At 39.5% G+C, this 57,671-nt stretch carries 44 protein-coding genes and 10 pseudogenes (1 of these 54 only partly in view); 10 read left to right on the top strand and 44 right to left on the bottom strand.

The genetic code is table 11. The features are described from left to right. The first annotated feature begins 108 nt into the window (after window positions 1–108). The 4 genes from tnpA to K1T76_RS05470 all read left to right on the top strand — a co-directional run bounded on the left by tnpA (window position 109) and on the right by K1T76_RS05470 (window position 5,373). Window positions 109–492 carry an IS66-like element accessory protein TnpA gene (tnpA, locus tag K1T76_RS05485; RefSeq protein WP_004691518.1) on the top strand — a complete coding sequence of 128 codons (384 nt, stop codon included), beginning with the start codon at window positions 109–111 and terminating at the stop codon, window positions 490–492. Then, window positions 489–824, top strand: coding sequence for an IS66 family insertion sequence element accessory protein TnpB (tnpB, locus tag K1T76_RS05480; RefSeq protein ID WP_171489061.1), 336 nt, complete (start codon window positions 489–491; stop codon window positions 822–824). The genes tnpA and tnpB overlap by 4 nt, the downstream gene beginning before the upstream one ends. 74 nt (window positions 825–898) lie before the next feature. Further along, window positions 899–2,548 (top strand): IS66 family transposase, encoded by a 1,650-nt coding sequence (gene tnpC, locus K1T76_RS05475; RefSeq protein WP_230244487.1) that lies wholly within the window; start codon window positions 899–901, stop codon window positions 2,546–2,548. After that, window positions 2,512–5,373: a tyrosine-type recombinase/integrase gene (locus tag K1T76_RS05470; RefSeq protein ID WP_442780694.1), complete on the top strand. Its 2,862-nt coding sequence runs from the start codon at window positions 2,512–2,514 to the stop codon at window positions 5,371–5,373. The genes tnpC and K1T76_RS05470 overlap by 37 nt, the downstream gene beginning before the upstream one ends. Before the next feature lie 7 nt (window positions 5,374–5,380). Here the strand turns inward: K1T76_RS05470 and K1T76_RS05465 are convergent, their stop codons facing one another. The 3 genes and pseudogenes from K1T76_RS05465 to K1T76_RS05455 form a co-directional block, all read right to left on the bottom strand. After that, the gene (locus K1T76_RS05465; protein WP_230245628.1) at window positions 5,381–5,920 is read right to left on the bottom strand and encodes an IS630 family transposase; all 540 of its coding nucleotides are present in this window, start codon (window positions 5,918–5,920) and stop codon (window positions 5,381–5,383) included. Window positions 5,921–5,936: 16 nt separating this feature from the next. Continuing rightward, window positions 5,937–6,393, bottom strand: a pseudogene (locus tag K1T76_RS05460) (helix-turn-helix domain-containing protein). 52 nt (window positions 6,394–6,445) lie between these two features. Then, on the bottom strand, window positions 6,446–6,772 hold the full coding sequence (locus K1T76_RS05455) for a WbqC family protein (protein WP_230244476.1): 327 nt from the start codon (window positions 6,770–6,772) through the stop codon (window positions 6,446–6,448). A 147-nt stretch (window positions 6,773–6,919) separates the two neighbouring features. Between K1T76_RS05455 and K1T76_RS05450 the strand changes: the two genes are divergently transcribed. Then, on the top strand, window positions 6,920–7,246 hold the full coding sequence (locus K1T76_RS05450; protein WP_043972788.1) for a helix-turn-helix domain-containing protein: 327 nt from the start codon (window positions 6,920–6,922) through the stop codon (window positions 7,244–7,246). 197 nt (window positions 7,247–7,443) lie between these two features. Here the strand turns inward: K1T76_RS05450 and K1T76_RS05445 are convergent, their stop codons facing one another. Continuing rightward, window positions 7,444–7,755: a helix-turn-helix transcriptional regulator gene (locus K1T76_RS05445; protein WP_230244475.1), complete on the bottom strand. Its 312-nt coding sequence runs from the start codon at window positions 7,753–7,755 to the stop codon at window positions 7,444–7,446. 410 nt (window positions 7,756–8,165) lie between these two features. Beyond that, complete coding sequence (locus K1T76_RS05440; RefSeq protein ID WP_043972784.1) at window positions 8,166–9,365, bottom strand: tyrosine-type recombinase/integrase; 1,200 nt, start codon at window positions 9,363–9,365, stop codon at window positions 8,166–8,168. A 391-nt stretch (window positions 9,366–9,756) separates the two neighbouring features. Between K1T76_RS05440 and K1T76_RS05435 the strand changes: the two genes are divergently transcribed. After that, window positions 9,757–11,025, top strand: coding sequence for a tyrosine-type recombinase/integrase (locus K1T76_RS05435; protein ID WP_208011794.1), 1,269 nt, complete (start codon window positions 9,757–9,759; stop codon window positions 11,023–11,025). 130 nt (window positions 11,026–11,155) lie between these two features. Further along, the gene (locus K1T76_RS05430) at window positions 11,156–12,364 is read left to right on the top strand and encodes an IS256 family transposase (protein WP_042090285.1); all 1,209 of its coding nucleotides are present in this window, start codon (window positions 11,156–11,158) and stop codon (window positions 12,362–12,364) included. 62 nt (window positions 12,365–12,426) lie between these two features. On the opposite strand, the pseudogene K1T76_RS05425 reads toward K1T76_RS05430, so the two are convergent. Together K1T76_RS05425 and K1T76_RS05420 are read right to left on the bottom strand one after the other, a co-directional pair. Beyond that, window positions 12,427–12,779 (bottom strand): annotated as a pseudogene (locus K1T76_RS05425) (transposase); the annotation flags it as partial. 30 nt (window positions 12,780–12,809) lie between these two features. Next, window positions 12,810–13,088, bottom strand: a pseudogene (locus K1T76_RS05420) (metallophosphoesterase); the annotation flags it as partial. Between K1T76_RS05420 and K1T76_RS05415 the strand changes: the two are divergent. Both K1T76_RS05415 and K1T76_RS05410 read left to right on the top strand, forming a co-directional pair. After that, window positions 13,086–13,481 (top strand): annotated as a pseudogene (locus K1T76_RS05415) (IS66 family transposase); the annotation flags it as partial. The pseudogenes K1T76_RS05420 and K1T76_RS05415 overlap by 3 nt on opposite strands. A gap of 29 nt (window positions 13,482–13,510) precedes the next feature. Further along, a pseudogene (locus K1T76_RS05410) lies at window positions 13,511–13,649 on the top strand (IS256 family transposase); the annotation flags it as partial. 148 nt (window positions 13,650–13,797) lie between these two features. Here K1T76_RS05410 and K1T76_RS05405 read toward each other — a convergent pair. The 36 genes and pseudogenes from K1T76_RS05405 to K1T76_RS05230 form a co-directional block, all read right to left on the bottom strand. Continuing rightward, window positions 13,798–16,092: a dynamin family protein gene (locus K1T76_RS05405; RefSeq protein WP_230244473.1), complete on the bottom strand. Its 2,295-nt coding sequence runs from the start codon at window positions 16,090–16,092 to the stop codon at window positions 13,798–13,800. Between the two features lie 14 nt (window positions 16,093–16,106). Beyond that, a complete protein-coding gene (locus K1T76_RS05400) occupies window positions 16,107–20,186 on the bottom strand; it encodes a dynamin family protein (protein ID WP_230244471.1) in 4,080 nt (1,359 codons plus the stop codon). 15 nt (window positions 20,187–20,201) lie between these two features. After that, a complete protein-coding gene (locus K1T76_RS05395) occupies window positions 20,202–23,255 on the bottom strand; it encodes a tetratricopeptide repeat protein (protein WP_230244469.1) in 3,054 nt (1,017 codons plus the stop codon). Window positions 23,256–23,264: 9 nt separating this feature from the next. Continuing rightward, on the bottom strand, window positions 23,265–27,287 hold the full coding sequence (locus K1T76_RS05390; RefSeq protein ID WP_230244467.1) for a dynamin family protein: 4,023 nt from the start codon (window positions 27,285–27,287) through the stop codon (window positions 23,265–23,267). A 69-nt stretch (window positions 27,288–27,356) separates the two neighbouring features. After that, window positions 27,357–27,692, bottom strand: a complete 336-nt coding sequence (locus tag K1T76_RS05385) for a hypothetical protein (RefSeq protein WP_230244465.1) — start codon at window positions 27,690–27,692, stop codon at window positions 27,357–27,359. Between the two features lie 154 nt (window positions 27,693–27,846). Beyond that, window positions 27,847–28,041: pseudogene (locus K1T76_RS05380) on the bottom strand (HAD hydrolase-like protein); the annotation flags it as partial. Window positions 28,042–28,237: 196 nt separating this feature from the next. Further along, complete coding sequence (locus K1T76_RS05375) at window positions 28,238–29,497, bottom strand: MFS transporter (protein WP_326845734.1); 1,260 nt, start codon at window positions 29,495–29,497, stop codon at window positions 28,238–28,240. Window positions 29,498–29,522: 25 nt separating this feature from the next. Beyond that, window positions 29,523–31,760, bottom strand: coding sequence for a TonB-dependent receptor (locus tag K1T76_RS05370; protein WP_230244464.1), 2,238 nt, complete (start codon window positions 31,758–31,760; stop codon window positions 29,523–29,525). Between the two features lie 9 nt (window positions 31,761–31,769). After that, the gene (locus K1T76_RS05365) at window positions 31,770–33,005 is read right to left on the bottom strand and encodes an MFS transporter (protein WP_230244462.1); all 1,236 of its coding nucleotides are present in this window, start codon (window positions 33,003–33,005) and stop codon (window positions 31,770–31,772) included. Continuing rightward, entirely contained in the window at window positions 33,002–33,373 is a 372-nt protein-coding gene (locus K1T76_RS05360; RefSeq protein ID WP_230244460.1) for a hypothetical protein, read from the bottom strand. Before K1T76_RS05360 ends, K1T76_RS05365 begins: the two co-directional genes overlap by 4 nt. Beyond that, window positions 33,370–34,008 (bottom strand): acinetoferrin biosynthesis acetyltransferase AcbD, encoded by a 639-nt coding sequence (gene acbD / locus K1T76_RS05355; RefSeq protein ID WP_230244458.1) that lies wholly within the window; start codon window positions 34,006–34,008, stop codon window positions 33,370–33,372. Before acbD ends, K1T76_RS05360 begins: the two co-directional genes overlap by 4 nt. A 27-nt stretch (window positions 34,009–34,035) precedes the next feature. Continuing rightward, the gene (acbC, locus tag K1T76_RS05350; RefSeq protein WP_230244456.1) at window positions 34,036–35,853 is read right to left on the bottom strand and encodes an IucA/IucC family protein; all 1,818 of its coding nucleotides are present in this window, start codon (window positions 35,851–35,853) and stop codon (window positions 34,036–34,038) included. Continuing rightward, the gene (locus K1T76_RS05345; RefSeq protein ID WP_230244454.1) at window positions 35,850–37,331 is read right to left on the bottom strand and encodes a lysine N(6)-hydroxylase/L-ornithine N(5)-oxygenase family protein; all 1,482 of its coding nucleotides are present in this window, start codon (window positions 37,329–37,331) and stop codon (window positions 35,850–35,852) included. The genes acbC and K1T76_RS05345 overlap by 4 nt, the downstream gene beginning before the upstream one ends. Then, window positions 37,324–39,108 carry an IucA/IucC family protein gene (locus tag K1T76_RS05340; protein WP_230244452.1) on the bottom strand — a complete coding sequence of 595 codons (1,785 nt, stop codon included), beginning with the start codon at window positions 39,106–39,108 and terminating at the stop codon, window positions 37,324–37,326. The genes K1T76_RS05345 and K1T76_RS05340 overlap by 8 nt, the downstream gene beginning before the upstream one ends. A 321-nt stretch (window positions 39,109–39,429) precedes the next feature. Then, window positions 39,430–39,753 (bottom strand): annotated as a pseudogene (locus K1T76_RS05335) (transposase); the annotation flags it as partial. Beyond that, window positions 39,752–39,874, bottom strand: a pseudogene (locus tag K1T76_RS05330) (IS66 family transposase); the annotation flags it as partial. The pseudogenes K1T76_RS05335 and K1T76_RS05330, both read right to left, overlap by 2 nt. A 34-nt stretch (window positions 39,875–39,908) precedes the next feature. Continuing rightward, window positions 39,909–40,343 (bottom strand): excinuclease, encoded by a 435-nt coding sequence (locus K1T76_RS05325; protein WP_230244450.1) that lies wholly within the window; start codon window positions 40,341–40,343, stop codon window positions 39,909–39,911. A gap of 17 nt (window positions 40,344–40,360) precedes the next feature. Continuing rightward, window positions 40,361–40,723, bottom strand: coding sequence for a hypothetical protein (locus K1T76_RS05320; protein ID WP_227515218.1), 363 nt, complete (start codon window positions 40,721–40,723; stop codon window positions 40,361–40,363). A 57-nt stretch (window positions 40,724–40,780) separates the two neighbouring features. Further along, complete coding sequence (locus K1T76_RS05315) at window positions 40,781–42,013, bottom strand: beta-ketoacyl-ACP synthase (RefSeq protein WP_127799697.1); 1,233 nt, start codon at window positions 42,011–42,013, stop codon at window positions 40,781–40,783. After that, window positions 42,013–42,738, bottom strand: coding sequence for a 3-ketoacyl-ACP reductase FabG2 (locus K1T76_RS05310; protein WP_005090831.1), 726 nt, complete (start codon window positions 42,736–42,738; stop codon window positions 42,013–42,015). Before K1T76_RS05310 ends, K1T76_RS05315 begins: the two co-directional genes overlap by 1 nt. Then, window positions 42,735–43,172, bottom strand: a complete 438-nt coding sequence (locus K1T76_RS05305; protein WP_230244448.1) for an ApeP family dehydratase — start codon at window positions 43,170–43,172, stop codon at window positions 42,735–42,737. The genes K1T76_RS05310 and K1T76_RS05305 overlap by 4 nt, the downstream gene beginning before the upstream one ends. Then, the gene (locus tag K1T76_RS05300) at window positions 43,169–44,365 is read right to left on the bottom strand and encodes a beta-ketoacyl-[acyl-carrier-protein] synthase family protein (protein ID WP_104221728.1); all 1,197 of its coding nucleotides are present in this window, start codon (window positions 44,363–44,365) and stop codon (window positions 43,169–43,171) included. Before K1T76_RS05300 ends, K1T76_RS05305 begins: the two co-directional genes overlap by 4 nt. Further along, complete coding sequence (locus K1T76_RS05295) at window positions 44,358–44,915, bottom strand: DUF3261 domain-containing protein (protein ID WP_114392602.1); 558 nt, start codon at window positions 44,913–44,915, stop codon at window positions 44,358–44,360. The genes K1T76_RS05300 and K1T76_RS05295 overlap by 8 nt, the downstream gene beginning before the upstream one ends. Next, complete coding sequence (locus K1T76_RS05290; protein ID WP_230244446.1) at window positions 44,905–46,206, bottom strand: NAD(P)/FAD-dependent oxidoreductase; 1,302 nt, start codon at window positions 46,204–46,206, stop codon at window positions 44,905–44,907. Before K1T76_RS05290 ends, K1T76_RS05295 begins: the two co-directional genes overlap by 11 nt. Window positions 46,207–46,224: 18 nt before the next feature. Further along, entirely contained in the window at window positions 46,225–48,549 is a 2,325-nt protein-coding gene (locus K1T76_RS05285) for an MMPL family transporter (RefSeq protein ID WP_230244437.1), read from the bottom strand. Next, window positions 48,524–49,165, bottom strand: coding sequence for a LolA family protein (locus K1T76_RS05280; RefSeq protein WP_442780671.1), 642 nt, complete (start codon window positions 49,163–49,165; stop codon window positions 48,524–48,526). Before K1T76_RS05280 ends, K1T76_RS05285 begins: the two co-directional genes overlap by 26 nt. Window positions 49,166–49,172: 7 nt before the next feature. Further along, window positions 49,173–49,592: an acyl-CoA thioesterase gene (locus tag K1T76_RS05275; protein ID WP_230244436.1), complete on the bottom strand. Its 420-nt coding sequence runs from the start codon at window positions 49,590–49,592 to the stop codon at window positions 49,173–49,175. 9 nt (window positions 49,593–49,601) lie between these two features. Further along, a complete protein-coding gene (locus tag K1T76_RS05270) occupies window positions 49,602–51,134 on the bottom strand; it encodes an HAL/PAL/TAL family ammonia-lyase (RefSeq protein WP_230244434.1) in 1,533 nt (510 codons plus the stop codon). 5 nt (window positions 51,135–51,139) lie between these two features. Continuing rightward, on the bottom strand, window positions 51,140–52,054 hold the full coding sequence (locus K1T76_RS05265; RefSeq protein WP_230244432.1) for an LpxL/LpxP family acyltransferase: 915 nt from the start codon (window positions 52,052–52,054) through the stop codon (window positions 51,140–51,142). 17 nt (window positions 52,055–52,071) lie between these two features. After that, window positions 52,072–52,806, bottom strand: a complete 735-nt coding sequence (locus K1T76_RS05260) for a glycosyltransferase family 2 protein (protein ID WP_230244431.1) — start codon at window positions 52,804–52,806, stop codon at window positions 52,072–52,074. 14 nt (window positions 52,807–52,820) lie between these two features. After that, a complete protein-coding gene (locus K1T76_RS05255; protein ID WP_230244429.1) occupies window positions 52,821–54,482 on the bottom strand; it encodes an AMP-binding protein in 1,662 nt (553 codons plus the stop codon). Window positions 54,483–54,560: 78 nt separating this feature from the next. Further along, entirely contained in the window at window positions 54,561–55,115 is a 555-nt protein-coding gene (locus K1T76_RS05250) for a septation protein IspZ (protein ID WP_208011806.1), read from the bottom strand. Next, on the bottom strand, window positions 55,112–55,360 hold the full coding sequence (locus K1T76_RS05245; RefSeq protein ID WP_070153992.1) for an acyl carrier protein: 249 nt from the start codon (window positions 55,358–55,360) through the stop codon (window positions 55,112–55,114). Before K1T76_RS05245 ends, K1T76_RS05250 begins: the two co-directional genes overlap by 4 nt. Window positions 55,361–55,369: 9 nt before the next feature. Beyond that, entirely contained in the window at window positions 55,370–55,630 is a 261-nt protein-coding gene (locus tag K1T76_RS05240) for a phosphopantetheine-binding protein (protein ID WP_208011807.1), read from the bottom strand. Continuing rightward, window positions 55,623–56,426: a lysophospholipid acyltransferase family protein gene (locus K1T76_RS05235; RefSeq protein ID WP_230244427.1), complete on the bottom strand. Its 804-nt coding sequence runs from the start codon at window positions 56,424–56,426 to the stop codon at window positions 55,623–55,625. Before K1T76_RS05235 ends, K1T76_RS05240 begins: the two co-directional genes overlap by 8 nt. Next, window positions 56,420–57,040, bottom strand: coding sequence for a beta-ketoacyl synthase chain length factor (locus tag K1T76_RS05230; protein ID WP_230245625.1), 621 nt, complete (start codon window positions 57,038–57,040; stop codon window positions 56,420–56,422). The genes K1T76_RS05235 and K1T76_RS05230 overlap by 7 nt, the downstream gene beginning before the upstream one ends. A gap of 196 nt (window positions 57,041–57,236) precedes the next feature. Between K1T76_RS05230 and K1T76_RS15110 the strand changes: the two are divergent. After that, a pseudogene (locus tag K1T76_RS15110) lies at window positions 57,237–57,363 on the top strand (transposase); the annotation flags it as partial. A gap of 27 nt (window positions 57,364–57,390) precedes the next feature. Here the strand turns inward: K1T76_RS15110 and K1T76_RS05225 are convergent. Next, window positions 57,391–57,671, bottom strand: a pseudogene (locus tag K1T76_RS05225) (IS3 family transposase) (its annotated part continues 429 nt past the right edge of the window); the annotation flags it as partial.

Here is a 57,671-nt window from a genome sequence, read left to right as displayed (position 1 = left end):
CAGCGGACGCTTACAAAGAGCGGTAAGCGTCCGCTGAACACACCTTATGAATTCATCCTATAAGCCTTAATTTAGTCCCCACTTAAAAACAAGTGGGGACTAAAATTTATGACTACAAATCACCAGACATCCATCGCATCTCTTGCGAAAAAACGAAGAACATACAGTGCTGAATTTAAACAGCAGATCGTTCAGGCTTGTAAAGCACCGGACGTTTCAATTGCTTCAGTCGCTTTGCAACATGGATTGAATACAAATCTTGTATCCAAATGGATTCGCTTAATTGATGCTAAGCCAGGGAATGATCGCTCACCACTACCGAATAAACCTGCATTTATTGCCTTATCTTGCTCTGCACCATTAGATCCTACTCCTACTGACATGTTAACGGTTCAAATTACTTTACCCCACTCAAAAGCAGAAATTGGCTTGAAATGGCAAGTATCAGAAATATCTGCTTTAGCAGAATTACTCAAGGCACTTGCAACATGATCCGCATTGATGAAATCTGGCTTTCTACCCAACCTCTGGATATGCGAGCAGGGATGGATACGGTCATGGCGCAGATTATGAAAGCCTTTGGCTACATTAAACCGCATTGCGCCTACCTGTTCTGTAATAAACGTGGCCATCGCATGAAAGTGCTGGTACATGATGGACTGGGCATCTGGCTGTGTGCCCGGCGGTTGGAACAGGGCAAATTTCACTGGGCTAAAGTTCACCAGGGTGAAAGCGTAGCCCTCAGCCCGGAACAGTTACAGGCACTGATCCAGGGTTTGCCTTGGCAGCGCATTGGACGACAGCAGGTGGTGACGATGCTTTAAACCAGGCTGTTCCATTCTGCTATTCTCCAAACGTTCTATTTCATTCTTCTCATGACCTCAGGCATACTGCGGTCATGAATACGCTGCCTGACTTAAGCCAACTGACCCATGAACAACTGCTGGAATTCACCAGGCAGTTGGCGATGCAGCATCAGTCTCTGGCACAATCAAATCAAGAATTAGAAAAATCAAACCAGCAATTAGATGCCAGAGTTCAACATCTTGAAGTCACCAATCAGCAATTAGATTCTAAAGTTCAACATCTTTCTATTCTCAATCAAAAATACGAGCATGAACTCGCACTATTTAAACAGCACAAATTCGGCAGTAAAAACGAACATCTCACTGCAAAACAAATCCACCTGTGGGATGAAGCGGTTGAAGAAGATATTGCCGCGGTTGATCTAGAACTGGAACGGCTAAATGCAGATAAAACCGATGCAGTGACACAGAAAGCCAAAACCAATAAACCTAAACGTCGACCACTGCCAGATCATCTACACACCATCCGTATTGAGCATGAACCTGCATCAACCCAATGTTGTGCTTGTGGCTGCCAACTCCGTCGTATCGGCGAAGATGTCAGTGAAAAACTGCATTTCAGACCGGCACAGTTCTATAAGGAACAGCATGTGCGTGGTAAATGGGTCTGTGATCAGTGTGACACTCTGACTCAGCAAGCGATGCCCGCCTATGTGATTGATAAAGGCATTGCTTCACCTGAACTGCTCAGCCATGTTTTGGTATCGAAATATGCCGATCATTTGCCGCTGTACCGTCAACGTCTGATCTATCAGCGGGCGGGAATCGAACTTTCTAGATCAACTTTATCTGACTGGATAGGTCGCTGCGGTGTAGAACTGGAACCTCTGGCCAATGCCTTAAAAGAGGTGGTACTACAACAGCAGGTGCTGCATGCAGATGAAACACCGGTCACCATCATGCGGATGGGTGAGAATGATAAAAAACCGAAGAAAGGTTATGTCTGGGCCTATGCCACTACACAGTACAATCCAGTTCAGGCGGTGATCTATGACTTTCAGGATAGTCGTTCAGGCCAGCATGCTGAAGAGTTCTTGAAAGGCTGGCAGGGCCATCTGGTCTGTGATGATTACAGTGGTTATAAAGCACGCTTTAAATCAGGCCAGGTCATAGAGGTGGGCTGCATGGCCCATGCACGTCGTAAATTCCATGAACTGCATGTGACCGGGAAAAGTCAGGTCGCTGAACAGGCCTTAGTGCTGATTCAGAAACTGTATGCGATAGAAGCAGAACTCAGGAAAAAGACCGATGGTACAGCGGAAGACCGCCGCGAATACCGACAACAGCATAGTCAACCGGTGATGCAACAACTGTATGAATGGCTTAACCAACATCAACTGACTGTGCCATCGAGTTCTCCAACCGCCAAGGCCATCAATTACACTCTGAAGCGTTGGCCAGCTTTAAGCCGCTATCTGGATGATGGCAATCTACCTATAGATAATAATTGGGTGGAAAACCAGATGCGACCTTGGGCGTTGGGACGTAAGAATTGGCTATTTGCAGGTTCGCTGCGCAGCGGTCAGCGAGCAGCCAATATCATGACATTAATCCAGTCAGCAAAGCTGAATGGGCTGGATCCGTATGCCTATTTAAGTGATGTTCTGAAAAGGTTGCCGACACATAAAGTGACCCAAATAGAAGAATTACTGCCACACCGCTGGAAATCCGACCAAAATTAAAAAATAGGTATGGGATTCAGCGGACGCTTACTACAGACTTACCATTACCCACACAGCATCTCGTTTCTATTCAACGCACACCATTATTATTCAATGAATCGTGGCTAGATGGTTCAAAATTCGTAGTACAGCTCAAAGAAAAGCTTTTAAGATATTGGTACACGGCAGATGATTTTACAGCGGATGAAAGTATAGGAAATATCCTGATCTGCGCAATCCTGTATGGCGGAATCTCTAATCTTTCCAGCCTAGAAGCTTTGTTAGAACATTTAAAAGAACAAGGCCCGATTTATCAAATTCAACAAATACAAATACCCCTCATCTTTCTAGAACCTCAATCGCCGCAATATGGTGATTTATATGATCCTAAACAAACCTTAAGGAAATCTCGAAATTTTGTACCAGACCGGCTAACACAGCTCTGGATTACTCGATTTAAGACACAATTAATAGATATTCAATACGATTGCTATACTTATATCCGTTACATTTTTAATGCCTTAGAGCTTTCTTTTAACCAGAAGAAATTTAATCAGCTTTTACAAACCTCCAGTCATTCATTTATGCAACTAGACAAGGTCAAATTAAGCCCTGCGCTTGCACAGTGTTTAACTGAAGAAATAGAAAGCTGTGGCTTAAGTCCAAGTGCTTTTAAACGCTATCTCTCACCTCAGCTAATACTTGACCACTCCGATCAAACTGAAGAACCACAGCCCCAAAATATCAACAACAGAGTAAAAGAGGAAAAATTACACACTGAAGATCCTCTTGAGGCACTTACTGCTTTGCATAAACAAATTTTGACGTTCTTTAAAAATAGGCATAAGACTACCTCGGATCTATGTAACCTGCTGCACAGCCAACATGCCTATCTTCCAGAAAATGCGAAACGGCTTGGGCTTTGGCTATTTAGCTTATTTCGTCCGACTACAGAAGATATTAAGCAAATCACAGAGCTTTATCAGCTCGATCAAAACAAGTACTTGCACTATATCGCTCAACAACAAAAAATTCGCCATTCCTCAATTTATAGCTATTACACCAAGTTAGCAGAGACATGGTTACTACATAGCACTGACTTTATAGAAGAATCCAATCTCAACGACCATCTAGACGTGATCTACAACCGCATGTTAAACGGCGTCGGTAAATCTAAATCACAGAAATTCGCCCTCTTAAAACGATTCCATCAATTTCAAGAAATGCTATTCAATGCTGAATCATTTCCACTGCAGACCGAAGGTCAAGATTTCAGCTCACCAAAAGCTGAAATCATCTCAGGAAAAACCTTCAAACATCTACTCGTTCAGCTTGCACACTATCAAAACTCACGTTATACGGTACATGATTTAGAAATGTTAAGTATCGTATATACGATAGCTTTTCGCACAGGGATGCGCATTAATGAAATACTCGGCATGCGAATCAAGGATGTTGAAGGTATTCAAGCCAGTTCAATGTGGATACGTCCATATCGTGCAAAGCATCAACAACATTTACTTAAAACAGATAGTGCTGAACGCAATCTCAACGTTCAAATTCTACTAACTCAAGAGGAGCATCTTAAATTTCAACATTACTGTCAAGTACGGCGCCGTGCTTATAGGCCCAGTCAATACTTGTTCACGATGTGGAACAGTACTGAACGCCTTAAACCTAATATGGTGACACTTCCTTTTCAACGCATCCTAGATGCAATATTGCCTGGTCATCGTTATTCTTTTCATTCTTTACGGCATACTGCAGCGAATAACCTCGCTATAATTTTGACTATGGACTACGAGTTTGTAGTTGCATTCACGGACTATTCAAACGATCATTACAACCTCATCAGAAGTCATCTATTACGCTCTAAAGCACCACAAGACAGCTGGTATTTAATTGCGCACCTGCTCGGTCATATTGAACCAAACGAGACCTTCCGAAGCTATATCCATCTCAGCTATGTGATGGCAGGTTTTCAATTACGTCAATTTGATCTGATGCTTTCCACCCAAATTATTCAAAAAATCTGTCCAACTTTAATAACGCCGTTGAAACATGCTCAAGAGATCCACCTCAGTAGTTTTGACACTCAAATGCTTCAAGCGACTCATGTAATACCATTAGGCATAGATAAACAATCAAGTATGCCAATCAATAAAAAAGAAATTCAGCAAAAACCTACTGATGATTGCATCTATGGTACTGCTCGATCAGAATATCCGTCTGCACTGATCATAAAAATACTCAAAGCATTAGATCAATCTTATACACCTGAGCTTCTGTCTCAAAAGTATGACTTTCCAATTAAGACACTCATGCTGTGGCAACAAAATATACTTAAGCTCAAACAACTCAAAAATCGCAAGAACCGGCCTCGCTTCATTATTGATGCTGATAAATCACAACGCATACTTCCACATATTGAAACAATGGAAGAAAAAATAGTCTTAGAATATTTTTTTAAACAGCTCAACCAGCATAGTTATAATGATATCCATATATTAAATGCACTAGCTATTTTTGAAATGAAGGCTAACATTTCACACGCGGGATTAATCTTTAACAGTGCTGAAGTAAGACTAGCAAATCGATTTTTGACAGGTATTTATTCTTTATTTCCAGCAAAATATTGGCAGATCGCTCTACCCCTTAAAATCTCACAAGATAAGCTTACTGAAAAACTGCAGATTAAATCAATACCTTACCGAATGAACAGCAGTTTAAGTAATGCTTTTAAGCTTGAGCTAGTATCCCAAAACAATGGAAAGGCACTAACCGTCTTACGCTATTGCATGTTGGTTTTACTGATCCTATGTACGCCGTCGCAACCTAGATCATAAGCTGTCATTAAAAAGTAAACATGTATTCTTTTCCGAATTGGTTTGATACTCTCTCCACCCATTGCTCTATTTTATCAGCTGTCATGACTTGAAAATCTCGCCAATAATATTTCATCTGCTTCCATACCATCTCGATTCGATTTAACTCAGGGCTATAAGCTGGAATAAAATACAAATTCGTCGAAAAGTTACTTTTAAGTAGCTCTCTGTAATCAGCCATCTTTTTACTTCTATGAATCGAGGCATTATCAACAATAAGAACCAATCGAAGGTTATAAGTCTGTTTTACTTGTTGAGCTATTCCAGTTAAATAGGCATAAAACCAAGTGCTTGTAACTGACTCTTGTAAACAACTTGTCACCAGTTTCCCCGTTGAAAGCAAACACCCCATGACATTAACTCGTTTTAATCTTATTGCATCAACCGCATGAACATCACCTATCTTTGTCCATGCATAGCGGTTATCAGGTGTAGATGAAAACCCTGTTTCATCAACATAACCTAATATAATTTCACCACGTGCCGCTTGCTCTCGTAATTTTTCAATCTGCTGTGTTGCTTGTTCAAATGCAATCGGATCTCTTTTTTTTCAAGCTATGACGGGTACGCTTGAAGACCATACCTGAATCACGTAAAAACTTACGAATGGTTTCAACAGACACGGACACTTCGTATTCTTCATGTAGTTTGACTCGGATTTGTTCTGCATTGAGTGGACTTGTATTGACCCAATCTAGGATTTTCGCCTGATAGTCTGAGATCAATGTATTGGTACCGACCTGAGCGATGACCTTCTTTAATCGATTCAAACTCATACAATTCCCAACGTCGGCGTTGTAGCCTTATGGTTTCTGGGATACGTTCTTGTAGAGTGGCAACTTCCGCAACACTTTTACCTTCAGAAAGCCAGAGAATAGTTTGGGCACGTTGTCTTTCACGCCAATGTTTTGCATGCTTGGCCAGAAAAATGAGTCGTTCTCGCTGTTCTAAACTAAGTGGTACAGAAACAATTCGAGGCATGTGTGAACATCTGTTAACTAAAAAAACTTTTTCGCATGATTAGTTATTTTTGTCAACTTAGCTGATCTGGCTGATAACCTGAAAACTCATAAAAGTCATGCAACAATTGAGCATAGACATCTGAAAAATTTATTAAGCTTTCTGGTTGTAAACCATAATGGTCAAAATAGCGATCATCAATGAAATAAGCTAATCCTATGTGCGTGTTGAGATAAGTTGATACGCCCAGTTGCCGACAAAAGTCAGGATTATATTGCAACTGTAATTGCGTATTACAAATAATTTTTGAGGCTACAATTTTAGCTACATTGCGAATATTGAGATGGCGAATACTAGGATGCATCGATGTCAAAATTCGACTCGAAGAATAATCCATCATGATCGTTTGGCCTTCAATTGATTTAGATTTTTATCAAGTAATGATTTAGTTGCTTCTCGTTTTACAATTAAGCATCTAAACTATGTCTATATTTATATAAAAACATGACCAAAACGTCAAGTTTTTATTGTCTATTTGGCGGTAATAATGACACTTGAATTAGACTCGAATGAATTTAAGATTCGATTGAAAGAAGTCAGAAAGATACGAAAGCTGACACAGCAAGAACTTGCTGAAAAAACGGGAATACCCGTAACCTCTATTGCGCATTTTGAGTCGGGCTCACGTAAACCCTCATTAGAAAATTTTTATAAACTCATTGTCGCACTTAATGTATCAGCCGATTACATCTTGGGACGCCGTGAAAAAATGAGTACCTCAGAGATTGATCCTATTACTAATGCTTTACAGGAATTACCAGAGTTGGAACGCAAAATGATTGAGAAATTTATTATTTCTTTAGGCTCTGACTAGAGACAACCATGCATATATGAATCAGACAAAAAAAAGACCTAAAAATTAAAAAACCACCTAACGTGGTTTTTTTTTTCAAGGATCAAAATAGCTTTTTCCTCGTGAAATATTTTTTTAAAAGTAAATTCACATCATGGTTTTATAAAATTACCCCTTGAGCCTTTCTCCTTTATCCAAACGTTCCCATATAAGCCAATTTATTGTTTCCTACTAACAGAAGACCTATTCTTTTTCTGTATTTCATACCAATTCAACACCTCCGTATAATCAAAGTAGTTATGCGCTTTTTCACCATCTGCAAGCTTAAAAGGTCGTGGAAAATCGGGATTCTTTGCGATCAAAAAGTTTAGTCCCGTCCTCGACAAGCCTAATTTTTTTGCTACATCATTAAACTTTAAAGCTAACGCTTTATTTTCCTGAATCATAGTTGATTGTGGTGTATTCATTTCCAACATAAATATTTTTTCAAAAAAAGAAAAAATCATATCAGAAAAAAAATATTTTTCCAATAGTGTCAATTCGTTAAATTTAGTTCAAAAATCAGAATGAAATTCATTCATGTACCAATTGAAAATCTCATCAACATCAAAATACATCACTGCTTGTCGAGTATCTCGATCTCTCATGGGTTTTGGAAAGTTAGGAACAGCATTTTGAATTTTGATAAGTTGCTGACGATTAATCTGTAAAATTTTGCACAATATGCTACTTGAACATCGCCACACATTTTCTTCACGGAGTTTCATTAAAATCGGATTTATTTGACTATGAGGGTTTAGTAAAGTTTTCATCAATTTATTAAAACAGTTAAAACCCATTAATCTACACATATTAGAAAAATCACATCTTCAATAATCCCGTTTCGCAAAAAAAAAGCCGAAAATAAAATTTCAGCTTTTAAAATTATAACAAGAACACTTTAATCAAACATTCTTACTCCGCAGATCGAATCCAAGTGGTCAGCCCAAAATTGCATAACATCCACCCTTTCTCTTAAGTGAGCACCTTTATCATATGCACCTTTCACACCTGCTTTTTGATGAGACAATGCTGATTCAATCACTTGTTCTTTATCGCTAAAAATATCATTTAAAAAAGTACTCGCAATGTGGCGAAATCCATGAGGATTCTGCTTCCCAGTATACCCCATTCTTTTCAATGCTGAAGTGAAGGTCACGTCAGATATAAATTTTTCATTTGAATTACTTCTTGATGGAAACAAATATTCATTGCCATCCCCTGAAATCTCTTTTAATCGAAGCAATAATTTAATTGCTTGCTTCGGTAACGGTATCGCATGAGCTACTCTTCTTTTCATCAGATCAGCAGGTCTAAGCCATACTCTTGTTTCAAAATTAAATTGATCCCAACGTGCAGCTCTCAACTCACCAGGTCTAGGAAACAACACCAAGAGCAATTCGAGTCCAATGCTAGTAGTTTCAGAGCGATAATTACGGATTGCATTAACAAGATCGGGAAGTTCATCCATTACGACATGTTTCATTGAGCCTGAAGTATGATTTACTAGCCCTTTTCGTACTCTTGCGAGAGGGTTATAGCTAATTAAATTATCATCAATTGCATAATCATAAGCATTACGACAATACGAAATTAATTTTTCAAGTCTATTGAATATCCCTTCATTTAATTGTTTTTCTCTGAAAAATTCTTTCCATTCAGATGCGGAAATTTCTTTAAATAAACGGTGACCAAATACTGGCAATATATGCTTTTCTATCGACTGATACTCTTTCTTATAGGTTTTATCAGTCCATACACCTTTTTTCGTATTCATCCATTTAATCAGTAAATTACCAAACAATAGGTTCTCTTGTTGTTTAGCTTCCAATAATTTCTCATTTTTAGTTTTTAAAATGAGTTCACCATTTTGATACTTAATAGCCAACGAGCGTGCTTCTTTGACTGAGATTGCTGGGTAGCTTCCCAACCCAAGCCATGTCCACTTACCAACCGTACTCTTAAATCTTAACTGCCATGACTTTTTGCCTGTTACACCAACTTTTAAATACAGACCTGAAATATCTGAAACTCTGTACTCAGATTCTTTTGCTTTTAATGCTGCATATTGTGTATCTGTAAGTAATTTAGATTTAGCCATAAAATTTTGATTTTCCTAGATTAAACTAGGCTCCTGTATCCTGAGTTCTATTTTTTATACAGGATACAAGCCAGGATACAAATAGGGTGTTTTTATACGAGTACACCTGAGTATTCTTAAGACATAAAAAAACCCTTAACTCTTTTAGAATTAAGGGTTTAAGTATGTATTTTACAATATAAACACATGAATTTGGTGGGCCCAGACAGACTTGAACTGTCGACCAACGGATTATGAGTCCGTTAATATAAAGATTAAAAATCAAAAAGATATAACTATTAAATTAATATTATCATATACTTATTTAATTTACAAAGTTTACTATTCACTCTTTTTGTTGATTAATATATATTGATTTTGCTTACTACTTGCTTACCAGACGCTTACTAGAATGAAACTAACAAAACCCACAATTGATAAAATTGATTGCTCAGACCAAACTAAACCAACTTTCTTTTGGGATGAGAAAACACCTGGATTTGGTGTTAAAGTTACACCTAAAAATAATAAAAGCTACATTTTCCAAGGTCGTATTGGTCTTCAAAACCGTCGTATCAAAATTGGTGACGTTGATATATGGAAATTAGATGATGCTCGTAAATATGCACAAGAATTGGCGATTATGTGCCACAAAGGGATTGACCCATTAATCGAGCGTAAGAAAGCTTTAGCTGATAATAAAGAACTGCTAAAACAAGAAAAGCGTAAAACTATTAAATTTAAAGATGTATGGTTTGAATATTTAAAAGCAAGACAACCTAATTGGCGACCAAGAAGCTATCAGGATCATATCGAATTATCTAGAGGTGGTTACGATCCTGAAAAAAATAGTGTTTACGCTAATCAACCCATTTTTCAACTGTTTGAGTACAAACTTTCTGAATTAACTGCAGATGTATTATGCGATTGGCTTGATCACAATGACTTCCGTCCAACAACATCAGCTAAAGCATACAGACTTACACGAGCTTTCCTGAATTGGTGTGAGGAACACGAGGATTATGAAAACTTAGTGCCTCCAAAATCATACAACTCAAAAAAAGTTAAAGATAAAGTCCCTTCCCCAAAAGCCAAGAATGATTGTTTGATGAAACAGCATCTAAAACCATGGTTTGAAGAGGTAAATAAGTTAACTAATAGAAAAATAGCGATTTTTTTGATATGTAGTTTAATCACTGGTTGCAGAAAGAATGAGCTGCTTTCATTAAAATGGACAGATGTCGATTTTCGTTGGAAAACAGCAAAAGTCAGAGATAAAATTGAAGATGAAGGTCGCCTAATCCCTTTGACGGCATATGTTGAAAGCCTATTTTTAGAACTAAGGAAAAATTCTGATTCTAAATTCATATTTAGCAGTAAGGGTGCTGAATGTGGTCATATTGTCAATCCTTACGATAGCTTAGAGAAAATATGTAAAAAACTAAATATTGAACTTACACCCCATGGATTGAGAAGGTCATATAAAACATTAGCTATATGGGCAAAAATCAATGAAGGATCTTTAGCACAGATATCAGGTCATAAACCAAGTGCATTAGTTGAAAGACACTATATCGTACGACCTATGGATATGCTACGAGAAACACTGCAAGAATATGAGGACTGGATTTTGCAACAAGTGCGAAATGGCATTAATGAGAGTGTAAATAATTCTGTGTAAATACAGTTTTAAAGATACTTGGTTACACGCTATTCAAACGAGGGCGTTCAAAATTCTGGAGACTGTAAATTAAATTGTGTAATTGCCTGAATTTGCTATGTTCATATTCACAACGGAGTCAGGCAACATGATGAACGAACAAAAACTAAAAGACCTTGCAGCAGAATTTGCTAAAGGAATCAAAACAGAAGACGATCTCAATCAATTCACCCGATTGTTGACTAAACTCACTGTTGAAACGGCTCTCAATGTCGAACTTACCGAACATCTCGGACATGAAAAGAATGCTCGTAAGAACGGTTCAAATGCTCGTAACGGTTATTCCAGTAAGACCGTGCTGAGCGATGATGGTGAGATTGAGATCACCACACCACGAGATCGTGATGGCACATTTGAGCCACAGCTAATTAAAAAGAATCAGACTCGTATCACGCAAATGGATAGCCAAATTCTATCCCTTTATGCCAAAGGCATGACTACCCGTGAAATCGTGGCTACTTTCAAAGAAATGTACGATGCTGATGTATCGCCAACGCTTATTTCCAAGGTGACTGATGCTGTTAAGGAGCAAGTCGCTGAATGGCAAAACCGTCCGCTGGATGCACTCTATCCCATCGTCTATATGGACTGTATTGTAGTTAAAGTCCGTCATAATGGCAGTGTTATCAACAAGGCTGTATTCCTTGCCTTAGGCATTAATCTTGATGGACAGAAAGAACTGCTCGGCATGTGGATGGCTGAGAATGAAGGTGCAAAGTTCTGGCTGAATGTCCTGACTGAGCTTAAAAACCGAGGGTTGCAGGATATTCTGATCGCCTGTGTGGATGGACTAAAAGGCTTTCCTGATGCCATTAACAGCGTATACCCGCAAACCCATATCCAGCTGTGCATTATCCATATGCTGCGTAACAGCTTGAAATATGTATCATGGAAAGATTACAAGGCGGTCACTCAGGATTTAAAAGCCGTTTATCAGTCACCTACTGAAGAGGCAGCCTTGATGGCCTTGGATCAATTCGCCCAAACATGGGATGACAAGTACCCACAGATCAGCAAAAGCTGGCGTACACACTGGGAGAATCTAAATACCTTCTTTGCTTATCCAGCCGAGATACGCAAAGCCATCTATACCACCAATGCGATCGAATCATTAAACAGCGTAATACGTCAGGCGATCAAAAAGCGTAAAGTCTTTCCAACGGATGATTCTGTACGTAAAGTGATTTACCTGGCAATTGATGCAGCGTCTAAAAAGTGGAATATGCCTATTCGCGACTGGCGTTTAGCCATGAGCCGCTTTATTATTGAATTCGGTGACCGCTTAAGCAATCGCCTTTAAATTTATGAAAAGCAATTACACAAAATTATTTACAGACTCAAATTCTGTGTCACTAAATTTGACTAGATTTTAATTATATCATCTAATCGACCTTCAAAGTAAATGGATAATTGAGTAATCGTTTGCCCCCATTCCAGAATAGGCTTTGTCCATTTTTCTGATGCCTGTTGGGTACCAATATACAGTAATTTTATCAGACTATCCTCATTGGGGAAAGCTCCTTTAGTTTTGGTTAGTTTGCGGAATTGACGATGTACGGCTTCAACGGCATTGGTGGTGTAAATCGGCTTCCTAATCGCTTAAGGGTATTTGAAATAGGGGGAAAGAAGATGCCATTTGGTACGCCATGACTGAATGAACACACCATATTTTCGCCCCATTTTGCTTCTAGTTCATCCAGTGCTACTTCTGCCACCCCTTTACTCCCCCACTACACCTTCTTTTATTAGACTTTAACAATACATAGCTTCTTAGTAAAATATGAGCCTACATCAATATAGTGACAATTGTCGATTTGTGTCTGCTCTTTGACAATTGTATGACCAATATAAATTTCATCAATATTTTCGACAATATCATATTTATCTGAGTAATTACGTATTCTCCCACGCCCCCACAAAGCATTTGTATAAGCCGATGTGATTCCAGAAATTTTATAATCGCCTTTAACAAGATCTTCCTTAAAAGCATTCCAATCGTGAATATCAATGTCGGCATGAACCATAGTCAACCAGTGATGCAACAACTGTATGAATGGCTCAACCAACATTATCTGACGGTGCCATCGAGTTCTCCAACCGCCAAGGCCATCAATTACAGTCTGAAGCGTTGGCCAGCCTTAAGCCGCTATCTGGATGATGGCAATCTACCCATTGACAATAACTGGGCAGAGAACTCAATGCGTCCCTGGGCATTGGGCCGTAAGAACTGGTTGTTTGCAGGTTCGCTGCGCAGCGGCCAGCGAGCGGCGAATATCATGACTTTAATCCAGTCAGCAAAGCTGAATGGCTTGGATCCGTATGCCTATTTAAGTGATGTGCTGAAAAGGCTGCCGACGCATAAAGCGACCCAAATAGAAGAATTACTGCCACATCGCTGGAAATCCAACTCAAATTAAAAAATAGGCATGGGGTTCAGCGGACGCTTACGAAAAGAAAAATCTTCCCAACTGATGATTCCGTGAAAAAAGGTGGTATATTTAGCAATTATGGCAGCAAGCAAAAAATGGACGATGCCCATTCAGAATTGGAAAGCTGCCATGAATCGCTTTAGTATCATGTTTTAAGAGCGTGTAACAAAGTATTTTTAAAACTGTATTTACACAGAATTATTTACAACCTCCTACTATTCATATTTTTTAATAGTGGAGTTAATAAAAATAAATCAACAAGCACAATAATTATATAAATATAGATTAGTAACTTATATAGGAACTAGCCAAATTCAAATAATTGTGATTTAAATAAATTAAGACCCTTTATGCTTGCTTCTTTTTGCTGAATATCGAACATCATACTATCTAAATTTTGCTGAATTTCATTAATAATACGATTCACTAAGATTTGTTGAAGATCATCAAAATACTCCTGAATATCCTGCTGTATTCCCTCAGCAAGCTGCATGATATGCTCAGAAAGTTGCTGAACAGCATTTTTATGTGCTTTTTTGAGTAAATGGATTTGCTCATTTGTTACATGGCCTAGACCAAAATTTGACACTAAACGATCAGTAATTTTATCTATATCGATTTCTAATTTTGGTGGAGTAAACTGTGAAAGACATTCACTGACTTGAACTTTAAAAAAATCTAGATCAAAATCGGGATCACTGGTATCAAACAAATTGATTGCTGCTAACGTTACATTTTTACGTATTGTCGATATATCAACAATTTCTGTTAATTGCATTTGTAATGCAGCAACTGAGTTTTGTGCAAATAGTTCCAGTTGTTCAATACTGTCTTGAACACGAGCATAAGGTGTAACGATGATTTTTTCACGATGACCATATCCACCTAAGCCAAACTCCCTTGCAATCTCAGCCCAAAATCCTTCTTTTTTAAACTTTTCAAACTCAACTCTTTTTTCTTCCAAAGTCTCAATATTCAAAAACTGATATTGCTCAACCTTTAATTGTTGAATGAGTACATTGAGTTTATTTTTTATATTTAAGGATTCATCATTAATCACCAAATCAATTTTCGACTTACCACGTTGAAGATGATATTCCGTCGCTTGTTTTTGCTTCAATAAGCTTTCGATACTATTTTTTTCTAACAACTCTATCTTTTGTTCAATATGTTTACCTAATTCTACGCGAATTGCTCCCACCCTTTGAATAAGTGCATTTTCTAAATTTTCTAATTTAGCCTGTAATAATTCATGTTTTCTTAGCTTTTGTTGGCCAAGTAACACATGAAGCTTTTGCAAATTAGAAAATTCTCTCAACTGCTTCGCTTCGAATGTAAACTGCGTATCCTGACATAGTGCATCATACTGTTCCTGTAACTCAAGATTCAGTTCTGGCAATCCTTCTGCAATACGCCATGATAATGCTGAGATTAACTCTGGCTTAGTTTGATTGATGACATTCAGTAAAGCTTTTGATGCAGGATCTAAATCGGGATTATTCAAATGTTGGGAAATTTGTGCCTCTGCCATTTGCTGAACTTTTAAGTCAAGCAATTGCATCATTGCAGCAATCGTTGCTTGTGAACGTACTTCAATAGGATATTTTTGTGCCATTAACTGTGCTTTGATTAAAATATCTCGATCCATACGAAAGACTAAGTCACGTTGTGAACCAATCAAATAGACTGCTTTGTTATCAATCCCTGCTGAAGTTAATTGTTCTCGTAACAATTTTAAATCAGCAACCGTCAGAAACTGATTAATAATGGACAATAAAAAGACAACATCACATTGCCCTAAGAATTCACGGGTTTGTTGCCCACGAGAAATCACAGGGTCATTGAAGCCTGGGGTATCGTAGACCTCAATTCCTTGCAAACGCTTATCATCAATGTATATAGAAAACATTTTAGTGATAGCCGTATACTCTCCTTGGCTACCTACATAATTTTTAAGTTGCTGAGCCAGATCTTCTAAACTTTCAGCATAAATCCGCTTTTTAGTACCTAAATATTCACGCAGGTTTAGATTATTTGCCATCTGTACCAATTCATGGCTTGAACGAAGTTCAGGACTAATCTTACTTTCTATGAGTAGTGAAGATGCTTGTACTTGTGGCTTTAAAGATGAACTTAACTTACGCATTTGACCAAATAAGCTCTTTGGTGCTTGCTCTTGCTGCTCAGTAATTAGTTCCTGTTCGATTTTTTCATATTGTGCTTGATATGCGTGTGCTGATTGTTCTATACCATTCCAATCTTGAATACTATAAAACTCAATTTCAGCATACGGCTGTTCTGCATATGCTAATCGTGTTAAAGCTGCAGTCATGGGTGTTGCTGCTTTAGGTAGTACATCAATTGGAAATAATAAAGCATTCAAAAATGAAGATTTTCCAGCCTTCATTTGACCAACAACCGCAATTTTTAAATTACGGCCTTCTTGCTGAGCTGCTTCGATATTTATTTGATAATTTTTCTTTAAAAGTCTTAACTCAGATAAATAACGCTCTACATCATTAGAAAATAAAAGATTTTGATGCTTTTCAAGAATAGTTTTTAAATGGTTAATTGAGGATTCAATATTTGGTACGTGCACGATATTATTCAATTTTAAAACTCTTCTCTTTTAATAAACTTATCAATACTACTTTGCAAAAAAACCTTATAACTTTCATCCATATTTACTTTCGCCTCTTTACTTACATAAATATGTTGACATGAATATATCACCTCATTAGAAGAAGACTTCTTAAGATTTAGTAGATAAGCAGACAAACTATCTTTACTCTTTGTAAAAGTATATATTTCATCATCAGCTGAATCGTGCGTATGCCAGACTAGTGTTTGATTAAAATAATGATTAATATTACTTTTCACAACATTTATATTTTCACTTAACTCCACAATATCAGAATCAACCATTACTTCACTAAAGCCTTGTGCGGCAGTCCATGATTTAACTTTTGCACCAAATAATGATATTTCTTCTAATGGCTTATAAATACTTTCGTAATAATCACCTGAATAATCATCAGGATTATTTACTAATTTAAAATATTGCTTAATCTGAATGTTATTATTCAAATCCTGTTTTCCAGTACCATCTTTCAAACCTAAGCATTTGAGAAAATCTAAATCATCCTCTTGATTCGAGATACTTGCTAATAAATTTTCATCGCTAAATAGTTCAAATTGGGTATCCGTATAACGATAAGTGAGTTTACGATGATGTGGAATCACTTCACGATTATCATTTAATGCTGTACCTTCTTGCTCGATAATAAAATCAAAAATTCCTTGATGTTCTGATGATTCATCAAATTGATACTTAGAAGTAAATTTACTTCCAATATAACCCTCACCTTCTTCAAGTTTCATTGAATCATGTGCAATATTTCGAATTTGCCCTTCTTGTTCATCAATCAAAATTAAAAATGGCTCTTCTAAACTTATCCCTGATCCTACAAGTCGACTTGTTAATAACAGCCCTTGTTTATTCGTACCAAATGAGATGACATTACCCGATAATTGATCAACCATTGAATTATCTGTTCCATGACCAATAGTCAAAATGGTATTTTCCTCATTTCGTGCAACTAATTTATAGCCTTCTCCTTGCTTTTTAAATACAAAGAAATCTATAGGAGCTTGACAGCCGTTACATACGTTTTTTCCTTGATCATAATCACTGAGTACTGGTACTAGATATCGAGTTTCGTTATCTAAATTTTTATACTCATAAGTACCTTGTATATGAATATCTTTGTCAGAATGTGGATAAAATTTAGAAATTAACTCCGCATGATTATAGATATCCCAAATATCCACAAACGTATCCTCTGCAATATAAGTTTCTCCACCATCTATGTCTTCGCTCACCCATAAACTGACAATACTATTTTTAATATTTTGTAAAATTTCTGGATGTTTATACGCTGTATATCCAGCACCTGAAATAATAGCAATATAGATAGACAAAATTAGCCACTGAATTCTTAAACCCTTGGTTGGATTTAAATAAAAGTCAGTCGGTTTTGGTCTTAACACTCCAAATAAATAAAATAAATTATAAGGCAATGATGTGATTTTTTGAGCAGGTACAATATTATGGCGAGCTACATTTTTTAATATACTGTAAGGCTTTTTATTGCTTTGAGATGGAATAGCGGCAAAGTTATAACTAGCAACATCCAATCCATCACGATGCCCTTTTTCAAAGTAATAGCTTGCTTCTTTTAAGTTTTTCTTTACTGAGTATCCGAAGCTATATATCAACCCCAAAACGTAACTTGCTTCACCTCCGTGAGTTTCAGCGATAGGATACAAACGTGAAACAGCTTTTTCATCCCCTTTAACAGCAAATGTATAGCAATATTGTGCAATTAGATTTCGATCTTCCTCAGATTTTACCAACTTATGTTGATAAAAATCGATAAAGTACCACCGAGCTTGCTCATTACCCTTCTCAGCACATACTCGAATCCACTCATATGCTTTTCTATTATTAAAATTCACCGCTTCTAGACTAATTGCTTGTGCCGGATCATCAACTGTAGCTGTCTTTTCTAGATATTGAATATACGCTGATTGTAGGTCTTGACGATTGCTTCCTCGAGATAAATTCCGTAATGCTAAAACTGCTTGAGGTAATTCCTCTTTTGCTTTCATAATCAGCCAATTTAAAGCATCTGCTCTCTTCAGCTGAATTGCTTCTAAATAGTACTCAATTGCATGGTCTATATCTTGTAATTGATTTTCATAAAGCTGTGCGACACAGATAAAACCTTCAGCAAACTTATTTTCTAACGCTAATTGTATTAACGCATCTAAGGCTGGAAGATAATCATCTTCAACTAAAGCTTTATACTTATTTAATGCTAAATCAATATTTTTTGGATAACACAAACCTATCGCGTGTAATTTAGCAAGTTGGAACCTAATTTGTGGACAAGAGGATTCATGCTTTTCTAGCCACTTACGTACGGATACTTCCCCCACATACTTGCTCATGATTCCAATAGATTCGTCTATTTCCCCGCGAGCAAAAAGAATTTTTGCATAGGTAAATTGGATTTCTAACTGGCGAGATTGCAATGCAAAATGTTTTCTAAAAGATTGAAAAATCTCTATTGGACCGCTTAAAGACTGTTGGTAATACCACTCAATTGAAGGTTGACATAGAAACTGTTGTACTAAAATTTGGTGATACTGTTCTGCTTGTAACAGATCATGTTTATAATCTTCATAATAGTTTGCAAGCTTTTCTATTGCATATTGATAACCTTGATCTACCCAATGATTTAGAGCCTTCAGACTCGACTCATTCCCTGCAATTAAAGCCTGGATATATTGATCAATTGCATAATCTAAATCTTTTTCAACCCCCTCACCCCGTTCATACATACCTGCCAATTTATATTGAATATACGATGAATTATTTTTTTCATTTTCCAACCAATTTAAAGCATCTGCCAGACCCAAACATGCAGCTTCAACCATAAAATTAATTGCATCGTGTTGTTTATGCTGATCCAGTTGAAGCTTTGCATAATCAAAATATAAACTACTTTGACTTTCTACAAGCTGTTTAATATGACGCTTATATAACGATCGCTTTATACGTTTCTCATCTAAATTTTTTTCAAGTTCTTGAGATAAATCTAACGGTAATTTTTTTTGTAGCTTTTGCTGATGTTGAATGAATTGCTTTAGATCTTCAGATTTACTATCTAATCCTCTAATCAAGTCTTCAATAAATGTAATGAGCTTTTCAAAGCTACTTTCATTTTGGATAGGTGTATTAATTTTTTCTAGCCATACATGAATATCATCACCTAAAAGCATCCGACCTTTTACCGAATGAATCGGAGCAGCCCAAGCCATAATCCCTTCGATATGAATATTTTCACGCTTAAGATTAGCTTTTATTGATTCTAAAATTGATGGAAGCTCTTTGCTGGTTACTAAATCAGACTGTGTGACAACTATAAATATTGGTTTGTGGACCCCAATCTGTGATAAAAACTGTAAATCATCCTCTCTGATCGTGCCATTTTTAGCACTCACTAGCCAAACAAGATGATCGACTTGCTTCAATTGCTCTAATGCAATTTTCTCATCTGTTCTGCTTTGATGTTGGCTGTCTGCTTTGCTATAACCGGGCGTATCTAAAAATGTGAGATGCTGCCATTTGAATCTCTCTAACCCTACGTATATATGTGCTAATAATTGGGCTAACTGCAGGGGCTGTTCTTTTGAGTTAGAATCAAATAGATGACTTAATTGCTGTATCTGTTCTAGCGATAACTCTAAATTCTGCTGAAAGAAATTCTTTGCTAAATAAGTAGTTGTTTCACTATATCCCAGATAAGTTGGTACAGCAGTACAAGGTTCCAAAGCTTCTGGTAAATAATCTATATTTAAAAACGTATTTAAAAATCTAGATTTTCCAGCGCTAAAACCTCCACCAAAACCAATAACTTTTTTCTCCTCAAGATAATAATTAGAAAGCGACTCGTTTAAACAAATAACTAATTCCTTAAACTTTTGCTCTTTCTTCAATAGACTTTGAGCATCAGTAATCCCGATAGTTTTGTTTATTTGTTGCTGTAAATCATTACGTATAAAACCAGTTCTGAATTCAGAATTTAAAATCGTTGATAGAGTATTTAGTATAAGAGGTTGATTCATTGTAAAAATCCAGATTTATAAACTTTGTAAATATTGAAGCGCTTCTTTATGACCTTGATCTGCTGCTTCTCTAAGCCACTTTTTAGCCAAATTTAGATCTTTACTAGTACCCCAACCCTCTATATAACAACCTGCTAAATTATATTGTGCTTCTATGTGTCCATTTTTTGATGCTTTTACAAAATACCGAAAAGCTTGATTTCTATTTTCTTCAACCCCCATACCATGTAAATACGCACAGCCCAAATTAAAATAAGCATCAATATGCTCTTGCTGACGTGCTAATTCAAACCAATGAGCTGCCTGATACTCATCTTTTGGAGTACCAAGTGCATGGATATAACATAATCCCAGCATATTCTGAGCATCACTATTTCCCTGTTCTGCAGCTTGTACAAAGTATTGATAAGCTTCCCTTTTATTTTCTTTAACACCTACTCCATTTAATAAACAAATACCGACGTTATACTGTGCCCCAGCATATCCTTTATTTGCTGCACGCTCATAACACTCAAATGCTTTAGTCGGATTTTTCTGCACCCCCCAACCATAGGAGTAACATCGGCCTAAATTATTTTCAGCATCAAAAAATCCAAGACTTGCTGACTTTTCATACCAACCAAATGCTATTTTTTCGTCTTCTAAAGTTCCCCAACCATTTAAATAACAGTTCCCTAGTTGATTTTGACTACTTGGATGGTCTTGCATAGCCGCCTTTTTGTACCACTGAAAAGCTAAATTTAAGTCCTTTGTTACTCCACTTCCATATTGGTAACAAAAAGCTAGGTTACTCTGCGCTTCAGAGTAATTTTGATCTGCCGATTTTTGGAACCAATGAAATGCATAATCATTATTTTTTTCTACACCCCAACCATAAAAGTAACAATCACCTAAACTATTTTGGGCTTTGGCATGACCTTGTGTAGCCGAATTTAAAAAATAATCAAACGCTTTTTTATGATTTTTTTCAGTGCCGCACTCATTTAAATAACACAAACCCACAGAGTATTGTGCAGCAGCATGATTTTGCTCAGCCGCTTTTAAATAGTAATTAAAAGCTTGATGATCATTTTGAGTTACACCCCAGCCATTTAAGAAACAATCACCTAATAAATTTTGACTATCACTATTATTAAATTCTGCTGCCTTTAAAAGCCATTCGACAGCAATTCCATCATTAATCGATGTGCCATGTCCATAGAGATAACACCACCCTACTGAATATTGTGCAGGTACAAAACCTTGCTCTGCTGCTTTCATATACCAAAGGAATGCCTGCTCATCATTTTGCGCTATACCCCAACCATACAAATAACAATCCGCCAACAAATTTTGTGCATTTACATTATTTTGCTCAGCAGCTTCTTTTAAATAGTTAAAACCTTGTCTTTCATTTTCAGCTATTCCCCAACCATATAAATAACAGCAACCTAGATTAAATTTAGCATCGCTATTTTTTTCAGATGCCTCTTTGAAGCATTCAAATGCTTTTTCCTCATTCGCCGCTATACCTTGACCTCTTAAGTAGAATTCTCCTAATTTGTTCATTGCATATTCAGAATCACTTTTTGATGCAAGTTGATACTCTTGAAATGCCAAAACAAAGTCTTGTACACAGCCAAGACCCTGTTCATAACAGATCCCTAATAAGTTATGAAAGTAACTGTTATTAGGAGAAAACTTACTTGCGGCTTGGATCCACTCAAAACGCTCCTCTAAACTCACATTTTTAAGCTCATCAAAATGGTTAGCGAGGATTATAATAATATCTTGAATGACATCCATGCCTTGTTGATTTAGATCTTTCAGATACTGTAATGCTTCAGAATAAAATCCATTCTCTAAAAGCATTTGCGCTTTTTGATAGTCAAATTCTTGCTTCTGTGCTTCATTCTCAAAATAATCTTCTGGCAATATATTCTTAAATAAATGAGATATTGCATCTACATTTTCTATAAATTGTTCAATTAAAATTTTACTGGTTTGAAAATCGCTACGTAGTTCTTTTAAAGTTTCTTGAGCTAAGTTTTTTTCGTATGTTGAAAATTCATCCTCATGAAGACAAACTTTAGTATATAACTGGATTTCACTTTGTAATTGCTCAATTTTTTTTCGCAATTTCTCTTTTAATTGCAGCAAAATAAATTTTAATTTTTCAACACTATGATTGATAACAGGACGATTGTGTGTATTTAACCAATCACATAAATTTTTTCCATATAGTGTTTTCAGGTTTTTCTGGAAAATACTTATACCATCTAATTTTGCTACATGACTATTTAAAACCTTCATCATTAAATCTTGTTGTTCAAGATTAAATTGTTCACCCACCCAAAGCACAATATATGTCTCGCTAAACAAATTATCTTTAACAAGAGTACAGAGGTCAGAGAAGTCATCCATCGACTGACAAGGCAACAGGATAATTTGAGCTTGTTTCACTTGTTTATATTGCTCTAAATCACTCTGATGCTGGACTGTTAGGCTCAAATCATTCCATGGCCAAGCAGAAGACCCAACAAAGCTTTCTGAAATCAATTTATTATAATCATCATAAATATCAACTAGCTGTAGTTCATATATGTCTTTCTGAACAAACTTTATTTTGTGTCCCAAGTAATTTACGAACGTAAGTTGATTTTCCGAATGATAAAAGTAATGTTGTGTAAAGTTGGTTGAAATATGTGTGCCTAGCTCACTAAGATCAATATTGATCTGTTTGAGAAAGTTTTTAAAATCTCTCGTGTCAAAAGTAGTCGGTATCTTTAGTAATATTTCGTTTTTATTCACTAATTCAGTATGCAAAATATTTCGTATAATTTGATTAATTAAACTATCAATTCTTCCTGAACTTTCATCCCAAATTTCATAATCAATTTGAACTAATAAGGACAATATCGATTCTTCGATAGAGGTTTTAATTACCTTAATCGTATGTTCTTGCTCTGAAGGTATTTGAGGTTGTACCAATAACTTCTTCACTAAATTAATTTTTGGCTGTAAGGTCGAATCAACTTCTGTCTCGATTTCATTGGGAATATCAAAACTAAAACTCGCAAAATCTTGCATGGTAATTCCTTATTGCTCCAACAAATATTGAGATGAAATTTCTTTCGACTGGTTAAGTAGGTTTTGCATATTTTGACAAGCTACTGCAACACGCTGTTTTAGTAAGTTACGCTGTTCTAAATCAGTAGATAACTGGGCTTCTATTTTTTCAATATTTTCATTTTGATCAGCAAGATACTGTTCAAGATCAAGATAAATTTGCTCAAAGCAATGTTTGGTTTGCTGTTTTAATTGCTCTTGGATAGAGCTTAGAAGCTGAATCGCAATGCTATTTAAGTGCTGATCAACCACTTGACGTGCTTTTTCTAATTGCTGTTTTTCAGCAAATAGAAATCCACCTATTAATCCTGGTAAAACTAAGAAAGGTATTGTTACACCTAAAGCCAATGCCGCAATTCCACCTGCAACACCGCCAAGTACGGCTGCTTCCTTTGCTCGACTTTGTTCAAGTGTTAAATGTGCAATATGATTTTTTTCATTTAATTCATGTAGCTGTGTCAAATCGACTGCTGTATTTAATTTCGTAGCCGATCGATGTATCACTGGGTGTAAAAACTGCTGTGTCGCAAGTTGAAAAGCATTTTGTATATCGGCCTGGATACTAGCCTGTAATTGTTGTGATTGTTCAACGACGAGGTCGTAATAATACAAGCGACGGCTATTGAGTACCTGCTCAATCGTATTCATTACATCTTGGCTAATACGAGTATCAACCAATCTTAATAACATATTTTTTTCTTTCTCATACTGTGATCTTAACTCTGTTTGAGCATTTATAATCTGTTGTTTCTTATACTCTAATTGCTCTCTAGATTGATCCAAATCAAGCTGTTGTTGCAAACTCTTATGAGCAACACTAATAAGACTTTCTATTTGCTGTTTGAAACATTCTGAAAATATTTCTGATTTATTTTCCTCAATATAATTCAAGATTTCTGCAAAACCTTTTAAATCACCTTGATGTGCTGAACATCCTCTTACTAAGGAATAATCCAAATCAATCCCTGCTTGTTGTGCAACTGTTTGCCGTACTGACTCACGTTCTGCTTGCGCGATCAGATCCTCTTGGCAAATGAGTAACGATAGTGGTTTACCAAACATATATTGGCGCGCTACAAATTGTTGTTCTGCTTCACCTAAATGGGTTTTGGATACACACAAAATAAAACTACTATGTGCTGTTCCTGAATACCGAATGAGTGCTTGTTCATGTGAACCGATATTAGATTCAAGTCCTGGGGTATCAACTAAGACTAAATCTGGATGTTGTGCTAATACAGCATTGTGTAAATACATTTCTACATGATGAATCTTATCAATGTCTAAAATATGCTGTGCTCTCAATGTTTGGTAATGTGCCAACTCATATTCAGTTGATATAGATTCTTGCTCAGTTCCACTGACCACAATGACCTTTTGTTCACTATATTCAGCATAATGAAATTCTGTTGGATATGAAGTACATGCTCCTAAATCTGTGCTTTGAATATTTTGCCCTAACCATGAATTCAATAACGTGGACTTACCAACACTGAATTTCCCGATCAATGGCACCGACAATTTAAAGCTAGTAATTTGTTTTTTAAGCTGTTCAATTTGCTTTTTTAGGGATTGGGATATAATTTTTTCATCAACTAAGCTTTCCATCTCTGCCAATGCATCTAACCAACTCTGGCGTTGTTGATCGATTGTTGTGATTCGATAAGGTGTAAATACTGCAGATTTTAATTGCCAAAGTAAAAATAATGTTAAATCCCAAATCGATATCCCTTTAATAGACTCGACATGCTTTAGATATAGATCATTTACTTGATGACTATTTTGATCAAAATTATCACTCTTTAAATGATTAAAAATCATTAAGGATGACTCTTGACCCTCTTCTACCTGCTTAATTTGTTTTAATTGATATAATAAATTTTTCTGTAAATCAGGTTGATCTCTAAAGGAGAGCAAGAATATTGATGGGTCTAAATCTTCAATACCTACTTTTTCTAAAAATGCCTGCAAGTAAAGTAAATCTCTACCTTTCCACATGCCTTCCGTTTGATGAATAAAGTTATTTACCGCATTACATAGTCTAAGTTCTTTTGACATTTCACTGAAACGCATTCCATGTATTGTTTGTACATGACTCAAATTCAACCAATCTTGCAATAAGGAGTGTTTTTCAAGCTTAGAAATACGTTTTTCATGTCGATTAATCTCTTGGCGTAATGTTTGATAGCCTATAGACATTGAAACATAGATCTTTTGGAAAGCATCTTGATATTCTTGTTGCAAATAAGTGAGGTTATACTGAATTAATTTTAGCTGAGTTTGTACAATAGCAATGAATTCAATTGAAAGGCGCTGTTCAGATTGCAGTCCTTGTAGCATCCGCAATGCTGCCATCTGTGCAGTGAGAAGTGCACGCGTCTGTTCATTCGATTCATTCTGTAACTGCGCTGGGTCAAGAATTGCTAATTTAATTTTCTTTAAGAAATGAATCGAAGATTTTTTTACATTGTCCTGAGGCCCCAAAACATTTAATGCATCAAGAGCTGCGCTTTCTATAATTTGTCGATTATTTTGATTTTCAATTAAGAAATGATCAACACTTTGTTGAACTTCGAATGGGCTCTGTTGGGTAATTAATAATTTAAGGTTTTTTTCACTTAATTGAGAAATCATCATTTGACCCTCTACATCCGGAATATTAATTTCATCAAGTTGGTGATTTTCTCTAATGACATCATTAAAATTATTCATATAATCTTGATTAGCCTGATTGTCTTCCCCTTTTTGGGGTCTCAGATTTTTTTCATTCATTACTGCTTGATAACTCGTGCATGCCAATTGCCATTGCTGAGTCGAAATCTGTGCAGCTTCATTAACTGTACGCATCCAGCCACTTGCCATCTGTTCAAATCCATGTTCAAACCATCGGCTCTGTTGCATGTTCTGAAATAAAAATTGTGCTAGTACAGGAGCAAGCAAACCTATTGGCCCTGCTATCGAAACTGCAGCAGTCACCAGTAAGCTTTGTAGGCCACGATTTGCGGCAGCTTGCTGAATTGCCTGCCAGAATGTTTTTTCATTAATTAATCCATTCTGATAAGCTGTATAGATCTCTTTTACATCCCAACAAAATGTGACTAAAAATGCTGCTATACCTGCATTCATTTCAGTCACAAGTGTTAGACCACCAGCAGTAACAGCCTTTAAACTTCCTACTTGTATATTATTTAAAGTTTGATTTTGTCTTAAGTCTGCCATCAAAGCGGAACTAGCCGTATCGACTGTCAAATCACCTTGACGTATTTGGTTAAGTATTTTTAGTAAAACTGGACCTAACTCAATAGCACTAACAAATGCCACCGCTGTTATCGAACTACCGGCAAACTCACCTGCACCATCTATAAAAGAATGCTGTTGCGCAAAAAATGGGGTTTCACCAGATTGTAATGCCTGCTTACCAGCATGTGCTTCTGCATAACTTAACGGTAATGATTCAATACCATTTGTATCAACTATCCGATCTGTAAAACTGATTTGGCTTAAGGCTTCATATTGGTCTATTTGACCTGATGTTTGTGCTTGTTCTAAATGTCGTTGATGTAGCATTGAAATTTCATGATACTGATCACTTGGTACAATAATCTGCTGACCAGCATATTTTGCGACTAGTGCACCGGATTCATCAGTAAATAATTCTGCCCCAGCTGCATAGCTTTGTTCCGCTGTTGCAAAATATTTTGGATTAAATGCCAGACCTGAATCAGTAGTAATATCTATTGAACCAAATTCACGGCTGTTAACTAGATGTGCACGATCGTCTTGTGCCGAATTTGCTTGGTTTACGTTATAACTAGCCGCATGATGAGTTTCAGCAAAATATCCAGCTCCGCCAAATTGGTTATTAGTAATTTGCGATGAATTTGTCGAAAAATCCTGCCATGCACTGTTTTCTGCATCTCGTATATTTTTATCTTTTAATACATCATCTGCTAAGAAATAGCTTATTCCTGTTGAATTGTCTAATTTTGTCATTATCTAAAACATACGTGAAATATAATTCAATTATATATTTTAAAATAAAATCAAACATCTAATTTTTAATTATTTATTTATTTTGTGACTTTGAAGATAAGTAAATAGCTCTGACCAAAAAATATAGTTAGCTTGATTCTTAAACCAATCTTCATGACTTTTAGCTTCAATAGATAAAAGATACGTATGTTGTGTAAGACTCAAATAGTCTTTCTTAACGCGAGTAATCATTGAATTTTTCAGTCGATCTTTTGCATTTTTTTGATCACCTACCTCAACATTAGTAAGCTTTATTGTCTGGTCGATTATGTCGGAGAATTTTCTTAGCGAACTTTCAGTTAATTTGTCTTGTTTCACACAAGATAGCTTAGAACTCTTCTTTGGTTTAGCTTGTTTTTTGGACATTATTAGCTCCAAATTCATCATTCTAAAAATTTCATAAAGGCTTTTTTTGAGCATGAGAAATCTTTGGACCTAAATCTCAATCAAATTTAAGCTAATGATATTTTTAAAAAATCAATTATAAATTTTTTCTGGATGAGCTAGCTTTTCTTGTTAATTTTTTTGCAAGTTGTTCAGCAGTTTTGGCACTTAAACCCAGACACTGCATCAAATAATCATCTGAAAATTCCTGTCCAATGAGTTCCTGAGAGGCCTGTTTTAATGTCTGAAAGCGTAGTCGCTCTGTATCAAACATTGTTCCATCCATATCAAAAATTGCCCCCTGGACAGGATAATCATGAAAAATCAGCATTGTTACTCCTTTGTTTTGTTATACGCTTTATAGGGTAACTAAAAAAATAGGCTTAAAATTCAAATAGTAAACAAATGAAATAAATTTGATTAAAAAATAAACATAAAGGCGCCTCATCATAGCAATAAATGACTGAAACAGTCGAAATACTTGCATTATGAGGAAAAAGATGAGTCATTTTTAGCCAAAACCCCTTTTATTCATCAAGTAGCAATGCAGTTTCAGCTTCTTTTCGAATCAACATCCAACTAAAATAAAGGCCAATCGATAGGGTTAAGAACAGTAATAGATAGAATGGGAAATGGGTATTAAAACGATACAAAAATGTACTGAGTAAGGGGCCAACAATTAAACCTAATGCCTGTGTCGCCGTACAAAAACTTGCCATTTTAACCTGTGATTGCTGAGATACCGCTTGGGCAGCGCCTGTAGTAAATGCAGGTAATAAGCAAGCAACTGAAATACCATAGAAAATATAACTGGCTTGAAATACCACAATACTTTGTGCATAAAGAGATAGTAGCAACCCAAAGCACATGGTCAAAATGCCGATTAATACAAGACTATGTAGTTGCAGCTTAATCACTTTTACGATCAGCAACTGTGTCACTACCAGACAGATACCAACAACAACCATACATTGGGAGAAATACACTGCGCTTTGCTGACTACTCAGAAAGAATTTATCTTGGATATAAAATCCAGCAGTCATGTTTAATGTCACGATTGCAACATAAGTAGAAAAACCTAAAGCCAACCAAATTAAACTTTGCTTGATAATATTTTGCTGATTCAAAACTATATTTGAACTTTGTTCTGATGGCTTATCTGCATCTGACCGTATATCACTCTTTTTCTTAAAAAACATACTGAGTGCCAAACTGACTAATGCCAGTAAAGCAACCGCAAACCACATCGGAAATAATAGTCCACCATACAATAACAACGAAGTCGCCAAAGGTCCGACAATCATACCAAAGCTGTTCATCGCACCAAACAATGCCATATTCTTGCTACGAGTCGTTGTTTCAGCTGATTCTGTCATGACATAACTTTGTAGACCGATTTGTGGCATTGCCATAAAAATGCCAGTCGAAGCACGACTTAAAACCAACAAAATGAAAATCAACACTGAAGGCAAAATCGCCTCTAAGCCCAAAGCCAGTATGAAAGTAAAAAGCGCCCATGTTATGGTCATTCCCATAAAACCATAATTCACTAGATTTTCTGGAGATTGATTACTTTTATTTTTAGCAACCCATATTGAAGCGATCGCCATACAGATCGCTCCTGCTGAAACGATCACTCCACCTTGGAATTCGGATAAATGTAGCTGTCGAGTCAAAGGTTCCAGTAAAGGAAGTATCATGGAAAAACACGTTCCATTGATTAACGCAGCCAAAGCTAAAAATTTTAAATGATTGTTCATCATGGAATTCATCAAAAGAAAAGGCATCTAAAAGATGCCTTTTTGGATAAGATTAGTACTTGAGAGTGTAGCTCAAACCATAGGTACGACCTTGAGCAGCCAAGCTCGAAATATCGCCGTAAACCGTTGAAACTGCTTGGCTATAAACAGACTTATAGTCCGTATTCCACACGTTATATACACCAAAACCTAAAGTTCCTGGACCTGCTTTTGCATTGGCAATCACATCCATCACTGCAAAACCTTTGATTTCTGCTGGTGGACGAGTACTACCATTCGCAATCCCATCTTTACGTGCTTCATCCGTACCATCAATAGCCAAAGCTTGTACTCGTAAACCTAAACCATCATTGAATTGCCAGTCTGAATAAACCGTTGCTTTCAAAGGTGCTACACGAATTGCATCTAACTCTTGCCATTTACCATTTGAGTTTTTGAACTGACCACGTGTATAAGCTAAAGTCCCACCTACATTCCAATCATCTGAAACGGTATATTTGACATTACCTTCAACACCATACACACGTTCATCTGTATCAATAACTTCAATTGCAAAACTTGGAGGACCAAATTTCAATGACTTATCAGATTTGTTATAGAACGCCGTGATCCCTGTGCTTAATGCATCATCTTGTAGACGCCAGCCCAACTCAAAACTATTTACTTTGATTGGATCAATTGTTTGGTTACTTACGACAAAGTTTGCAGGAACATCTCTTAGCATACGTTGTACATCAGGTAAATTTGCACCTTGCGAGAAATTTGCGAACACCTGTTGTGCATCAGTTAAATGATAAAGTGCGCCCACATTGAAAAGTGTTGCATCATGCTTAACTGAACCACCTTTTAAGGTTTTAGCTTGGTATGTTGGAACGAAATCGGCAACCATTGCTGCAGAATATGGAACTGAGTCTTTAACATCACTATCGATGCGCTCATGACGAATACCTGCTTGTAGATTTAAGCGATCAGTTGCTTCAAATTGACTTTGTAAGAAGAAACCAAGCTTTTCAGTATCTACCTCAGGACCAAAAGCATAATTATTTAAAGGCTTAAACTTTAGACCATTACTACTGATAAAAGTATTTAGATCATAAAGTTGTGCTGTTTGTTTGCCATTTTCCTTATCGTAATCCACACCATAAGTTAGATTTAATGCACGTTCTGCCAGATTGAGTTTACTTTGAAGTGCTAAACGAGCACCAAAAACATCAATATCTGTTTCTGATTGGGTAACAATAAATGTTCTTCCACCTGGAATGGATGCATGTGCTAAAGCATTTGCACTTGGGAAGAATCGCCCTTTTTCAGTACGATAATACGCCTCTGCATTTAAAGTCTGACCAAGAAAATCCTGATTTTCATATTGTGCATTTACTGCACTGCGCTTAGTACGTGGTTGAGTATCAAGCTCTAAACCTTTTACAGCTTTTTGACTAGGTTTTGCCCCTAGAAGTAAAACAGATAAGCCTGGACCATAATCAGCGCCATATTCACTGTCCTGCTCATCGTTATAGTATTGCGCACCGATACTTAATTTTTGCTTATCTGCCAACTGCCAGCTTAAACGACCATTCACATCTACAGTTTCAGTATCTTGACGATCTGTTTGTGCAACTTCTGGACCTACACGATCACCTCGACTATCTTGAATTTCACCGCGTTGTGTATAGCTAGCACCTATAAAACCACTCCAATCCCCTTGGTTAAATGATGCAGACTGAAACGCTTCATAAGCTAAAGCATCACTTTTGAAATTATCACCTGAAGTAACGCCGAGTTTGGTTTCAAAATTTACACCATCACCCGAACCTCTTTTGGTGATGATATTGATGATCCCACCTGTAGCACCTGCACCATAAATACTACTTGCACCTGACACGACTTCAACACGTTCGATCATGTCTGGGCTAATGCTATTTAATTGGCGTGAACTATCGCGTGAGCCCGTTTGCGGAACACCATCAATCATATATTGCACTGTACGACCACGCATGGTCATCCCATAGTTACTGGTCGTACCTGAACTTGGTGTTAAAGATGGAACCAACAGTCCTAAAATATCTGCGGTACTTTTACCAGCAGCAGCTTGTTTTGCAATGTCTTCTTGGCTAATACTGTAAACAGTTCCCGCAATCTCAGCGATACTTTGAGCTGAGCGAGTTGCTGTCATAACAATCGGTGCCAGTTGATTTACGGTTGAAGTCTGCTCGACATTTTGAGCATAAAGTTGCGTACTGATCGCCAAGCTGAGCAGTGTTAATGATGTCGAAAGTGAACGAACTTTCATAAATGACCCCTAGATGAGTTGTTGCGTTTGTTTTGCTTTGCGAATAAGCAGTTGACTAAGCAACACGCTTAAAACAGATGAAACTGCGAGAATGAGATAGAAGTTTCCATAACCAAATGCTTTGGCTAAGAAACCTGAGACTGCACCGCCAATAAAATAAACCAATAGTTCGAAGCAAACTAAAATCGTAAAATCAGTACCAGCTTGTTCTTTGGAGCTGGTCTGCATGAAATGTGCATATAAGGCTGTCATTGCGATATAGCGGATGGCAAGAATGACAATGACAAAGCCACCAAGAAGTAAATGCCATTGATTCAACCAACTGAGTAAAACGGCTACACCCAACAAGGCGTAAACCAAACTGCGTGCCCAACCAGCCCAGATTAGCAATTGTGTTGCGGCTATTTTTTTTAATAAAAATGCAGCTGAAACAGCGGCTAATAATCCAATCCCTGCACCTATTACAGACATCAGCACGCCGATTTGTGACAACGACCATTTCTGATCATTCAGCATCGGATTCAGCATCGCCATAGCCGGTGCTTCGACAATTCGATAACATACGATCAAAGCTAATGCCCATAACATTTCTGGACGTTTAAATGCACGGATCAGACTTGGCGGCTGTTTTGAGATTTTCTCTACATTTGAATTTTCTTTAATCTGGAAAATAGCCAACATCGTCAATGCTGTCATAGCGGCTAAGGAAATCAGTGCAGTTTGCCAACCATAAAGCTCATACAGCCATAAAGTTGCTGCTCCACCAACCATACTGCCAAGCGCAACACCTATACTTTGCGCCATACTGCCTAGTCGATACTCAGATTCTGAAAAGGTTTCGACCGTATAGCCATCAATTGCGATATCTTGAGTTGCAGCAAAAGTTGAAATCCATAAACCGACAATAACAAATACACCAAGACCGTAATCGAATTGGGTAAGTGCCAAAGCAACGACCCCCAACACCAAAGCTATTTGCGTAAACAAAAGCCAAGTTTTACGTTTACCGAGTTTTTTGAAATAAAAACGATCAATTAGTGGTGCCCAAAAAAACTTGAATGCCCAAGGAATATAGAGCAGCGACAACATGCCAATCCAACGTAAATCTACGCCTTGATGACGCAGAATCGCAGGTAAGGCCACATTATAAAAATACAGTGGTAAGGCATGCGCGAGATATAAAACCACCACGACACTCAGGCTCAAGGCTGAGACTTTCTGAATATTTAATGAATTTTGATTCATAAATACCTCTGCAAAGCCCATTGTGTGGCTTCAGCTTTATCTACGCTCACAAAATATGGAACATGCCAAGCTTTGTGCAGAGCTGGTGTATCCAATCGAATACGATCTTCTTCATCTTGAGCAATACGAGCAAAACCCAAACAATATTGGTAAAAATCTTGTTTATATTGCTTATACCATTTGCCTTGGATTGCTTTATATTCCTCCGGAAATTCTGTATTTGCATCGGTTTGCATGATCAACACAAAATTTCGCTGATGTTCGAAATAGTGCTGAATCCGTGCTAACCATTGTTCAAATTCTGCAACAGAGACATTCGCCGCAAAGCGCATGTCTAAGATATGCATTTCATTGATATATATGCTCATGTAACACTCAGGAGTTTGGCTGGCTGATCTGCTAGCTGTTGTTGTGATGTTTGGTAATATTCCCCAAACTTGTTATAGAAAGTTTCTCTAAAGCAGTAGTACAACATCGCTGTTTTTTCAGGCATCGGTATTAAACGTTGGCTTTCATAACAAAGCTCTGCCACCACTGCTGCATAAGGTTTAACGGTATGATCTGACTCACCCACAATTTTTTTAGCTTTCGAATGTTCAAAAATGTAAAAGCTGAGTAAACGAATGGTTGGGCGCAAGAAGCCTTTGCCAAACACGGATTTGTCACCAAATAAGAGATGCCAACCGAGATCATTGTCATCACCATCGTAATAACGACCTAAACGATCACGTTTACCTTCATAAATTTCGGTATAGCCCACATCTTTGCCATCAATTCCGACGATTAATAAACGGTGATGGTCATCTGCTAACATTTTGTCGAAGTAAACTTGTAACTCTAGTTCCGATTTATTTAACTGCCACTGAGGAATTACATGTGGCTCATGCATCCATTGATGTAATAAAGGAATATCCTGTGGATATTGCACTTGGCGTAAGTAGTACTGTGTACCATCTTCAAAGTATTCAAAATAATCTGGTAATTGCTGAGAGATTGTTTTCATATCGAACCTATAAAATGACGAATAAAATTAGCCAGCTTTCGCTTGGCGAGGTTGTTCTGCCCATGTTTTCAATGTTTCTGGGCTCACTGGATTTGCAATAGGATCAAGGAAAACAGGCACAGGACGCTCTGCTTCATCGTTATAACTGGTGGTAAATAAACGAACACGGTTTAAACAAATTTTGGTGTACGTTGGGCGCAGCATCGCAAATTTTTCAGCTCGTTCAGCCAGTTCTGGATGCTGTTGGTTAAACTCAACAATCGTGTTGGAAATGGTCTGCCAAAAATCAAACTCAGAATATTCAGGATAGTCTTGCAAGAACACATTACAGATATAACGGTAATGCACCATGAAGAGACCAGTGAAAATAAAATGGCTTAGATCGATCGCTTCGTGACGGAGTAATAAGTCTGCTTCAGATGGTAACTGAGCTAACTCAGGAAAATCCTCATCCACTAAATTAATGTCGTCAATGAAGTCTTTTAATACCATGGCTTTCGGCACACCATTTTCATGTACCAACATCGTGTTTTCGCCGTGTGGTGAAAATGCCAAACCATAGCGATACAAGCAAAGTAACAATGGACTCATGCACACTTGAGCAAATTGAGCTAACCAAGCTAAAGGACTTAATCCTGATGCTTTGATCAGCACGCTCAGGATCGATTGACCAGAAATATCACGATGTAATAGAGCTGCTTGAGAGAGAACTTGTTGTGATGAATCAACATAGCGATCAACACTTTCACGCCACAAACAACCGAACAGTTCTTTAAATTGATATGGTGCGCCGTCAATGCGGTCAAAACATGGCTGGTGAATAGTTAAAGTTGCAACCTCACCCAAGAAAATCACACCTGTATTTTGTAAGTCTTGATCTTGTTGATGAATCTGTTTTAACCATGCTGTCACTGCTGGAGCAGCAAGATTACGTTTTGAGGGTAATCCACGATAAACAGCAGTATTAAAAATACTGACTGGCAGTTTAATGTAATGACGTTGTAGATTTGATGTATTGCATAATGTGCGAATGGACTGCATTGGCACATAACTATCTTGACTGATATTCAGTTCAATAATTTTCTGATCAACAATTTCATTGGCATAAGTTGGCACGAGCCATTGGTGCCATTGCCATGCATGTACGGGAATCAAAAAATAATTTTGTGGGTCTAGATTTTTTTCTTGGAGAATATTGATGAACTGCTGTAGTTCATTGGCATCAAATTCATTTTGATATAAACCACATGCACTCCAATCTTCAGTACTTCGATACTCTGCTAAATCACGATGTACAGCTAACCACAACACTTTAACTTCAGGAGAAAGTTCTGGCGCAGCGCTTAAATAATCATCATAACCAAAACCCATACGCCCCTTACTCATGATGAGCCAAGGATGACCTCGTAGCATGCCTTCAACTTTGTAATGAGGCTCAGTTAAAACCGCTGTGCTTGGCAAACGCGTTTCATTGAACAAATGTGCTTCTGCCAGCCAAGTATTGTTCATTTCTTTGATCAAATATGCTTTGGTAAATGGCTTTACATTAGAACTGTCAGACATTGCGACAATAAACTCATGTAAGTTCCAAGCAGGTTGATCATTTTCCTGACTATGAGTCACATCACGTACAGAAGCTTCCTGAATATTCCAATGTCCGAGTAGATATTGATGTCCTTGAAATTCATACTGACGATTGCCTAAATCTAAGCGATAATGCCCTGCTGACAATGCTTTAACTTCAATAATTTCTTCATATAGAAACTCTGCAATCGCCATTTCAATAAGACGTTGCCCTGCGGCACGCCATTGCTGCTGATTAATTTTTAAAGTTGCAAAGTTCATATCAGTTTCTCATAAGTTGAATGTACAGAAGCAGTTTGTGTCCGTGTATTAGCACCACGACGATTAGGGTGCGTTGTCATCACGTTCTGTTCTGTTTTCTTGAAAATTGAATGGTTTTTATTGGCAGAATTTTCACAAACGCACTCGTTTGATTGTGCTTTGTCATCTGCCATACAAATTTTTGGATTTTGAGAGAGATTAAAGTGTTGGAATGTCTGCGCCTGCTGATCGAGTTCATAAAGCGACTCACCAAGCAACTGATTGATAATTGTCGCTGCACGATAAGCACCAAGCCCTAAGTCTGGTGTACCAACACCGTGGCTATGCATTTCCTGATTCTGGACAAAAATATGACCATTTAGATGATGTACAACACGATAGTCTTCCGTGATTTGCCAACGCTGTTTATGATCAAATTCAATATAAGGTTTCAGCAACTGCATAAAACCAAAATCAGGGGTAAAGTAACCTGTTGCAGCAACCAAAAAATCACAATCTAAATGGAAAGCCTGTGTCGTGGCACGATGCTGGAAATGCAGTCGAATTTTTTGCATATCTAAGACTTCTGCATCTTTCAAATCACATTGGCTATGCAAATGTGTCTGCAAACTTTGACCCGCAATGCTACGGTGATAAAGTTTTTGATAGATTTCACGGATGGTCTTTGCACTAATGCCCTTGTACAACAAAGACTGCTGCTGCAATTGTTGCTCTTTCTTTTCAGCTGGCAAAGCATAAAAATGCTGTGCATAGTCTGGGCTAAAATGTTCCAGTCCCAATGGTGCATATTCCATTGGGAAGAAGCCCAGAGAACGAGTAAACCAGTGTAGGTCGAACTGATGATTGGATGTATCTTGCTGCTCATCAAGCAGATCAATAAAGACTTCGGCGGCGGATTGCCCTGAACCAAGTACTACAACATCGCCGTGTAGATCTATATCGGCATGAGTCATATATTGCGCAGAATGCAGACATTTTTGTGGTTGCTGCTGCTGTACTTTAGCCAAGCATTCAGGCAAGTAAGGCACATTACCGCTTCCGATGACCAGATGACGGCATAAATAACTGTGCTGAACACCCTTTGATTCAACGACTACTTTAAAACCTATCGTTTGGGGTTCAATCCTCAAGACACGAGATTGGTATTCGATACAATCAAGTTGTTCTGCAACCCATTGGCAATAATGGTTGTATTCACAACGCGGAATATGTGGCTGCTCTAGAAAATAAAACTTATACAAGCGTTGCTGATGACGTAGATAATTCAAAAAGCTAAATGGACTGGTTGGATCAACCATCGAGACCAAATCAGCCATAAACGGTACTTGCAATACCGTATTAGGTAGTTGCATACCTGCATGCCAATCGAATTGCGCCTTTTGCTCAAAAAACACGTAATCGAGTGAGCTTTTGTTTTGTAGCAAACTAGCAAGACTTAAATTAAAAGGTCCTAGACCAATTCCAATAAAATCAAGCATAACTGACATCCTTCTGTGAAATACGCAGTGGATTTGGCAGTTGCACGTAAACAGACTGATTTTCGACAGGCGCGATCAATTCGTCTAATTCATGCAAACGTGTCAGCAAGTTGCCTTTATAAGGCAGCGTTGAATTGAACAGTAATCCTTGCAATAAGGTGCTATCAGGATATTGTTGTAATTGTTCTTCTAAAAATTCAGTTAAATTCGCTAACAATTCATCTTCAGTGATATAGCCTGTCGCACCGATGGCATTAATAATCCCAAACAAAGTATTGCCAAAGAAATAATAACTAAAACGCTCATCCACAAAATCTTTCGGACCTACCGCAAAGGCTTTTTCTTTCAGTTCAGGTAGCGCTTGTAGAATTTCAGTCGCAAACTCTTCAATATAATAAAAACCTTGGTTATCACGCAGCCATAAAGTTTTAGGAAAATGATTTTCCAGTTCCAACAACACATTTTGCTGATGTGATTCAAATGCCATGCCATGGCGATGATAGACATACATCAACGGTTGCAAACTGACTTCAAGGAAACGATTAAACCAATCTAAAGCAATCTCTGAAAAATCCATCTCAGGATGAGCTTTTGAAATCTTGGCAAATAATGCGTTAAAACGATTTAAAGATTTGCTTGGATGATCCTGACACAACGAAGCAATACAAGTGACTTGCTGTTGAGGATGGAAAGGCTGATCTCTAAAAATGCAGATACTTTCATTAATCACTTCATCATCAATTTTCAAAGCGATCCAAGCTGGGTCATTGACTGCCTTTAAACTTGGACATTTTTTTAGAATATTCTGACCAAACTCACTGTGCCACAGACGATGTGTCAATTCACCACGATGACATTCTTTGGCTAAATTGACTCGAATAGAATTGGTAATCATCACCGAAAGAGATGGCTTCACCATCCACGGAGCGTTGAAACTCGCCAATGTACGAATGGATGTTGTTGGAGAGAATTGCCAGCCACGTAAACCTAAATCAATCAATTGCCCTGTTTGCTTCAATCGTTCAAACCAAGCTTTACCCTGTAAATAGCGAGCTTGCCAAGGATGCAATGGGAGTAATTTATATTCGCTATGGGTTTTAACTATATAGAGATCATTTTCAGATAAATACCACTGTAATGCCGTTTTTAATTGCGCTGAAATAGGTTCATCAGTCGCACTACCTTCCGCAATGTAATCTTGGTGCACTAGCCAATAATGAAGTTGTGTCTTGCCTTTGTGTTCAGGTGAAAACTTTAGCCAATCCTCATGCACAAAACCTGTTCTACTTTTCGGCGCTGGGTGCATGCTATGCCCCAAAATCAATGCCTGTTCAGTTTCAATGAAACTCTGACCTGCTTTGACCAAATTATCAAAATCAGCTTCACGGTGTGCTAAAAACTGTTGTAGCGCATCACGACTTTGAATCCACTTCTCTACTAAAGATGCAGCATCTAATGGAATAGACGATTCAAAAACCAGTTCTTCAAGCAATAACCCAACGATTGCAACAGGACTAAATGATCTGATTTGTCCATGGATAATAATTTGTGGAAGATCTGCTAAACGATGTCGCCCGACTCGACTGACATAAGATAAAGGAATATTACATTGTGCTTGAATAGAATGTATTGGGATTGATAACAGCGTCAAACCTTGGCTAAACCCTTGTTGTTGCGGACTTTGCTGATTTTTATTAAGCAAGTGACCTTTGCCAGTTTCTTGCGTATATGCGTTTACGAAGTGTTGTATCGCCAACCGATTGGCAAGTGATTGCATCTGTCGGTATCCTCTTATAAAGAGAGAGTTAATTTTTTTCGAATGTTTTGAGCTCAAAACACTTCTCAAATACAGCAACGACTGCATATAAGATTAAAGTAATGATAATAATTATCATTTATAATAGCAATTATAATACTTCCTTTGAAATTAACAGCACAAAGCATTGATTAATATAGATTAAATAAAAAATAGATGATTATTGATACAAAAGATAATAATTCTCATTATTATATATTCTAATAAAAATCTGAAATTTTATTGTTTTAGTAGATTGAAACAGAGCCTGTAAATAATTTTGTGTAATTGCTTTTCATAAATTTAAAGGTGATTGCTTAAGCGGTCACCGAATTCAATAATAAAGCGGCTCATGGCTAAACGCCAGTCGCGAATAGGCATATTCCACTTTTTAGACGCTGCATCAATGGCCAGCTAAATCACTTTACGTACAGAATCATCCGTTGGAAAGACTTTACGCTTTTTGATCGCCTGACGTATTACGCTGTTTAATGATTCGATCGCATTAGTGGTATAGATGGCTTTGCGTATCTCGGCTGGATAAGCAAAGAAGGTATTTAGATTCTCCCAGTGTGTACGCCAGCTTTTGCTGATCTGTGGGTACTTGTCATCCCATGTTTGGGCGAATGGTGACCGGCGCTTGATCGGCATGCAGCACCTGCTGTTGCAGCACCACCTCTTTTAAAGCATTGGCCAAAGGTTCCAGTTCCACACCGCAGCGACCAATCCAGTCAGATAAGGTCTTTCTCTTGTTTCTAGAAAGACCATGCTATCAGACCATATTAGAACTTTACTAAGTCACCTTTTAATGCCACCCCTGCTAATGCCGTACCTTTCGCACATTGGTAAGTCGTGGTGCTACGTGTTTCATTGGACTTATAGAAACTCACCAGATTGGTCACCGCATTGGCGCCTTTGGCTTTGGCTGTATTTTGAAATTGAATCAATGCCGAACGAAGTACATGATCACATGAACTTTCCGCAGATTTGGCAAAACCATTGGTCTTTTTATTGGTCACTAAGCCTTTTTCAATCACCTTACCGCCCAACTTGGTTCCCGCCAAATAAAATTTTACTGAACCATCCAAAACCCCATCAGCAACAGCACGGCTTACAGCTTCTTGGAAATTGAAATCATGCATTTGGTCAGCTGCATGTGCTGATGTAAATGCAGCTAGCCCCAGAATAGCTGTGAAGCCAAATTGCTTAATATTCATAGTAATTGCCCTCTTATTTAATTTAACGTTTTTGAAAGTTGTGTAAATACCGAATTATCTAAACGTGCCTTCCATGCCATCGCATTTTTATGAATTTTATTACCACGTTGATCGAGATTACGGCTACCTGTAATTTGTGAACTGACTTGATTACCTGAGATGAGATAGGTTACTTGTAAATAATGGCTACGACGGGTTAAACCCGCAACTACCTTTGTCTGATCTGCCTGTTCAACTACCCAACCAGTGCGCGCATTTTGCCCAACACCAAGTCGAATATTGTTCACAATATCAGCCGCAGTCGCATATTTTGCTGTCATTAATTGCCGCTGCGGATAATCAGAAATTTTTACAGTACTACAAGCTGTTAATCCCAGCATACTCACTGCTGATAAGATATATAGTGTTTTTTTAAACCCCATTTTTTACCCTCTGTTTCAGTTATGGTCTATATTATTTTTGAAAATTAATGATGTATTAATGCCACCAAAGGCAAAATTATTCGTCATAATAATTTTTGCTGACATCGGGCGAATATCACCACAAATATAATCTAATTCCGCACACGCAGGGTCAATGTTATCTAAGTTTAAAGTTGGCACGAATTGATTACGTTGCATCATTTCAATGCTGAGCCATGCTTCAATTGCACCACATGCACCTAAAGTATGACCAAAATAGCTTTTTAATGAACTGATTGGCTTTTGACCCAATATACGCACAGTTGCTTGTGATTCAGCAATATCACCCTGATCAGTCGAAGTGCCATGTGCATTAACATAATCAATATCCGCAGCAGTAAGCTGTGCATCTTTCAGTGCCAATTGCATACAGCGTCCCATCATCTCAGAATCAGGTCGCGTCACATGCTGACCATCAGTATTGCTACCATAACCGATGATCTCAGCATAAATAGTCGCTCCACGTGCTTGAGCATGTTCATATTCTTCTAAAATCAAACAGCCTGCACCTTCACCAACAACCAAACCATCCCGATTTGCATCAAAGGGACGCGGAGTTTTCTCTGGATGATCATTTTGAACGCTGGTCGCTAACAGTACATCAAACACAGCTGAACCCGCAGCGCTGAGCTCTTCTGCTCCACCTGCAATCATCACAGTTTGCTTGCCGTATTTAATCGCTTCATAAGCTTGTCCAATGGCCATCGAACCGGAAGTACACGCACTTGAGGTCGGCAGCGTTAAACCTTTTAGCCCAAAATACACCGTCATATTGACCGCGCTGGTATGTGACATCATACGAATGTAGGTCGTGGCATTGAGTTGACTCATATTATGCTCAAGCAACATGGTACCAAACTCACGCACAGCATCCACACTGCCCGCAGAAGAACCAAAAGCCACGCCTGCATCGCCACTTCTTAAGATATCAGCATGGAGTAAACCTGCGTCTTCCAATGCTTTTTCAGCACATACCGTGGACATTAAGGCAACACGCCCCATACCACGAGTAACTTTACGGTTAAAATGCTTCGGTACAGTAAATGACTCAACTGGACCAGCTAATTTACTACGTAAATCAGGATAGATCTCCCAATCGGGCATATAGCGAATGCCACTTTTACCGAGTGTAAACTGCTCAAAAATTTGCTCTGCGGTTTCACCCAAAGAAGTAATCCCAGACATGCCTGTTACAACAACACGTTTCATTAGATCAGGCCTCCATTAATTGAAAGCACTTGGCGGGTGATATAACTGGCATCATCACTACATAAAAACTTTACCGCTTTAGCGACTTCTTCCACCTGCCCCATACGTTGCATCGGAATCATTTTCAAGGCATGTTCTTTGACTTCCTCTGTGACCATTTCGGTTTCTATCAAGCCCGGAGCCACACAGTTCACCGTAATTTTGCGTTTTGCCAACTCTAGTGCCAATGCTTTGGTCGCACCAATTAAGCCTGCTTTGGCAGCACTATAATTGACCTGACCACGGTTCCCCATAATTCCAGACACTGAAGATAATGTCACAATACGTCCACCCTTTTTCAAGCGGATCATTGGCATCATCAATGGTTTCAACACATTATAAAAACCGTTCAGAGAGGTCGAGACCACGTCATCCCAGTCTTCATCAGTCAGTGCGGGGAAAGCACCATCACGGGTTAATCCTGCATTCAGCACTGCACCGTAAAAAGGACCATGCTGTGCTATATCTTGCTCTAAAATAGCGGCAATTTTTTCACGCTCATTCACATCGAACATCAGTACATGACTGGCCTGTCCAAGCGCTTGAATTTCCTGAGCCACCGCTTCGGCCTCAGACTGTCTTGAACGGGCATGGACCGTGACATCAAAGCCTGCCTTTGCCAACTCCAAAGCAATCGCTTTACCTATCCCACGACTCGAACCCGTGACTAAAATTCTTCTGTTCACACTAATTTTCCGATGATTTCATTCATATTTTCAGGCTCAAATACGCTCAACATGGCGCTGAACCGATGTTCTTGATATTCAATTTCACAATGAAACTGCCCCAAACCCTCGTGCAGATAACTTTGTTCTACTCGAATCCGCACGGTTGTGCCCAAACTAAAATAGGCACAAGGCAACTGCATTTTACGCGTTCCCAATAAAAAGCCAATTTTCGGTGGCAAGCCCTGAGTTTTTCCTTTATAACCGGCATAGACGCTAATGGTCTGCGCCATCAACTCAATGCTGCTCCAGGTGGGCAAGCCTTCTGGCTCACAAAACATCAAATCAGGTGTGATGTGAAGTTCTGCAATAGCAAATTCATCATTGACTTCAATCAAATGGCTCACGAAAACCATCGGTTTTGCATGTGGAATAAACTGTACTGCATCCATCATGGTAAAGCCTTCCCAAAAATTAAACTGATATTACTGCCACCAAAAGCAAAAGAATTACTCATCGCATAGCGAATCGGTGCAGCTAAATGCGGTGTAAGCACATAGTTTTGCCCAGCCAAAGCATCGTCCAATTCACCTGCATGATGTAGCGGTAACCAGGATTGATCTAATAAAACCTGTTGGCAAATAAAAGCTTCGATTGCACCCGCGGCCCCTAGACAATGTCCTGTTTTATGTTTGGTGCTGCTTACGGCCACAACTGTATCTGAGAAAACGGTCTGTACCGCTTTAATTTCCATTGCATCATTTTGCGGTGTAGAAGTCCCATGTAAGTTCAAATATCCAATATCGCCTGCTTCAAGCTGTGCAGCGTCTAAAGCTTTTTGCATCGCCTCCGCAGCCCCTATTCCTTCTGGATGCGGTGCTGAAATATGCCATGCATCCATTGACTCGCCACTCGACAACAACATCACGGGGGCAGGCGCATTGGACAGTAAAAACAATCCTGCCGCTTCACCAATATTAATGCCGTCACGGTTGGCTCCACAGGGCTGACAAATTCCGTTCGATAAGCTTTCTAAACTATCAAAACCATTTAAGGTTAGCTTGCATAAGGTGTCAACTCCACCTACTAAGACAGCATCAGCCAGATCTGCATTCAGCAGACGTTGCCCCGCCGCCAGTGCTTTAGCTGCCGAGGAGCAAGCGGTAGAAATGGTATAGGCTGGCCCTTCCCAGCCCAAATACTGTTGTAAGGCTTCCGCTAAACTGCCCATTTCTTGTTTTTGGTGCTGTACAGACTGCGGTACAGACTGTTGAAACTGGACTTTTAAGACAGACTCATTATCCGCGATGCCTGAGGTTGAAGTACCGACAATCACAGCAAGACGTTGTTTAGCAAACTGTGCTGTATAAGCATGAATTTCAGTTTCAATTTGCGCCAGAGCCGTCAGCGCAAAGCGTAGATTCCGTGAGTCTACACCGTTCAAGCTTTCAGGCACTGTTTGAACTAAGGTTTGATCACATGCGCCGACCCAGACCGAACGCCCCGCAATCAGATCTCCTCGTTGCGATAGGGTATTTTCAGGGTTGGTCAAGGCATGTTGAAGCTCAGCGGCATTTTGTCCCAAAGCCGACAGCGCCGCACTGAACTGAATACCCACGGCTGAAACATGCTGTAGATTTTTAGTCATGATGGTCACCTTGATCATCTTCTAAAGTATTGCTCACCGTGCTGATCATCATTTGATAAGGCACTTGCAAATTATCCAGTTTAATTGCTCCTTCATTTTGCTGAATTTTCAACACGGGTTGCTGCTGTATATAAATGGTATCGTCTTTCTGCACGACCGCATTTTGAGCTGTATGTAAGGCAGCAAAATTTGGATATGTGGCATAGAGAATATCACGCACTACATAATCAAAAGGTAATCTTTTCATTGGATCAATGCGCTGTTCAGCTTCGACCTTTTGACCATCAAAACTGAGCTTAAACAACTGCTGTCCTGTGAGGCTAAGCGCTAACATATCAAGCGACTGCCCCCGTTGTTGCTGATACAGTAAAAAGCTGAAACTCTGGGTTTTCCACTGTACTTCGATTTGATCTTGACGTTGATAATTTTGCGCAACCCACTGTGGGGTCGCGAGCCCCTGCGCCTTGGGAATCAAGCTTTGGCAGGCATTACAAAGCAGAGCACTGGCTAAAACCCAACTGACAGTTTTAAAACGCAGCTCAAGTTTCATCAGTAAGCGACTCTTTTTGCGGTTGTTCTTCTCGGCAATATTCGGCCAAAGTGCTCAAGCGTTGCTTGGCATTACGATGGATCGGGTTGCTTGCATCCCACGCATAACCTGCTAGCAAGGAAGCAATCATACGGCGGATTTTTTCATCCTGTTGAGTCGAAAATACCACATCCTGAAACTCACCTGAATACCATGATTCGACATAGGCACGGAACACTTGAATGCCTTTACGTAGCGGTTTTTCATATTGCTCCATCCAGTCTACCTTCTGACCTTGCAACACTTGCTCGACCAATGGCACAGCTAGACTAGACGATTTTAAGGCAATAGTTACCCCTGAAGAAAAGACAGGATCGAGGAACTCACCGGCATTGCCCAGTAACGCGTAGTTTTCAGATGCCAAATGTTTAACATCGGCAGAGTAGCCCACCAAAGTACGTACAGGAGTATCATGCTTAGCGTGGCGCAATAAATGCGACAAACTGACATCATCGGCCAAAATACGTTTTTGCAAGGCTTCTAAATCATAATCTGCATTACCGTCATAACCATATCTTTCAAAGAAATCTTGCTCCGCAACGACGCCAAATGAAGACCGCCCATCGGCAAAAGGAATTAGCCAATACCACGCACGATGGTCTTTTTCATGCACGGTAATTAAGATTTTCTCACGGTCAAACTCAGGATCATCCAACAAACCATCTTCAATATGGGTAAAGACCGCACGGCGCACTGGAAAGTCCGATGGACTTTCTAAGTCGAGAAACTTCGGCAAAATTCGGCCAAAACCACTGGCATCCAATAGAAATTTGCCTTGAATTTGGTAGTTGTTGCCTTGCTCACCTTTCACCGTCAAAATCGGTTGTGTAGATGCCACATCGACCGCCAAAACTTCATGACCAAAACGGATATCTGCGCCCATTTTTTCGGCTTGCTGTGCCAAAAGCTGGTCAAAGTTGGCACGTCTTACCTGCCATGTAGTGCCTGGACCTTCGCTAAACTTTTGAGTAAAGTCATAAAAACTGCGCTGCGTACCTCTTAAAAAAGCCGCGCCATTTTTAAACTGAAAGGCATATTCATCGGCATGTGCGCGAACGGTCTCCAACAAACCCGCTTCTTCCAAAAATACCATACTCTGCGGCAATAAAGATTCACCAATGGAAAACCTCGGAAAATATTGCTTTTCGATGACCGTGACTTGGTAACCTTTTTGACGCAGCAAAGCTGCAGCCGAGCTGCCTGATGGTCCCGCCCCAATAATTAAAACATCTGTCTGTTGCATGGTGCTCATTGCACTGTACCCTTTGACTCAGCTCTTTGGCTGATATTGTTGAACCACCACATGTTTCGCATCGGAGGATGTAAAAAGTGTGGCATAAATAAATGAAAAAATAACGCCCAGCAACACTGTTAGGCCAAAACTGTGAATGGCATAAGTATGACTAAAGGACAGCAAACCAAAACCAAAGAACGTCGACATCATGCACAGAAACAAAGCCATACCCACCACTTGTGGATGATCATGTCCATGGCGGTAGAAAATAGCATAATCCACCCCAATTCCAATGATCAGGAAGGTACCCATAATGCTGAATAAATTAATCTCGACACCCAGCCATGCTTGAATCGCAAACGTGGTCATTAAGGCCATGCTGACAGGCAACACCAAAGGCAGAATGGATTTTTTGCCATACAGTGCCCCTAAGCCAATGGCTAAAATCAGCAAAGCGCTGAGTAATAGCCACTGTGCCTGCTCACGGTGTTGTTTAAACAATTCAGACAGTTGATGAACGGGGCGTAACAGTTGTACATCCGCATTTTCAAGCTGTTGCACGGCTTTGACGTCATGCACATTTTGCAGCATCACCAAACGTTGTGTCGGACTCATCTGCAAAAAATGCAGAGGATGATCTTTAAAGACCGCTTCGGTCAATAACGGTTGGTCTTTTAAATGCGCTTGCCAGTTTAAAATATCCGCTGCGTTGAGCTGCAACGCTTGCGCATATTCCACTAAAGCCGGCAGAGGAATCGCCTGTAACATTTCAACATTCTTTTTTTGCTGCTCAAGCGATGGAATCCACTGCCCTAAAGCTTGTACAGCATCCAACTTGCCAGCCTGTTGCAAGGACGCAAGCTCTGCCAGTAGTTGCTGTTCGCGCTGCTCCAACTCTGCTGAGCTTCTGCCCCGTACCACAAAGTATTCGCTGCTTTGCTGCTGCATAAAACGAGAACGAATATATTGATCTTCCTGCTTTAAAGTGGCATCCATACTTTGTAAATTACGGATGTCATCATTGCTTTTCAGCAAGGTGAGACTACTACCCGTCACCAGTACAATCAATGCAATCATGCCATAACGTAGCTTGTTGTGGCTCTGCACATAACTACGCGCTTTGCCAATAAAGCCCAGTGCACGTATCGCAGGTTCCGCATTCAGCGCAGGCAAACGTGGCAGCAATAAAATACTGGTCACCCATGCGGCACTCAGTCCAACCATAGAAAAGACTGCAATCTGTTTAAAGCCCGGAAATGGGGTAAAACTAAGCACCACATAGGCCAATAGCGTGGTCATTAACCCCACAAATAGACTCGGCAATAACGGCTTTAGAACAGTAAATCCATCGATCTGTCGGTGCTGAGACTGCATGGCCATGAAGTAAAATGAAAAATCGACACAGACCCCAATCAGACTGGCACCAAAGACCAGTGTCATCAGGTGAATTTCGCCAAAAACCCAATAGGTCACAGCAAAGGCCACCAAGCTGCCTGCGCCGACTGCAACCATTTCCGTCAGCATGGGTCGTATCGAACGGAAGCCAAACCAGACTAGAAGCAAAATCCCGATGGTCGAACCCACTCCAATGGTGGAAATTTCCTCTTTGGCAGAGTTAGTGCCGAACTGTGCAAACAGCAGCGTACCTGTCCAGTGCGGTTTGACCTGCAACTGGTTGAGTTGCTGATTGATATTTTGGATAAATGCAGCGGTCTGCTCTTGGTAGGCAATGTTATAGGGGCTATTATTGAGCTGAAGTACCATCAGGCGCGAGATGCCCTGCTCATCACGAATCGTGGCAAAGCCCTGCTCTAAATTGATATCGGCATTGCTTTGTAAAGCACTTAAACCCACTGCATAACGCGGAAACAGCAGCAAGGGATCTTGCTTGAGCATTTCAGCCGTAATCGGCATGCCCAGACTCATCAGTTGCAATAAGCCCTGCTCCATCAAAGCAACATCATCTTGCCCTTGCAAAAGCTGCTGATCGGTCTTGGATAATAGCCCTGCTTTGTGTTGATACAGCGCTTGGGAAAATTGATCAGGATCAAGCTGTGGACGCACAGGTAAAAACAGCTGACTTTGGTCGGCTTGAGTTTTGAGTGCTTGCGTTGCCTGTTCGAGTTGCTGATCCGTTTTGGCATCCAACACCACAAAAACTTTGTCATTTAACTGCTGACTCACATATTGCTGTGCTTGTTCCAGATGAGCATCTTGATGTGCCTCAGGTAGCAATGCAAAAATATTGGTCTCAATCTTAATGCCTTTATTCAGCCAAGCCACGCCCAGTGCCAAAGCAATGACACACAGCACCAACAACCACAGAGCGCTAAATTTATTTTGCCAATTGGAAAAGCGCATTTTCCGCAGCCGTTAAAGTTTGAGGTTGAGCCGTTTGCTGGCTAAAACGAATGATGGTGCGGTTATTGGCTTGTTCCAAAATGGTAATACGGTCCACATAACGCTGACCTTGCGCATCGACTTGGACAAAAAGCTTTTTAAATAGACTGCTTTTCGGCGTTAAGCTGACATTCCACTGCGTTGGGCTGTAATTGGCAGACACCACATTAAAGTTTTTAGCGAGCGCCGCTTCATTGCCCGACATCAACTGTAAAAACATCGTCGCTACAGAGCCATAAGGAGTCTTATCGACTTCAATTTGACTGCTAGTCCGCTGTGTCTTTTGTACCAACTTACGCGGTGTCACCACCAAATCAGCTTTGACTGGACTTTGAATCTGCCACAGTACGCCTTGGTTTTTGCTGAACAGCACCGTGCCTTTGGACACATAGGTTTTATTCAAAGAGGCCAGTTTTTTCTGCTGCTCAAATTGGGCACGCACCACAGGCGTTGCACCGAGCTGAGCAAACACCTGCTTCAATTCAGTATTTTGAGCATTCACTGCGGGAGCAAGCAAAGTCATGACACTGGCTGTACAGGCAACGAAAATCGGCTTAGAAAATTTGTATCGAATCATGCTTGCATTACTCCGCTTTAAACTCAGACCATGCATTTAAACAGTCCAGTAACACCTGTGGTGACTGGAAGCACATTTCACGTTTTTCAATGTGTACCGCCACTTGTGAAGTATAGCCCTTGGTCAACTTTCTACCCGAGACCGCATCAAAAATCAGATATTCAATTTTCAAGCGATTTTCCCACTCTTTCAAAACAGCGCGCACACGAATTTTCTGTTCAAATTCGATGCCTTGTACATAGCGCACATAGCTTTCAATGACAGGCCATGCATAGCCCGAGTCGCGCATTTGGTTATAGTTATAGTGAAATTGATCTAACAGTTTGCAACGTGCAATTTCAAAATATTTTAAATAATGCCCATGCCACACCACATGCATGGTGTCGACGTCATGAAAAGGCACTTCAATAATTACGTCAGCATACATGCTCATTTCCTATAAATATTGAACAGCAATGCTGTCTAACAGTTCTAAATGATCAAAACGATTGACCAGCATTTGAAGCTCTTGTTGCAAAGAACGATCTTCCGCTACGTAGGTGAAGCTCTGAAGCACCCAGTATTGAAACGCTCTTAAAACAGGGCTGAGTTCTTTATCTACACCTTTAAGTTTAACTGCTTGAACTGCTGCACAACTGAGTGCTGCAATCACTTGTTCGGTCAGAGTAATGACACGGCTAGCATCACGTGCGGCAATGGTGCCCATACTGACTTTGTCTTGATTATGACATTCGGTTGAACGTGAGAAAATCGACGCAGCGAGTGTCTGTTTCAAGGCTTCTGCCGTCCATGCCGAAACCCCGATTTGCACTGCTTTAAAGCCATGATTCAGCGGTAACCGCTCAGGACTTGAACCAGTTAAATTACGCGGTAAACCATTGTTCATTTTATAGTCCACCAACTGCGCCAATTGACGATCCATCAGGTCAGCAATATTCGCAATCATGATTTTTAGACTATCCATGGCTTGGGCAATATGTCCGCCATAGAAATGCCCACCATGCAGTACCCGCAGGTTGACTGGGTCAATTAATGGATTGTCATTGCTTGAGTTCAGCTCATTTTCAATAAACTGACGCAGCCAGACTTTAGAATCTTCAAATACCCCAATCACATGCGGCGCACAGCGCAATGAATAACGGTCTTGCAGACGTGAACTTTGGTGTTCGGTTTGTACTTCACTGTTTAACCAGTCGCGTAACTGCGCTGCAATATGTTGCTGTCCCAGATGTGGTTTTTGCGCAAAAAGCACTTCATCAAAATGGCTTGGATTCCCTTCTAAAGCCAAAACATTCAGTGCAGTAATCAAAGTACTGGCAAAAGAAATCTGTTCTGCTTTTTTATAGTTGAGGCAGGCGATGGCAGTCATGACCGCTGTACCATTCATCAGGGCTAAGCCTTCTTTAGGACGCATCACCAAAGGTTGCACACCTTTTTCGGCATACACTTGTGTAATCGGTACAATCTGGCCTTGATAGTACACATCACGCTCACCGACCAATGCCCCAGCGATATAAGACAAAGGTGTCAAATCCCCACTGGCACCCACCGAACCTTCCGATGGAATCACCGGAATCACATCTTCATTCAGCATCCAGACCAAACGCTGCAACAAGGCATGGGAGACACCCGAATAACCGCGTGCCAAAGAACATAAACGCACCACCACCACAGCACGTGCGGTAATTAAGTCTAAGTTTTGCCCCATGCCGCAGCCATGAAAACGCGACAAATGCAGCGGCAGCTCATGCACTTGGTGGGCTGGAATTTCAACCAAGCACGAGTCTCCATAGCCCGTGGTCACGCCATAAATGACGCCTTCGTCTTGCAACAGCTGATCAAGGAAATCTGCACCGCGTTGAATCAATGCTGTCCATTCAGCAGAGTTAGGCAATACCACCTGTTTTTCTTTACGCGCTACAGCCAAAACATCTTCGATACTGAGCGGAGTTTCCCCAACAATTAACACAAGACTTATCCTTTATTCCAAAAATTATAAAAATTAAACCATTGATAGGGCGCTCGTATGCAATGCTGTTCCAACAGTTGCACATACTGTCTTGTGGTCTGTTGCATGGCCTGTAAACGCTCTTTACGCGGCCAGTTCAACTGCTCCGCCACTTGATGGATATGCACTTCAAAATGTGTATCAACTCGATAGCAAAACACTGCCAACACAGGAGCTTTCAACAAACTGGCCAAAATCCATGCACCCTGTGGCCACAGCGCCTGCTCACCTAAAAACGCAACCGATTGTACCCGTTCTGACTGCACAGGTACGCGGTCTGCAGCCACAATCACCCATTCACCCTGATCCAACTTATCCTGTAAAATCAGTGCTGTTTCAATTCCCAACTCATCCACCGAAACCAAATTAACATCGGCATGTTCATTCAGTTTTTTTAAAAATGCATTGAACTTGGTAGCATGTTTTTGATAAACCAACACATTAATTTTCTGCGGATGCTCTGCTTTGACGGCGCGCAGCAATTCAATATTGCCAAAGTGTGACACCACTATCACCGCACCTTTTTGATAGTGCGAACGAAAGTGCGCATGACCATGCAGCTTTAAGTTCTGCTCAGGAATATGCCCGAGCCAGCCCTCAATTTTATCTAAAATACATTCGCCAAATTGCATCAAATGCGTATAGCTGTGCCACAGCTGCGGCTCAGCCTGAAACGGCGACTGCGCACCTGCAAAATGATGCAGTTTTTTTAAGTACAACAGTGAAGCCTGACGCGCAGTATTGGAAAAGAGCCAGTACCATAAAATCACAAAGTATAAGATGACTCGGCACAGCCAACGCCCACCCAAACGGTAGAAACCCAGCATCAGCATTAGCGGTAACATCCCGCCCCGTTCTTTCACGGCGCTCCATTTCTGCATATATTTCTCTGACCGCCTTAACCTTTGACTTTCTGATAAATCAGTTTGGGGAACCGCAGCAGCATGCCACCCAACAAGCGGCTGTGCGCGCGCGCCATGCCCAAATTGTCACGCCACACATCAAAATGTGAAATACCACCTTCAGGATAAATCACATGCGTGGGCAGATTAATAAACGGAACATTGTCCCATTTCAAACGCACCAAAATTTCCGAGTCAAAGCCCATCCGCGGTTGAAACTTGGCTGTATTTAAAATGTTCACTGTCTGCGCTAGAGGATAGACACGAAAGCCACACATGCTGTCTTTAATATCAAAAGACAAGCTATTAATCCACACCCAAATATGTGTTGCATAACGGCCATAGAGACGTTTTTTTGGAACAGTCGCATCAAAAATCGGCTGACCAATAATCATGGCTTCGGGATGCTGAATAGATGTGTCTAAAAAGCGTTGCACATCCTGCCAGTCATGTTGTCCATCGGCATCCAGTTGCAAGGCATGACTATAACCACATTGAAGGGCATGCTTGAGCCCCGTAATCACCGCCTGCCCCTTCCCTTGATTGTGGGTATGTTCAACCAAATCGACCCTTGGGTAGTCCTGCGCAAGCTGATGTAACACTGCTGTACAATCAGCATCACTGCCATCATTCACCATAATGATGGGTAAGTCAAAAGCGCTTAAATGTGACAGTAACGCAGCCAAATAATGCGGATGGTTATACACAGGAATCACAAAGCAGTGTTTCATTTTTGTCTCTCGGCTTAAACGTCTACAGGGACAGCAAACAGCAAACGTCCTGATGCCAATATTTTGTCATAATTTTTCAGCACAAAACTGATCTTATGTGCTTTACGGCTGAGCACCAGTTCCAGCGTTTGATAGGGTTGGATCAGTCTTTGAAATTTTAACTGCTCAAAACCATTGCACCACAGTAAATCTGCCCAGTTTTGTTTGGCAAAATGTTGAATAAATCCAATTTGCCCTACGCCCGGATAAATCGGAAAGTTCGGAAAATGCCCTTTAAAGCATTCCAGCTCAGGAATAAATTCCAACGCATAACTGATCTGCGTATCCTGAGATTGCTGCGTCGATACTACAGGCAATGTCATCGGTTGAAAGAGTGATTTTAAATACTGTTGATTCAGCTTCGATTGAGCATTTTGTGGCATTTGCGTTAAGAACCGCCACTGCCGCGGAATCGCAATGCTTTCCAGTTTCAGTTGCAATTGTTTTTTCAGTTGTGCGGTAAAGGCTGCTTTGCCCTTTTCGATGAGCAGCCCCCTTGCATCCTCGGTCAGTACAGCCACCACCGCCAAAATCTGACGTTGTTCTTTTTCATGAATTAAAACATGGCACTGCTGTATTTCAGCCAACTCAGCGATTTTCGCTTCAATTGCATCGAGACTTAAACGCTTTTCTTCGAGTTTGACAATGCGGTCCAAACGCCCCAATAGTTGGAATGGACTTTTGGGATTATCCGCATCCACGACCTGCACTTTATCTCCAGTCAAAATCCAATCCATGCTAAAGGCATGATTGGTTTTAACGGCTAACTCTTGTTGCTCGGCGCAGTTAATTTCGACATTGGCAAAGGGAGTCCATAGCGCATCATCTGCCTGACGGTGAGCAATCCCGCCTGTTTCAGAACTACCAAATACTTCAGTAATCGGACGGTTTAGCAAAGGACGCACGCCGGCATCCAACTTTCCGCCAGAGGAATAGACCCGATGGCAGTCTTGCAACACCACATCTGTGGTCCAGCGCTTCAATAATGCAGGACTTGAAATCAGATAATTGGGCAGTTGCAGATGGGAAATTTTCTTTTGAAGATCAACCACATCTTCAGGGAAAGCCAATTGTTTCTGATAGAAACTGCGTCCACTGGCTAAAGGCCACAACAACTTAAACAGCAAACCATAAATATGTTGATGGCTCACCGTAGCAATCGCGATCGCCTGCTCAGGCAAGTCAAAACTGGCTTCTAAACCACAGACTTCATTGAACAATTGTTGCAAGGTGCGCGGAATCTTTTTCGGCTGCCCTGTTGAGCCCGAAGTATAAAAATACAGCTGTGCCTGATTGAGAAAGGCAGCATCAAATTGAAGCTCAAAAGTTGGCGTGGCTGTCGACGGCAAACGTTTTAAAAAATAAATCTGCTGTTCAGCCAGTTCTTTTTCTAAGTCGCTGACCCGATGCGGCGGCAACAGCACTTGCTTAGCTGCTTGCAAGGCTGCAAACAACAATACTAAAAACTCATAACTGTCTTCTTGCCAAAGCGCCCATACTGGCTGTTCCAACTGCTGAATTTGCATAGCCTGTACAGCTACATCCAACCAAAAAGTATGAAAGGAAACAAAACTTGAGTCCGCATGAATACACAAGGGACGCGATGAATGGAGATGGTGTTGAAAATGACAAGACATAAAATTTGTTTTTAAAAACCGTATTTCTAATCGCTATAGTTCGAGGCCACTGTTTCAGCTGCCCTGACGGAAATGCTGTTATTTCTGTGCCTGATGCAGTCGTTGCTGGCGTTTACGCAACACAAACTCCCCCAGTAACAGTCCACCCATCAAGACATAAGAGATCAAACCGTTATACAGCAACCAAATCTTCATCGGTGCAAAGAAAACAGTGATCAGGGCAATGACCGCATTGATGCAAAAAAAACCACACCAAACTTTGGTCACTTGACGTGTCCATTCTACTCCTTCTTCGGGCAGATTAGGCTCTGCCAAACGCGCAAAACGTTCAATCATTGAAGGCGGTCGAATCAAGGTGCTGGCAAAAATAGACAGTGCCCCAAGACTCATAAAGACAGGATAGAGTTTAAGCCATGCATGATCTTTTAAAATCAAACTCAGCCCGCCACATAAAATGGCAAAACCCGTCAATGGCCACAGCAAGGCATTGCCCTTACTCAATAGACGCAGGATGCCCAGTGCAATCAATACCGCACTGACCCAGACATACTGTCCATGCGCGAAAGCATAAGCCACAAAAAAAGGATAGAGGATCAATCCGACCCCTGCCACCCCTTTTAAGATGTTGTTCATGCAACTGACATATTCTGAATGACGACCACCACATCTTGAACGGTACGCACATTTTTAAAGTCTTCAGGATTGACTTGTTTGCCTGTCAGTTCTTTAATTTTTACGACCAAATCAATGGCATCTATACTATCAACATCGAGGTCTGAAGCTAGGTTTGACTCTAATTGCACATCTTCAGGCGCAATTTCAAACAGCTCTTCCATCCATTCACGTAATTTTTCTAACACGGTTTCTTGTGCAAGCATAGCAACCTCTTATGCTGTTTTCTGTGCTTCAACCAAAGCCACTAAGCTTTGAATTGATTTAAAATGTTCTTTGGTTTCTGCAGACTCTGCATTCAAATGAATGCCATAACGTTTTTTCAATGCCAAGCCTAATTCAAGGGCATCAATCGAGTCCAAACCCAGACCATCGCCAAACAAAGGCGCGTCTGTATTAATGTCTTCAATACTGATGTCTTCAAGGGCAAGGACATCAATAATCATTTGCTTTAATTCATCAGCAAGATTAGTCATTTAGAGATAACTCTTGGTTAAAAAACCACTGTAATTGTTGATTTAATTGACGTACATTTTTTGGATTGACCGTTACGTCATCCAGTACGTCTTCCACGCGGATCGCATCCAAGACTTTTACACGGATATGAAAAGGCTGTTCTGGAATGTGATACCATTTTTCGTTTTTGGTGAGTGTCGAGGGCGTACAGCTAATTAGCACAGGCCGAATCGGTACCCCTGCCCTTAGTGCAATATTGGCTGCGCCGCGCTGAAACTCGTTCAACTGCTCACCTTTTGCTGTTCTTGTTCCCTCAGGAAAGATCAACAAGGGCGCGGCATGATCCTGCTGCAATTTGTGTACACAGTCCTGAATAAATTGTTCAGAACCCGCATTTAAAATATATCCCGCACTTTGCACAGGACCTTTGGTAAATGGATTTGACCACAGTGCCTGCTTAACAACACAGTTTGCTTCCTCCATTAAACCAATTAAAACCACCACGTCAATCAGTGTCGGATGGTTAGCAATCACCAGCTCTTGTTGGCTGTGCTGTAGCTTATCTAGACCTTCAACCGTATAGGTCATAATGCCCAGTTTTACCATCATCTCCGTAAAACCTTTGAAACTGTGCTTAATGACTTTTTGAGTGCGCTGTTTGCGAACTTCTGGGTCTTGTGAACTCAACTTGACCATTGGTGCAATCAAACCACCAATCGCCACGCCGCCTAAGCCAAAGCTGGCAAAGCTCAATCCTGTCGCTGCAACGCGCCATGCATAGTTTGCTTTTTGCTTGATTCGATTTAATTTCAGCATTTCGTCCACGCTTCAGATTTAGTTTGCTCAGGATTAGTCCAAAACGTGTTAAATGCTAAAGCTTGCTGATAGGCTGGCGTTGCATTCATATGCTTTGGCGTCAGTATCAAATTTGCAGGCACTAATGAAATCATCGCTCCCATCGCAAAAGCAGAAAATGGCTGATGCTCGATATACATTTCAGGCAAGGCTTCATCATAATACACTAGCAAAACCTGACAGGCTTCTGGCCTTGTTTTTAACCACGCATAGGCTTCAATCAACCCATCATTCCACGAACCCGCCAAACTGGTCGCAGGTGTCGCATCCTGACATAAAATGGAATATAAGCCTGAAATTGCATTATGTACCGAGGTTGAAAATTGAGTCGGTGAGGGCGTTTGCTCGCTTAATACATCTTCTAAAATATTTAGTGTTTTTGATTCATCGCCATATTGCGACACCCACACAATATAATCGACTTTGTGGGTATTTAAAGTCTGTATTGCACTATTCAAAGCCAGCTTTGCTAAGCGCGATAAGCGCCGGCGTTGCATCGCAGGAATGTGTTGTATAGCTGATAACTCTTGATCAATCGAACTTAGATTTAAGCGGGACACGTGGAGTTGCATCATCATGATCAGTATTTAAAAAATTGACAATAAGCAGGCGCGTAATTATAACACCGAGTCGAATTTTTCACAAAAAATAACAAAACCATGTTGTTTTCAAAAATAAAACTGTGAAATCCATTCAATTATCAATTGCTGTGTGCTGAAAAAACAGGAGGTTTTAACTTGGTAAACTATACATACTCATCAGAAGTTTACTATGAGCAAGAAACACAAGACGTATACGGCAGAATTTAAAGCTGAAGCAATAAAAGCTATTGAGGAAATAAAGGTAATGTTTCCAAACAGCACGACAACTCGGTATTTCCATGAAAATCTTATCAAATTGATACAAGAAGCACTGCTTCGCAAGGGTCAGGGTGATCAGCACTAAAATTGCGTTTCACTAAATCATCTGCTTTTTTTTGATCATCTCGGCTACGGGTGGTTTGTTTATTCTTACCACGCCAAACACCTTGTATACCTAGCTTCTGCGTCAATCGAGCAACTGTACAACGTGCGATAACATAACCTTCACGTTTCAATTGTTGCCAGACCTTACGCACACCATATCGACCTGAACTTTCTTTCCAAATTCGTTTAATTTGTTCAGCATAATGCTTATCATGTCGATCTCGTTTCGCTCGATGTTCTG

The organism is Acinetobacter sp. PW68 (assembly GCF_020982655.1).
Lineage (GTDB): Bacteria > Pseudomonadota > Gammaproteobacteria > Pseudomonadales > Moraxellaceae > Acinetobacter > Acinetobacter towneri_A.
This window is presented reverse-complemented; position numbering and strand designations above follow the sequence as displayed.

Bases quoted from the DNA above. Each gene is read 5' to 3' on its own strand.
- K1T76_RS05250 (WP_208011806.1), bottom strand. From the start codon at position 55,115: ATGAACAACATCTTAAAAGGGGTGGCAGGGGTCGGATTGATCCTCTAT.
- K1T76_RS05325 (WP_230244450.1), bottom strand. From the start codon at position 40,343: ATGAATATTAAGCAATTTGGCTTCACAGCTATTCTGGGGCTAGCTGCA.
- K1T76_RS05305 (WP_230244448.1), bottom strand. From the start codon at position 43,172: ATGATGGATGCAGTACAGTTTATTCCACATGCAAAACCGATGGTTTTC.
- tnpA (WP_004691518.1), top strand. From the start codon at position 109: ATGACTACAAATCACCAGACATCCATCGCATCTCTTGCGAAAAAACGA.
- acbD (WP_230244458.1), bottom strand. From the start codon at position 34,008: ATGAAAACAATCTCTCAGCAATTACCAGATTATTTTGAATACTTTGAA.
- K1T76_RS05450 (WP_043972788.1), top strand. From the start codon at position 6,920: ATGACACTTGAATTAGACTCGAATGAATTTAAGATTCGATTGAAAGAA.
- K1T76_RS05320 (WP_227515218.1), bottom strand. From the start codon at position 40,723: ATGCTGGGATTAACAGCTTGTAGTACTGTAAAAATTTCTGATTATCCG.
- K1T76_RS05370 (WP_230244464.1), bottom strand. From the start codon at position 31,760: ATGAAAGTTCGTTCACTTTCGACATCATTAACACTGCTCAGCTTGGCG.
- K1T76_RS05265 (WP_230244432.1), bottom strand. From the start codon at position 52,054: ATGCAGAAATGGAGCGCCGTGAAAGAACGGGGCGGGATGTTACCGCTA.
- K1T76_RS05285 (WP_230244437.1), bottom strand. From the start codon at position 48,549: ATGCGCTTTTCCAATTGGCAAAATAAATTTAGCGCTCTGTGGTTGTTG.
- K1T76_RS05360 (WP_230244460.1), bottom strand. From the start codon at position 33,373: ATGAGCATATATATCAATGAAATGCATATCTTAGACATGCGCTTTGCG.
- K1T76_RS05400 (WP_230244471.1), bottom strand. From the start codon at position 20,186: ATGAATCAACCTCTTATACTAAATACTCTATCAACGATTTTAAATTCT.
- tnpB (WP_171489061.1), top strand. From the start codon at position 489: ATGATCCGCATTGATGAAATCTGGCTTTCTACCCAACCTCTGGATATG.
- K1T76_RS05295 (WP_114392602.1), bottom strand. From the start codon at position 44,915: ATGAAACTTGAGCTGCGTTTTAAAACTGTCAGTTGGGTTTTAGCCAGT.
- K1T76_RS05440 (WP_043972784.1), bottom strand. From the start codon at position 9,365: ATGGCTAAATCTAAATTACTTACAGATACACAATATGCAGCATTAAAA.
- K1T76_RS05340 (WP_230244452.1), bottom strand. From the start codon at position 39,108: ATGCAATCACTTGCCAATCGGTTGGCGATACAACACTTCGTAAACGCA.
- K1T76_RS05315 (WP_127799697.1), bottom strand. From the start codon at position 42,013: ATGAAACGTGTTGTTGTAACAGGCATGTCTGGGATTACTTCTTTGGGT.
- K1T76_RS05275 (WP_230244436.1), bottom strand. From the start codon at position 49,592: ATGTATGCTGACGTAATTATTGAAGTGCCTTTTCATGACGTCGACACC.
- K1T76_RS05280 (WP_442780671.1), bottom strand. From the start codon at position 49,165: ATGATTCGATACAAATTTTCTAAGCCGATTTTCGTTGCCTGTACAGCC.
- K1T76_RS05290 (WP_230244446.1), bottom strand. From the start codon at position 46,206: ATGAGCACCATGCAACAGACAGATGTTTTAATTATTGGGGCGGGACCA.
- K1T76_RS05375 (WP_326845734.1), bottom strand. From the start codon at position 29,497: ATGCCTTTTCTTTTGATGAATTCCATGATGAACAATCATTTAAAATTT.
- K1T76_RS05255 (WP_230244429.1), bottom strand. From the start codon at position 54,482: ATGTCTTGTCATTTTCAACACCATCTCCATTCATCGCGTCCCTTGTGT.
- acbC (WP_230244456.1), bottom strand. From the start codon at position 35,853: ATGAACTTTGCAACTTTAAAAATTAATCAGCAGCAATGGCGTGCCGCA.
- K1T76_RS05245 (WP_070153992.1), bottom strand. From the start codon at position 55,360: ATGCTTGCACAAGAAACCGTGTTAGAAAAATTACGTGAATGGATGGAA.
- K1T76_RS05390 (WP_230244467.1), bottom strand. From the start codon at position 27,287: ATGACAAAATTAGACAATTCAACAGGAATAAGCTATTTCTTAGCAGAT.
- K1T76_RS05455 (WP_230244476.1), bottom strand. From the start codon at position 6,772: ATGATGGATTATTCTTCGAGTCGAATTTTGACATCGATGCATCCTAGT.
- K1T76_RS05385 (WP_230244465.1), bottom strand. From the start codon at position 27,692: ATGTCCAAAAAACAAGCTAAACCAAAGAAGAGTTCTAAGCTATCTTGT.
- K1T76_RS05235 (WP_230244427.1), bottom strand. From the start codon at position 56,426: ATGCTGAAATTAAATCGAATCAAGCAAAAAGCAAACTATGCATGGCGC.
- tnpC (WP_230244487.1), top strand. From the start codon at position 899: ATGAATACGCTGCCTGACTTAAGCCAACTGACCCATGAACAACTGCTG.
- K1T76_RS05435 (WP_208011794.1), top strand. From the start codon at position 9,757: ATGAAACTAACAAAACCCACAATTGATAAAATTGATTGCTCAGACCAA.
- K1T76_RS05230 (WP_230245625.1), bottom strand. From the start codon at position 57,040: ATGATGCAACTCCACGTGTCCCGCTTAAATCTAAGTTCGATTGATCAA.
- K1T76_RS05300 (WP_104221728.1), bottom strand. From the start codon at position 44,365: ATGACTAAAAATCTACAGCATGTTTCAGCCGTGGGTATTCAGTTCAGT.
- K1T76_RS05260 (WP_230244431.1), bottom strand. From the start codon at position 52,806: ATGAAACACTGCTTTGTGATTCCTGTGTATAACCATCCGCATTATTTG.
- K1T76_RS05430 (WP_042090285.1), top strand. From the start codon at position 11,156: ATGAACGAACAAAAACTAAAAGACCTTGCAGCAGAATTTGCTAAAGGA.
- K1T76_RS05240 (WP_208011807.1), bottom strand. From the start codon at position 55,630: ATGACTAATCTTGCTGATGAATTAAAGCAAATGATTATTGATGTCCTT.
- K1T76_RS05345 (WP_230244454.1), bottom strand. From the start codon at position 37,331: ATGCTTGATTTTATTGGAATTGGTCTAGGACCTTTTAATTTAAGTCTT.
- K1T76_RS05365 (WP_230244462.1), bottom strand. From the start codon at position 33,005: ATGAATCAAAATTCATTAAATATTCAGAAAGTCTCAGCCTTGAGCCTG.
- K1T76_RS05395 (WP_230244469.1), bottom strand. From the start codon at position 23,255: ATGCAAGATTTTGCGAGTTTTAGTTTTGATATTCCCAATGAAATCGAG.